Annotated in this window: 47 protein-coding genes and 1 tRNA gene (2 of these 48 running past the window's edge); 36 read left to right on the top strand and 12 right to left on the bottom strand. The window is 63.5% G+C overall.

Annotated features, from left to right (window positions below):
- Together FV139_RS03295 and FV139_RS03290 are read left to right on the top strand one after the other, a co-directional pair.
- On the top strand, window positions 1-1,255 hold the 3' portion of the coding sequence (locus FV139_RS03295) for a cation:proton antiporter (RefSeq protein ID WP_148066790.1). It extends 551 nt beyond the left edge of the window; 1,255 of the gene's 1,806 nt are visible here — the last part of the coding sequence; its start codon lies beyond the left edge, outside the window; the stop codon is at window positions 1,253-1,255.
- 361 nt (window positions 1,256-1,616) lie between these two features.
- On the top strand, window positions 1,617-3,860 hold the full coding sequence (locus tag FV139_RS03290) for a TonB-dependent receptor (RefSeq protein ID WP_148066789.1): 2,244 nt from the start codon (window positions 1,617-1,619) through the stop codon (window positions 3,858-3,860).
- 52 nt (window positions 3,861-3,912) lie between these two features.
- On the opposite strand, the gene FV139_RS03285 is transcribed toward FV139_RS03290, so the two are convergent.
- A complete protein-coding gene (locus FV139_RS03285) occupies window positions 3,913-4,995 on the bottom strand; it encodes a substrate-binding domain-containing protein (protein WP_148066788.1) in 1,083 nt (360 codons plus the stop codon).
- Window positions 4,996-5,118: 123 nt separating this feature from the next.
- Between FV139_RS03285 and FV139_RS03280 the strand changes: the two genes are divergently transcribed.
- The 9 genes from FV139_RS03280 to FV139_RS03240 all read left to right on the top strand — a co-directional run bounded on the left by FV139_RS03280 (window position 5,119) and on the right by FV139_RS03240 (window position 16,960).
- Window positions 5,119-5,610 carry a formate dehydrogenase subunit gamma gene (locus FV139_RS03280; RefSeq protein ID WP_148066787.1) on the top strand — a complete coding sequence of 164 codons (492 nt, stop codon included), beginning with the start codon at window positions 5,119-5,121 and terminating at the stop codon, window positions 5,608-5,610.
- A gap of 14 nt (window positions 5,611-5,624) precedes the next feature.
- Window positions 5,625-7,175, top strand: coding sequence for a formate dehydrogenase beta subunit (locus FV139_RS03275; RefSeq protein WP_148066786.1), 1,551 nt, complete (start codon window positions 5,625-5,627; stop codon window positions 7,173-7,175).
- A 1-nt stretch (window position 7,176) separates the two neighbouring features.
- Entirely contained in the window at window positions 7,177-10,095 is a 2,919-nt protein-coding gene (fdhF, locus tag FV139_RS03270) for a formate dehydrogenase subunit alpha (protein ID WP_148066785.1), read from the top strand.
- A complete protein-coding gene (fdhD, locus tag FV139_RS03265; protein WP_235898505.1) occupies window positions 10,092-10,979 on the top strand; it encodes a formate dehydrogenase accessory sulfurtransferase FdhD in 888 nt (295 codons plus the stop codon). The genes fdhF and fdhD overlap by 4 nt, the downstream gene beginning before the upstream one ends.
- Window positions 10,976-11,215 (top strand): formate dehydrogenase subunit delta, encoded by a 240-nt coding sequence (locus FV139_RS03260; protein WP_213004008.1) that lies wholly within the window; start codon window positions 10,976-10,978, stop codon window positions 11,213-11,215. The genes fdhD and FV139_RS03260 overlap by 4 nt, the downstream gene beginning before the upstream one ends.
- A gap of 390 nt (window positions 11,216-11,605) precedes the next feature.
- The gene (locus FV139_RS03255) at window positions 11,606-12,787 is read left to right on the top strand and encodes an acyl-CoA dehydrogenase family protein (protein WP_148066784.1); all 1,182 of its coding nucleotides are present in this window, start codon (window positions 11,606-11,608) and stop codon (window positions 12,785-12,787) included.
- Window positions 12,788-12,814: 27 nt separating this feature from the next.
- Window positions 12,815-13,942: an acyl-CoA dehydrogenase family protein gene (locus tag FV139_RS03250; protein ID WP_148066783.1), complete on the top strand. Its 1,128-nt coding sequence runs from the start codon at window positions 12,815-12,817 to the stop codon at window positions 13,940-13,942.
- Between the two features lie 27 nt (window positions 13,943-13,969).
- On the top strand, window positions 13,970-15,685 hold the full coding sequence (locus FV139_RS03245) for a class I adenylate-forming enzyme family protein (RefSeq protein ID WP_148066782.1): 1,716 nt from the start codon (window positions 13,970-13,972) through the stop codon (window positions 15,683-15,685).
- Between the two features lie 21 nt (window positions 15,686-15,706).
- The gene (locus FV139_RS03240; RefSeq protein WP_148066781.1) at window positions 15,707-16,960 is read left to right on the top strand and encodes an acyl-CoA dehydrogenase family protein; all 1,254 of its coding nucleotides are present in this window, start codon (window positions 15,707-15,709) and stop codon (window positions 16,958-16,960) included.
- 8 nt (window positions 16,961-16,968) lie between these two features.
- On the opposite strand, the gene FV139_RS03235 is transcribed toward FV139_RS03240, so the two are convergent.
- Window positions 16,969-18,159: an aromatic ring-hydroxylating oxygenase subunit alpha gene (locus tag FV139_RS03235; RefSeq protein WP_148066780.1), complete on the bottom strand. Its 1,191-nt coding sequence runs from the start codon at window positions 18,157-18,159 to the stop codon at window positions 16,969-16,971.
- A 209-nt stretch (window positions 18,160-18,368) separates the two neighbouring features.
- On the opposite strand from FV139_RS03235, the gene FV139_RS03230 reads away from it, so the two are divergent.
- From FV139_RS03230 to FV139_RS03205, 6 genes are all read left to right on the top strand, one after another.
- Window positions 18,369-18,830: a MaoC family dehydratase gene (locus FV139_RS03230; protein WP_148066779.1), complete on the top strand. Its 462-nt coding sequence runs from the start codon at window positions 18,369-18,371 to the stop codon at window positions 18,828-18,830.
- Between the two features lie 153 nt (window positions 18,831-18,983).
- Entirely contained in the window at window positions 18,984-19,904 is a 921-nt protein-coding gene (locus tag FV139_RS03225) for an SDR family NAD(P)-dependent oxidoreductase (RefSeq protein ID WP_148066778.1), read from the top strand.
- Window positions 19,905-19,916: 12 nt separating this feature from the next.
- On the top strand, window positions 19,917-21,095 hold the full coding sequence (locus tag FV139_RS03220; protein ID WP_148066777.1) for an acetyl-CoA C-acyltransferase: 1,179 nt from the start codon (window positions 19,917-19,919) through the stop codon (window positions 21,093-21,095).
- An 11-nt stretch (window positions 21,096-21,106) separates the two neighbouring features.
- Window positions 21,107-22,090 (top strand): NADPH:quinone oxidoreductase family protein, encoded by a 984-nt coding sequence (locus FV139_RS03215; RefSeq protein ID WP_148066776.1) that lies wholly within the window; start codon window positions 21,107-21,109, stop codon window positions 22,088-22,090.
- A gap of 15 nt (window positions 22,091-22,105) precedes the next feature.
- On the top strand, window positions 22,106-23,272 hold the full coding sequence (locus FV139_RS03210; RefSeq protein WP_148066775.1) for an iron-containing alcohol dehydrogenase: 1,167 nt from the start codon (window positions 22,106-22,108) through the stop codon (window positions 23,270-23,272).
- A complete protein-coding gene (locus tag FV139_RS03205; protein WP_148066774.1) occupies window positions 23,269-23,709 on the top strand; it encodes an acyl-CoA thioesterase in 441 nt (146 codons plus the stop codon). The genes FV139_RS03210 and FV139_RS03205 overlap by 4 nt, the downstream gene beginning before the upstream one ends.
- Here FV139_RS03205 and FV139_RS03200 read toward each other — a convergent pair.
- Together FV139_RS03200 and FV139_RS03195 are read right to left on the bottom strand one after the other, a co-directional pair.
- Window positions 23,706-24,908 carry an MFS transporter gene (locus FV139_RS03200; protein ID WP_235898504.1) on the bottom strand — a complete coding sequence of 401 codons (1,203 nt, stop codon included), beginning with the start codon at window positions 24,906-24,908 and terminating at the stop codon, window positions 23,706-23,708. The genes FV139_RS03205 and FV139_RS03200 overlap by 4 nt on opposite strands.
- 12 nt (window positions 24,909-24,920) lie before the next feature.
- On the bottom strand, window positions 24,921-25,745 hold the full coding sequence (locus tag FV139_RS03195; RefSeq protein WP_148066773.1) for an SDR family NAD(P)-dependent oxidoreductase: 825 nt from the start codon (window positions 25,743-25,745) through the stop codon (window positions 24,921-24,923).
- 355 nt (window positions 25,746-26,100) lie between these two features.
- Here FV139_RS03195 and carA point away from each other — a divergent pair, with 355 nt between their 5' ends.
- Genes carA through greA form a run of 3 tightly spaced genes read left to right on the top strand, consistent with a single transcriptional unit; the run spans window position 26,101 to window position 30,951 of the window.
- Window positions 26,101-27,243: a glutamine-hydrolyzing carbamoyl-phosphate synthase small subunit gene (gene carA, locus FV139_RS03190; protein WP_148066772.1), complete on the top strand. Its 1,143-nt coding sequence runs from the start codon at window positions 26,101-26,103 to the stop codon at window positions 27,241-27,243.
- 4 nt (window positions 27,244-27,247) lie between these two features.
- Window positions 27,248-30,478, top strand: a complete 3,231-nt coding sequence (gene carB, locus FV139_RS03185; RefSeq protein WP_148066771.1) for a carbamoyl-phosphate synthase large subunit — start codon at window positions 27,248-27,250, stop codon at window positions 30,476-30,478.
- Window positions 30,475-30,951 carry a transcription elongation factor GreA gene (gene greA, locus FV139_RS03180; protein ID WP_148066770.1) on the top strand — a complete coding sequence of 159 codons (477 nt, stop codon included), beginning with the start codon at window positions 30,475-30,477 and terminating at the stop codon, window positions 30,949-30,951. The genes carB and greA overlap by 4 nt, the downstream gene beginning before the upstream one ends.
- A gap of 66 nt (window positions 30,952-31,017) precedes the next feature.
- Here greA and FV139_RS03175 read toward each other — a convergent pair whose 3' ends face one another.
- The 5 genes from FV139_RS03175 to FV139_RS03155 form a co-directional block, all read right to left on the bottom strand.
- Window positions 31,018-31,575 (bottom strand): OmpA family protein, encoded by a 558-nt coding sequence (locus tag FV139_RS03175; protein WP_148066769.1) that lies wholly within the window; start codon window positions 31,573-31,575, stop codon window positions 31,018-31,020.
- 196 nt (window positions 31,576-31,771) lie between these two features.
- Window positions 31,772-32,605: a Coq4 family protein gene (locus tag FV139_RS03170; protein ID WP_148066768.1), complete on the bottom strand. Its 834-nt coding sequence runs from the start codon at window positions 32,603-32,605 to the stop codon at window positions 31,772-31,774.
- Between the two features lie 133 nt (window positions 32,606-32,738).
- Entirely contained in the window at window positions 32,739-33,896 is a 1,158-nt protein-coding gene (locus tag FV139_RS03165) for a helix-turn-helix domain-containing protein (RefSeq protein WP_148066767.1), read from the bottom strand.
- 72 nt (window positions 33,897-33,968) lie between these two features.
- The gene (locus FV139_RS03160) at window positions 33,969-34,478 is read right to left on the bottom strand and encodes an SRPBCC family protein (RefSeq protein ID WP_148066766.1); all 510 of its coding nucleotides are present in this window, start codon (window positions 34,476-34,478) and stop codon (window positions 33,969-33,971) included.
- Window positions 34,479-34,566: 88 nt separating this feature from the next.
- A complete protein-coding gene (locus FV139_RS03155) occupies window positions 34,567-35,649 on the bottom strand; it encodes a GGDEF domain-containing protein (protein WP_148066765.1) in 1,083 nt (360 codons plus the stop codon).
- Between the two features lie 344 nt (window positions 35,650-35,993).
- Here FV139_RS03155 and FV139_RS03150 point away from each other — a divergent pair, with 344 nt between their 5' ends.
- From FV139_RS03150 to FV139_RS03140, 3 genes are read left to right on the top strand one after another with little or no spacing between them, the layout of a single operon-like run.
- A complete protein-coding gene (locus FV139_RS03150) occupies window positions 35,994-37,706 on the top strand; it encodes an N-acyl-D-amino-acid deacylase family protein (RefSeq protein WP_148066764.1) in 1,713 nt (570 codons plus the stop codon).
- Window positions 37,707-37,720: 14 nt separating this feature from the next.
- Window positions 37,721-37,942 carry a hypothetical protein gene (locus FV139_RS03145; protein WP_213004007.1) on the top strand — a complete coding sequence of 74 codons (222 nt, stop codon included), beginning with the start codon at window positions 37,721-37,723 and terminating at the stop codon, window positions 37,940-37,942.
- Window positions 37,939-38,187, top strand: a complete 249-nt coding sequence (locus FV139_RS03140) for a hypothetical protein (protein WP_148066763.1) — start codon at window positions 37,939-37,941, stop codon at window positions 38,185-38,187. The genes FV139_RS03145 and FV139_RS03140 overlap by 4 nt, the downstream gene beginning before the upstream one ends.
- 17 nt (window positions 38,188-38,204) lie before the next feature.
- Here the strand turns inward: FV139_RS03140 and FV139_RS03135 are convergent, their stop codons facing one another.
- The 3 genes from FV139_RS03135 to FV139_RS03125 all read right to left on the bottom strand — a co-directional run bounded on the left by FV139_RS03135 (window position 38,205) and on the right by FV139_RS03125 (window position 39,859).
- Window positions 38,205-38,549, bottom strand: a complete 345-nt coding sequence (locus FV139_RS03135) for a hypothetical protein (protein WP_148066762.1) — start codon at window positions 38,547-38,549, stop codon at window positions 38,205-38,207.
- 127 nt (window positions 38,550-38,676) lie between these two features.
- A complete protein-coding gene (yhbY, locus tag FV139_RS03130) occupies window positions 38,677-38,988 on the bottom strand; it encodes a ribosome assembly RNA-binding protein YhbY (protein WP_148066761.1) in 312 nt (103 codons plus the stop codon).
- 88 nt (window positions 38,989-39,076) lie between these two features.
- Window positions 39,077-39,859, bottom strand: coding sequence for a crotonase/enoyl-CoA hydratase family protein (locus tag FV139_RS03125; RefSeq protein ID WP_148066760.1), 783 nt, complete (start codon window positions 39,857-39,859; stop codon window positions 39,077-39,079).
- Between the two features lie 185 nt (window positions 39,860-40,044).
- Between FV139_RS03125 and rlmE the strand changes: the two genes are divergently transcribed.
- The 13 genes from rlmE to FV139_RS03060 all read left to right on the top strand — a co-directional run.
- Complete coding sequence (gene rlmE / locus FV139_RS03120) at window positions 40,045-40,668, top strand: 23S rRNA (uridine(2552)-2'-O)-methyltransferase RlmE (protein WP_148066759.1); 624 nt, start codon at window positions 40,045-40,047, stop codon at window positions 40,666-40,668.
- A gap of 218 nt (window positions 40,669-40,886) precedes the next feature.
- Entirely contained in the window at window positions 40,887-42,806 is a 1,920-nt protein-coding gene (gene ftsH / locus FV139_RS03115) for an ATP-dependent zinc metalloprotease FtsH (protein ID WP_148066758.1), read from the top strand.
- Between the two features lie 14 nt (window positions 42,807-42,820).
- Complete coding sequence (gene folP / locus FV139_RS03110) at window positions 42,821-43,711, top strand: dihydropteroate synthase (protein WP_456238451.1); 891 nt, start codon at window positions 42,821-42,823, stop codon at window positions 43,709-43,711.
- Between the two features lie 10 nt (window positions 43,712-43,721).
- Entirely contained in the window at window positions 43,722-45,068 is a 1,347-nt protein-coding gene (gene glmM, locus FV139_RS03105; RefSeq protein WP_148066757.1) for a phosphoglucosamine mutase, read from the top strand.
- A gap of 65 nt (window positions 45,069-45,133) precedes the next feature.
- Window positions 45,134-45,874 (top strand): triose-phosphate isomerase, encoded by a 741-nt coding sequence (gene tpiA, locus FV139_RS03100; RefSeq protein WP_148066756.1) that lies wholly within the window; start codon window positions 45,134-45,136, stop codon window positions 45,872-45,874.
- Between the two features lie 45 nt (window positions 45,875-45,919).
- A complete protein-coding gene (gene secG / locus FV139_RS03095; protein WP_148066755.1) occupies window positions 45,920-46,318 on the top strand; it encodes a preprotein translocase subunit SecG in 399 nt (132 codons plus the stop codon).
- Between the two features lie 20 nt (window positions 46,319-46,338).
- Window positions 46,339-46,424, top strand: a tRNA-Leu gene (locus FV139_RS03090).
- Window positions 46,425-46,869: 445 nt separating this feature from the next.
- A complete protein-coding gene (locus FV139_RS03085; RefSeq protein WP_148066754.1) occupies window positions 46,870-47,664 on the top strand; it encodes a substrate-binding periplasmic protein in 795 nt (264 codons plus the stop codon).
- The gene (locus tag FV139_RS03080) at window positions 47,661-53,870 is read left to right on the top strand and encodes a response regulator (protein WP_148066753.1); all 6,210 of its coding nucleotides are present in this window, start codon (window positions 47,661-47,663) and stop codon (window positions 53,868-53,870) included. Before FV139_RS03085 ends, FV139_RS03080 begins: the two co-directional genes overlap by 4 nt.
- 127 nt (window positions 53,871-53,997) lie before the next feature.
- On the top strand, window positions 53,998-55,035 hold the full coding sequence (locus tag FV139_RS03075; protein ID WP_148066752.1) for a response regulator: 1,038 nt from the start codon (window positions 53,998-54,000) through the stop codon (window positions 55,033-55,035).
- Between the two features lie 132 nt (window positions 55,036-55,167).
- Entirely contained in the window at window positions 55,168-56,253 is a 1,086-nt protein-coding gene (hppD, locus tag FV139_RS03070; protein WP_148066751.1) for a 4-hydroxyphenylpyruvate dioxygenase, read from the top strand.
- A gap of 18 nt (window positions 56,254-56,271) precedes the next feature.
- Window positions 56,272-56,820, top strand: a complete 549-nt coding sequence (locus FV139_RS03065; RefSeq protein WP_148066750.1) for a VOC family protein — start codon at window positions 56,272-56,274, stop codon at window positions 56,818-56,820.
- Window positions 56,820-57,671, top strand: partial view of a fumarylacetoacetate hydrolase family protein gene (locus tag FV139_RS03060; protein ID WP_148066749.1) — the 5' portion only. Its footprint extends 144 nt past the window's final position; 852 of the gene's 996 nt are visible here — the first part of the coding sequence; it begins with the start codon at window positions 56,820-56,822; its stop codon lies beyond the right edge, outside the window. The genes FV139_RS03065 and FV139_RS03060 overlap by 1 nt, the downstream gene beginning before the upstream one ends.

Raw genomic sequence — 57,671 nt, 5'->3', positions numbered from 1 at the left:
ATTGCTGTTGTTCTTTCAGACGATTGCGGTGGGACTGGTAGCGGGGCTGGCCAGCGGGTTTGTGCTGGGGCGGCTGCTGTCGCGTGACTGGCTGCCGGAATACCTGCACAACATGACCACCCTGTGCCTCGTGCTGCTGTCATTCAGCGCCGCCAATGCGCTGGCGCACGAGTCCGGGTTGCTCGCGGTGACCGTGATGGGCATGTGGCTGGCCAACCAGCGGGATGTGGATATCCACCCCATCCTCAATTTCAAGGAGCATCTCAGCCTGTTGCTGATATCGGTGCTGTTCGTGGTGCTGGCGGCCCGCATCAACCTGGACCAGTTGGCCGAAATCGGCTGGCAGGCGCTGATTTTGCTGGCGGTGCTCCAGCTCCTGGCGCGCCCGGCCAAGATCCTGGTCAGCACCCTGGGGATGGATGTGAGCTGGCCCGAGCGCGGACTGCTGGCGTGGATAGCGCCCCGGGGTATTGTCGCTGCAGCAATCTCCGCGCTGTTTGCGGAAAACCTGATCGCGATTGGCTATGAAGAGGCCGCCTTGCTGGTGCCGCTGACCTTCACGGTGATTATCGGTACCGTGGTCCTGCAGAGTGCGACCGCCCGTTTCGTAGCCCGCGCCCTGGGGGTGACCGAGCCGTCCCCCCGGGGCTTCCTGATCGTGGGTGCCAACGCCTTTTCCAGGGCCGTGGCGCAGGCCCTGAAGGAGCACGACTTCCGCTGCGTGCTGGCGGATTCCAGCCGGGAGGATATCCGCACCGCGCGCATGGCGGGGCTGGAAACCTACTACGGTAATCCGGTGTCGGAGCACGCCGAAATACACCTCGACCTGTCTGGTGTGGGCGGGCTGCTGGCCATGTCGCGTCAGCGCTACGTGAATGTCATTGCCGCCATCCACTATCGCCAGGACTTCGGTGCCCGACGCATCTACCGCCTCGCTTCGGACCTCTCGCGCCGGGTGTCGGAAAAACACCAGGTCAGCCAGGGGTACCGGGGCAGCCAGTTGTTCGGCGAAGACGTGACCTATGGCGACGTCATCCGCCTGATCAATCGCGGCTGGGAAATCCGCAGCACCCGCCTGACCGAGGAATTCGGTTGGGAGCAGTACCGGGTTCGACACGGGGAAGATTGCCTGCCGCTGTTTGTGATCGACGGCAAGGGCTGGATCACACCCTTTACGGCGGGAGAGGTACTGGAGCCCACCGCCGGTTGTACAGTGCTGTCACTTCTTCCTGATACGGCTTCGGGGGACGACTGAGGGTTGCAGCTGCCGCTGCCGCCGTACTCCGACTTCCGAATCCACAGGTCAGTTAATCGCAGGCCCGGTTATGTCACATCCCTCAAATGGGGCAAATTGAGGGCAGGGGGGAAATTCATGCCTGGCTGGTATCGGCCTCCCATACCGGGCCGGGAAAAGTACTTGCCAGGGGCTGGTGGCTTGTTACCTCTCCAGTGTTTCATTGGGCGCCAAATGGAAGACGGTGGTGTGAAAGCGTGAAAATGTCACAGGCATCACCGCCGCGTCATCGCCTATAGTCGTGACGCCGCAAGACAAAAATGTTCGGCTCCGCGCCGGCGAATAATTGTGCTAACTAAAAATCATTACAGGAGCGCATACCATGCCGCAATCCATGTACAACATGGCCCAGAAACTTATTCCCCTGGCCGTTGCATCGGCCGTATTGAGTCAGCCTGTTGCTGCGCAGCTTGAGGAAGTGGTGGTGACCGCCCAGAAGCGGGTGGAGTCTCTGCAGGACACCCCGCTGTCTGTTGCCGCCTATAGCGAGGAGATGCTGGAAACCCAGGGGATTGCGACCCTCGGTGACCTCAGCATTCAGGCCCCGAGCCTGCAGAGTTACGATTTTCCGACATCCACCAGTAATATCTCACTGTTCGTTCGAGGCTTTGGCAACACCGACTCCCAGACACTCACTATCGACAATCCCGTAGGGGTCTATATCGACGGCGTGTACATCGCGCGTACCTCCGGCGCAACGATCGATGTACTGGACCTGGAGCGGGTGGAGATTTTGCGCGGGCCCCAGGGCACCCTGTTTGGCCGCAACTCCTCCGCCGGCGCCATCAGCTTTATCACCCGCAAACCTGCCGAGGAGTTCAAGGGGCAAATCGAAGGCGGTTTCGGTAACTATGGCCAGTGGGACGGTGGCATCACCATCGACGCGCCCATTGCACCGACCCTGCGTACCAAGCTGAGCTATTCCGCCTCCGGCATGGACGGATGGGTGGAGAACAAGGGCCCCAACCCGGTGCCCGGGCAGGACACCAATGACTTCTACGAGAAGGAGCAGGAGGGCTATCGCCTGGCGGTGGCCTGGGACGCCCTGGACAGCCTGACCGTGGAGTACAGTTACGACCACGCGGAAATCGACAGCACCGCGCCCTACTACCAGCAGGACCCCAGCAAGCGCCAGGAGAGCACCAGTCATCTTTTCCTTGGCGGTGGTGCCTACAAGTACGTGCTGCCGGAATCCGATACCACGCAGGAAGGCCACAACCTGACGGTCAGCTGGGATGTCAGTGACAAGCTGACGCTGAAATCCATCACCGGTTACCGGGAGATGGACGAGTATGCGATCCAGAACTGGTCCGATACCCTCTTCTTTGCCACCGCCCTGGACTGGTCGACCGAGGCCTTCAGCCAGGAGTTCCAGGCCCTGGGCAGTGCCTTTGACGACCGCCTGGACTATATCCTTGGCTACTACTACTTCCAGGAAGATGGCGACAAGGCGGAGGAGCAGTTCACCAATGCCATCCAGACGCCCACGTTCGATGCGCTGGCAGACCCACTGGCGTCGACTTCGATCCTGTTGGGAGGCACCAACCTGGGTATCCACACCATCGATACCGACCTCGAATCCCAGGCGGTATTCGGCCAGGTGACCTTTACCCCGGATATCCTGGATTCCCGCCTGTCCCTCACCGCGGGGCTGCGCTACACCGAGGATGAGCGTGAGGCCACCCGCGGTGTAGACCCGACCAACCCCAGCATCCAGTTCTTCCCCGGCTCCAACAAGCTGGATTACGACCGCACCGACTATACCCTGGTGGCGGACTTCGCTATCAACGATGACATGAGCGTGTATTTCCGCACGGCAACGGGTTACCGCGCTGGCGGCTCGGGAGAGCGAACCCTGGACTTCAGCCTGACCTTTGCTGAAGAGGATAACGTCAGTTACGAAGTGGGCTTCAAGTCCGAGTTGCTGGACCGTCGCCTGCGGATCAACGCCGCCGCCTTCGTCACCGACTACGACGACCTGGTGCTGACCATCAGTGGCCGGCCGCCACTCTTTGCCTCCTATGTAGAGAACGTGAACGCTGGCGAGGCGGAGTACCAGGGTTTCGAGATGGACGTTATCGCCCTGCTGGGTGATAACACCACCGTGAGCTTTAACTACGCCTATCTGGATAGCGAGCTCAACAAGGTGATCGTGCCCGACAACAGCTTCCTGCTCTCGGGGCCCCCCGCCAGCGCTGTGGACTTGCGAGGCACCGACATTACCGGCTCGACCTTCGTTCCCTTCGCGCCGGACAACGCCTACTCGATTGCACTGGATCACAGCCTGCCACTGGCCGGCGGCGCCAGTCTCGACTTCCACCTGGATTACGGCTGGCGTGACGAGCTGTTTTCCCAGGCCGGCATGGGCCTGCCCGTGGAATCGCTCGGCCTGATGGGTGCCCGCATTGCGCTCACCGACTGGCAACTTGGCGGTACCTGGTTGACCATTGCCGCCTGGGGCAAGAACCTGACCGATGAAGAGGAAGTGGTCTACAACCTGTCCAATTTCGGTTTCCAGTACAACACGCCGCGCACCTACGGCGTGGATTTGAAGCTGAAGTTCTAGGCCTCTGCGCCGCTAAATCGAACCCCGCCCCGGCGGGGTTTTTTTGTGGTCGCTACAGCGCTTGATCAGGTGTGTATATATGCTTCTGGAGTTCGTCTACTGTCATCACCTTGCCACAGTACCGGGCACTGTAACCGGGCAGGTCCTCTACTGCGGCATGGAAGTCGTCGCCGCGGAGCAGTGACAACAAACCGTGTATCCCCGGGTGCCCCAGGCTTTTTCGATGACAGGCCATGAGGTAATGCTCCTGGGCGAGAGGAATGAAGTCGAGACCAAACTGGCGCGCTGCAGCCTCCACGCCGAAGCCCGCATCGGCCATGCCGGCGGCGATGTAGGCCGCGATTGCCGAATGGGTGAACTCTTCCTGTTCGAAGCCCGCGATGTCCCGGCTGCGTACCTGCGCTTCCTGTAGCAGAACGTTCAGCAGAGCCCGGGTGCCGGAAGTGGGCTCGCGGTTGATGAAGCGCAACCCGCGCCCGGCCAGATCCGCCAACTGGCGGATTTCACTCGGGTTGCCGGCCTGAACCATCAGCCCCTGTCGCCGGGTGATGAACTGGATAACGCGATGACTTCTCGGCCTGAGTTTCCTGAGTATTTTGCGCGCCACATCGTCACCCACTCCCAGCGGCAAATGGAAGCCCGCCACATCGCAGGCGTTGCGCTCCAGGGCCGCGAGTGCGTCGTGGGGGCTGCAATACTGCAGGTCCAGTTGCAGGTCCCTGCAAAAGCGCGGCAGCAGGGCCACGGCGTAGCCGTGGCTGGCGTGCAGGCGCAGGGCGGGTTTGGCGCCTTCCAGCAACTGTTCGATCTCGCCATTGATTTCCAGGCTCAGGCTTTCCAGTTGCGGCTCGAGCCGGGCGGCAACGCGCTGTTCCGCCCACAGCAGCTTGTGCCCCAGGGGCGATAGCAGGGTGCCGCGCCCCCGTCGCTTTTCCACCAGCGGGGTCTGGAAGAAATCGCCCCACTGCTGCAGCAGGTTCCAGGCATGCCGATAGGACAGGCCACAGTCCCGGGCGGCGTCGGTCAGCTTGCCGTCGCGGTGCAGGGCCCGCAGCAGGGCGAACAGCTTCGGGTCCAGCTGGCTGCCGCTGCCATCGGTAAAGAACCACGCGGGTGAAAGTTGTAGATGTCTCATAGGCAATATACTGCATATTTTGTCTAGCAATGGATACTGGTAGTTTAACTGCCAATAAATCCTTTGCATTGATCTATATATGAATTTTATTGCATATATTGTTGCCCCAGTCCGAGGCCTGCCGTGACCTTTACTTCGCCAACGGATGCGCGTGTGCAGCAACATATTGCGGCGCACCGGGAGCGGCCGGGTGCATTGCTGCCCCTGCTCCACGCCCTGCAGGACGATTTCGGCTTTATCCCCGAGAGCGCCCTGGCCCCGATCGCCGGCGCGCTGTCGCAGACCGTCGCCGAAGTGGCGGGGGTGGTCAGTTTCTACCACCACTTCCGGCGCACGCCCCCGGGCGACGCGGTATTGCAGCTGTGCCGTGCCGAAGCCTGCCAGGCAGCCGGTGCGCGCGCGCTTGAAGCGCACGTCAAACAACGCCTGGGTGTGGACTATCACCAGACCAGCGCGGATGGCGCTGTGACTCTTGAGCCGGTGTACTGTCTTGGCAATTGCGCCTGCGGCCCGTCGGTACGCATCGGTGACAGGGTGTACGGACGGGTTTCGCCCGAGCGCGCAGACCAACTGCTGGACGACCTGCAGACCCAGGTCGTTGAGGTGCGGGGATGATGTCAGGCAAAGCAATGACCCGAATTTACGTGCCCAGCGAAACGACGGCACTGTCGCTGGGGGCTGACGAGATCGCCAGTGACATCAGCGCCGTACTGGCGTCACTGGAACAGCCGCCGGAACTGGTACGCAATGGTTCCCGGGGCCTGTTCTGGCTGGAACCCATGATCGAAGTAGAGACCGGCGCTGGTCGCATCGCCTACGGCCCGGTCACCCCGGAAGATCTGCCGGGCCTGCTCGAGGCGGGATTGCTCGAGGGCGCGCAGGACCACCCCCTCTGTCTTGGTCCCACCGAGGAAATACCCTACCTGGCGCAGCAGCAGCGGCTCACTTTCAGCCGGATCGGCGTCGCTGACCCCCTGTCGCTATCGGCCTATGAGGCGGGCGGTGGTTTCGCCGGCCTGCGCCGGGCCGTGGCGCTGTCGCCGCAAGCCATCGTCCAGCAGGTGACCGAGTCCGGCCTGCGCGGCCGTGGCGGCGCGGCCTTCCCCACCGGTATCAAATGGCAAACGGTGCTCGACGCCGGCGCCGGCCAGAAATACATCGTTTGCAACGCCGACGAAGGTGACTCCGGCACCTTTGCCGACCGCCTGGTGATGGAGTGCGATCCCTACCTGCTGATCGAAGGCATGGTCATCGCCGGGCTCGCGGTGGGTGCAACCGAGGGCTATATCTACCTGCGCTCGGAATACCCGCTGGCCCTGCACCGATTGAATGCGGCGATCGAGCGGGCCGTTGAGGCCGGTTACCTTGGGGCGGATGTCTGTGGCTCGGGCCGGGCCTTTGCGCTCGAGGTGCGGCTGGGCGCCGGCGCCTATATCTGCGGCGAGGAAACCGCCCTGCTGGACAGCCTCGAAGGCAAGCGCGGCATGGTCCGGGTCAAGCCGCCCCTGCCGGCCATCGAGGGCTTCCTTGGTCGCCCGACGGTGGTGAACAACGTGCTGTCGCTGGCGGCGGTGCCCTATATCCTCGAGCGCGGGCCAGAGGCTTATGCGGCCTGTGGCCAGGGCCGCTCACGCGGCACCCTGACTGCCCAGCTTGCCGGCAACGTCGAGCGTGGCGGCCTGGTCGAGCTGGCTTTCGGCGTGACCCTGCGACAACTGATCGAGGACTTCGGCGGCGGCACCCTCAGCGGCAGACCCCTGAAAGCGGTACAGGTCGGCGGGCCGCTGGGCGCCTACCTGCCGGAATCCCTGTGGGATACGCCGCTGGACTATGAGGCGTTCGCAGAAGTGGGGGCCATGCTCGGCCACGGCGGTGTCGTGCTGTTCGACGACAGCGTGGATATGGGAGAGCAGGCCCGTTTTGCCATGGAGTTCTGCGCGGTGGAGTCCTGCGGCAAGTGCACGCCCTGCCGAATTGGCTCGACCCGCGGTGTAGAGGTGATCGACCGCATCCGCGCTGGCGAGTCACCCGAGGCCAACCTCGAATTACTCGAAGACTTGTGTACTACCATGATAGATGGGTCCCTGTGCGCGATGGGCGGCATGACGCCGTTCCCCGTGCAGAGCGTTACCCGCCATTTTGCCGACGACCTGGCGCCCGGCGCAGCCCGGAGAGACTGACATGCTCGCCTATTACGATCCCCAACAAGCGCTCGACCCCGAGAAGGACTACGGCACGCCCCCCAGTGTGAGTGCGGAAACCGTCACCCTGACCATCGACGGGGTCGAGGTTCCGGTGCCTGCGGGCACCTCGGTACTGCGCGCCGCCAGCCTGGCGGGCATCACCATTCCCAAGCTGTGTGCCTCCGACAACCTCGAGGCCTTCGGCTCCTGCCGGCTGTGCGCGGTACAGATCGAGGGCAAAAAGGGCCTGCCCGCCGCCTGCACCACACCGGTGGAAGAGGGCATGGAAGTCCACACCCGCACCGAGCGGGTTGCCACCCTGCGCCGCAACATCATGGAGCTGTACATATCCGACCACCCCCTCGACTGCCTGACCTGTCCCGCCAATGGCGACTGCGAGCTGCAGGATATGGCGGGGGCGGTCGGGTTGCGGGAAGTGCGCTACGGTTTCGCCGGCGCCAATCACCTGTCTGCGGAAAAGGACGAGAGCAATCCCTACTTCACCTTCGACCCGAGCAAGTGCATTGTCTGCTCCCGCTGCGTGCGCGCCTGCGAGGAAGTCCAGGGCACCTTTGCCCTGACTATCGACGGGCGCGGCTTCGAATCCAAGGTGGCCGCCGCTGGCGGGGAGGCTTTCCTCGATTCCGAATGCGTATCCTGCGGCGCCTGCGTGCAGACCTGTCCCACGGCCACGCTGATGGAGAAGAGCGTGATCGAGGCGGGGCAGCCCACCCACAGTGCCATTACCACCTGCGCCTACTGTGGCGTTGGCTGTTCCTTCAAGGCGGAAATGCAGGGCGAAACCGTCGTGCGCATGACACCCTGGAAAGGTGGGGCGGCCAACCATGGCCACTCCTGTGTGAAGGGGCGCTTTGCCTTCGGTTATGCCACCCACCCGGACCGCCTGCGCCAGCCGATGATCCGCGACTCCATCGACCAGCCCTGGCGCCCGGTCGGCTGGGAGGAGGCGATCAGTTTTGCCGCCAGCCGGCTCAGGGCCATCCAGGACGAATATGGCCGCGACAGCATTGGCGGTATTACCTCCTCCCGCTGCACCAATGAAGAGACCTACCTGGTGCAGAAACTGGTGCGTGCGGGCTTCGGCAACAACAACACCGATACCTGCGCCAGAGTGTGCCATTCACCTACGGGTTATGGCCTGAAAACCACCCTGGGAGAGTCCGCGGGCACCCAGACCTTCGACTCGGTGATGGCGGCAGACGTCATTGTGGTGATTGGCGCCAATCCTACCGACGCCCACCCCGTGTTTGGCTCGCAATTGCGCCGACGATTGCGCGAGGGGGCCGAACTGATCGTGATCGACCCGCGTCGCATCGACCTGCTCGCCACCCCCCACCGGGGCGGCGCGCAGCACCTGGCCCTGCAGCCGGGTACCAACGTGGCCATGGTCAATGCCCTGGCACATGTGGTGGTGACCGAGGGGCTCGAAGACACCGACTTCATCGCCCGGCGCTGCGACGCGTCAGCCTATGGGGCCTGGCGCGATTTCATCAGCCAGCAGCGCAATTCACCGGAGGCCACCGAGGCCATCACCGGGGTGCCCGCTGACCTGGTCCGCCAGGCCGCGCGCACCTATGCCCGGGCGGGTAATGGAGCGATCTATTACGGCCTGGGCGTAACCGAGCACAGCCAGGGCTCCACCATGGTGATGGGCATTGCCAACCTGGCCATGGCTACCGGCAACATCGGCCGCGAAGGTGTCGGGGTAAATCCCCTGCGCGGCCAGAACAATGTCCAGGGCTCCTGTGACATGGGCTCCTTCCCCCACGAATTGCCCGGTTACCAGCACGTGTCCGATGCCCAGGTGCGGGCGCGCTTCGAGGCCGCCTGGGGCGTGCAACTGGATGACGAGCCGGGCCTGCGTATCCCCAACATGTTCGATGCGGCTCTGGCCGGGCAGTTCAAGGCGCTGTATGTACAGGGCGAGGATATCGCCCAGTCGGACCCGAACACCCAGCATGTGGAAGCGGCCCTGCGCTCACTGGACTGCCTGATCGTGCAGGACATCTTCCTCAACGAGACGGCGAAATACGCTCACGTGCTGTTGCCCGGCTCTTCTTTCCTGGAAAAAGACGGCACCTTCACCAACGCCGAGCGTCGCATCAACCGGGTGCGCAAGGTGATGACGCCGCTGGCGGGCAAGCAGGACTGGGAAGTCACCGTGGACCTGGCGAACGCCCTGGGCTATCCCATGCACTACCGCCACCCGTCCGAGATCATGGATGAGATCGCCAGCCTGACGCCCAGTTTTACGGGGGTCAGCTACGACAAGCTGGAGCGCCTGGGCAGTATCCAGTGGCCCTGCAATGATGCGCATCCGGATGGCACGCCCATCATGCATGAGCAGGATTTCCCCATTGGTCAGGGGCGCTTCGCAGTGACTGAATTTATTCCCACCGACGAGCGCGCCACCCGGCGTTTTCCGCTGCTGCTGACCACAGGCCGCATCCTGTCCCAATACAACGTGGGTGCCCAGACCCGCCGCACCCACAACCAGCAGTGGCACGACGAGGACATCCTGGAACTGCACCCCGAAGACGCGGAATTGCGCGGCGTGCGCGATGGCGACTGGCTGGGTATCACCAGCCGTGCCGGACAGACCGTACTGCGCGCGCGCATCAGCGACCGCATTCCGGTGGGCGTGGTCTACACAACGTTCCACCATCCCGGCAGCGGGGCAAACGTCATCACCACCGACAGTTCCGACTGGGCCACCAATTGCCCCGAGTACAAGGTCACGGCGGTGCAGGTGGAAAAGGTCAGCCAGCCTTCGGAGTGGCAGCAGCGTTTCCAGGCCTTTGATCGTCACCAGCGGGAGTTGCACCGCGGCAAGCGCTCGCGTGATTCCCGTGAGGCACAGTCACCCCAGGTACAGCCACAGAAGGCCGAACTATGAGCCGCTTTGGTGAAGCCGGAAAGATAAAGCCCCTGCCAGGTATGGGGCAGGGGGCGCACGCCGGTGGTTCGGCGTTGACGGCCACCGTGGATGTCCGCGAGCACCATGCCAGCGACCGCAGGCTCGGAGAGGACCAGATCGCCCAGGAAATGCCGGTCGCGCTGGTCTATAACGGCGTTTCCCACGCGGTGATGATGGCGACTCCGTCGGAGCTTGAAGCGTTCGCACTGGGTTTTAGCCTGACCGAGGGCATTATCAGCAAGCCCGAAGAGCTCTACAGCTGCGACGTACAAGCCAGGGATCGCGGCATCAGCCTCGAACTCGAGATTGCTGCGGAGCGTATGGCGGGCTTGCGGGAGCGCCGCCGCAACCTGGCCGGTCGTACGGGCTGCGGGCTTTGCGGTGCCGAATCCCTGGCGCAGGCGATGGGCCCTGTGGCGCAGGTAACGGCACCGGTACTGACCGACGCGGCCGTGCAGAAAGCCCTGGGCCAACTGCAGTCCTTCCAGCCGCTGCAGGCTGAAACCGGTGCGACCCACGCGGCCGCCTGGTGCCGTCTGGACGGCACGATCGAAAAAGTCAGCGAGGATGTAGGGCGACACAACGCCCTCGACAAACTGGTTGGCTTCCTGGCCCGCCACGGGCGGCTGGGCAGTGACGGCTTTGCCCTGATTTCCAGCCGCGCCAGTTATGAAATGGTGCATAAAAGCTGTGCCGTCGGCATCGGTGCCCTGGTGGCCGTATCTGCCCCCACGTCGCTGGCGATTGAGGAGGCGCGGCAATCGGGCCAGCTGTTGATTGGCTTTGCCCGACAGGGGCGTCATGTCATCTACAACGGTTTCCGGACCGCAGAGGGACGGCAGCGCCGGGAGGATGAGGAGTGAGCCGCACGCAGATGCAAAGCCTGGTCCATATGGCCAACCAGATTGCAGTAAACCTGGAGCACGGGCCGGGCGGTGAACACGAAGCAGCCGAGCGGGTGGCAAGCCACCTGCGGCGTTTCTGGAGTCGCGGCATGCGCGAGCAGCTGATCGAGTATGCCGCTGGCGATAGTGCCGGCCTCAATCCGGTCAGCGCCTTGGCTGCGGAGATACTCGCTGCTGACGCGGTGATACCGTAAGCCTCCACGACCTTGCCTGCCTCGGCTTCAGGGGGTGGGCGAATACAGAGTCTCTTTAATTCCCACACTGCGCGCCCGTAAGTGGTTGGCGCACCGTACTCCTATAACCCTGTCCGCAACACAGCGGCTTGCTGCGGCGTTTCGGTTCTACAAAGTGGGCCAGCGCAAACCCCGTCTCATTGGTAATGTAAATCGCCGTTCTTCCTGGTGGGTCAGGTAGCTAACGCCAAGGGGATACTTGCGCGCCAGCAAAACATACTGTAAGTTCAAATCCGAAATTTTCAGCAGATCGCTGCTGCCCGGTAGTTTCCCGCGGCGAGACTGACGGGATTGACTATGCTGGCTGAGGCTCTGCCTTCCTTAACCACCGACATCACAAGAGGTGCCACCGTGAGTGACCTGGAACAATTTCGCGCCGAGACCCGGGCCTGGCTGGAGGAGAACTGCCCCCAGTCCATGCGTACCCCGGCCCGGGGCTTCGAGGATATCTACACTGGCGGGCGTACGCCCGAGATAAAGCATCCGGACCAGAAACTGTGGTGCGACCGCATGGCCGAGCGCGGCTGGACGGTGCCGACCTGGCCGGCGGCGTATGGCGGTGGCGGCCTCGACAAGGAGGAAGCGAAGATCCTGGCGCAGGAGATGCAACGCATCAGTGCCAGGCGTCCACTGGACAGCTTTGGCATCTCCATGCTCGGCCCGGCCCTGCTCCAGTTCGGTACCGAGGAGCAGAAAAAGGAACACCTGCCGCCCATCGTGCGCGGCGAGATTCGCTGGTGCCAGGGCTATTCCGAGCCCAATGCCGGTTCCGACCTTGCCAGCCTGCAAACCCGCGCCGACGACCAGGGTGATCACTACATCATCAATGGCCAGAAAATCTGGACCTCCTACGCCGACAAGGCCGACTGGATCTTCTGCCTGGTGCGCACCGACAATTCCGGTAGCAAGCACGAGGGCATCAGCTTTGTGCTGTTCGATATGGACCAGCCAGGTGTGACGGTGAAACCGATCAAACTGATCAGCGGCTCATCGCCTTTCTGTGAGACCTTCTTCGACGACGCGAAAGCGCTGAAGAAGAACCTTATCGGTGAAGAGGGCAAGGGCTGGACCATCGCCAAATATCTGCTGACTCACGAGCGGGAAATGATCTCCAGCTTTGGCACCATGTCTCGGGAATCCCTCGGCCAGCGGGCCGTGCAGACTGTCGGCGCCGATGCCAGTGGGCGTCTGGCCAATGGCGTCCTGCGTCAGAATATTGCCCAGTATCAGCTGGATGCGCTGGTGTTTGCTTACACCATGGCCCGGGTTGGCGATGAGGCCAAGGCCGGGCAGGGCCTGGGCGCCGCGTCATCGATCTTCAAGTACTACGGTACCGAGCTGAACAAGCGCCGCAACGAGCTGAATCTGGCGGTACAGGGTGAAGCCGCCCTGGGTTGGGAGGGTGAAGTGTATGACGGCGGCCAGCTGAGTCGTGACTGGCTGCGCTCCAAGGGTAACTCCATTGAAGGGGGGACCACCGAAGTCCAGTTGAACATTATTTCCAAGCGCGTGCTTGGCCTGCCGGACGCTTGAGCCGCATAGAGGAAGAGAGGATTAGTCATGGCACTGGTATTGAACGAAGAACAGATCATGCTGAAGGACTCCGCGGCCGGGTTCCTGGCGGAGAAGGCCGGCGTGCCGCAACTGCGAGCGCTGCGCGACAGCGGCAGTGAGGCGGGTTACGACGCAGCCGTATGGCAGGAAATGGCCGGGATGGGCTGGGCCGGTATTGCGATTCCCGAGGAGTTTGGCGGGCTGGGTTACGGCTACACCGGCCTCGGCCTGGTGCTGGAGCAGGTGGGACGGCACCTCAGCAATTCGCCGTTGGAATCGTCCGTGTTGGTGGCGGCGACGCTGATCAATGAACTGGGCACCGAGGCCCAGAAACAGCAGTGGCTGCCGGCGATTGCCGGCGGCGAGGCCCTGCTCAGCCTGGCCCTGCAGGAAGGGCCGCATCACGCTCCGGAACAGGTAACCACCAGCGCCCGGCGTGAGGGCGACAGTTATGTGCTGTCCGGCAGCAAGGTGCTGGTCCTCGACGCACCGAGTGCCCGACATTTCCTGGTGGTGGCGCGGGTGGAAGCCGACGGTGGCCTTTCCGTTTTCGTGGTGCCGGCCGACGCGGCAGGTCTCACCGTGGAGCGGCGCTCCATGGTCGACAGCCGGGCTGCTGGTGCACTGCAGCTGGATAATGTGACGGTGCCCGCCGATGCCCTGCTGGGGGCGGCCGGAGAGGCCGGGCCCGCCCTCGAACGCACCCTGGATATCGCCAATATCGGCCTTGCCGCCGAACTGCTGGGACTGTCGGCGGAGGCCTTCGAACGCACCGTCGTCTACCTGCAGGAACGCAAACAGTTCGGACGTATCATCGGTAGCTTCCAGGGCTTGCAGCACCGCGCCGCGGAACTCTTTGCCGAGCTGGAACTGGCGCGTTCGATTGTGCTCAAGGCACTGCAGGCGATCGATGAAGGGGCCGACAACCTGCCTCAGCTGGCCAGCGCAGCCAAGGCCAAACTCTGCGAAGTAGCCCAGCGCGCCAGTAACGAAGCGGTGCAGATGCACGGTGGCATCGGTATGACCGACGAGCACGAAATCGGCTTCTTCCTCAAGCGCGCCCGGGTGGCCCAGCACACCTTTGGCGACTATAACTACCACCTTGACCGCTTCGCCCGCCTCGGCGGATTCTGAGACCAGCTCCGGGGGAATACCAATAAGATGCACCCTGAAGTGGAGAAGATTGATGCGCTGGTAGCGGAGATGACCGCTCCCGGCGCACCCTTTGCGCTGAATGAGGTGGAGATCGCGGGGGTGCATTACCGCAACTTTGCCGACCTGCCCGCCAATCTCGGTGAATACTTCCGGGTGATGCACAATCACGCCGACAAGGAGTTTGCGGTTTACCGGGGCCAGCGTTACACCTTTGCCGAAACCTGGGCTCACAGTGCGGCCCTGGCCACCGCCCTGCGACATCGCCTGGGGGTGGCCAAAGGCGATCGTGTGGCCATCCTCAGCCGCAACAACCCCGAATGGATGATGACCTTCATCGCCACGCTGGCAACCGGTGTGGTGGCGGTACCCCTGAATGCCTGGTGGACGACGGAAGAGCTCGATTACGGTCTGCGGGACTGTGGCGCCCGGGTGGTGGTGGCTGACCGCCAGCGTATCGAGCGTCTTGCTCCGCTGGTAGATAGCCTGGATTTAATCCTGGTGGCCATCGAGGACTGCGGGGATCTCGATGTTCCCGCGGTCCGTTTCAGCCAGCTGCTGGAGGACTTTGCCGGCTGCGACATGCCGCAGGTGGCAGTGGCCTGCGACGACTACGCCACCATCATGTACACCTCCGGCTCGACCGGGCACCCCAAGGGGGCGCTGTCCAGCCATCGGGGAATCCTGTCAGCCCTTTACAGCTGGCTGCTGATGGGTGTGGTGAACAAGCAGTTGGCGGCCGCTGAGCCGGAGGCCGAGGTCTTCCAGGCCTGCGGCCTGCTGACCATACCGCTGTTTCACTGCACCGGTTCCCACTCCGCCTTCCTGCTGTCGCTGATTGCCGGACGCAAGCTGGTGATCATGCACAAGTGGGACGTCGAGGAGGCGCTGCGGATCATCGAGGAGGAGCGCGTCACCTGGTTCAACGGTGTGCCAACCATGTCCGCCGAGTTGCAGGAGGCTGCGCGCTACAGTGATCGGGACCTGTCTTCCCTCAAGGAGATCTTCTCGGGTGGCGCGGCCCGGCCGCCGGACCAGGTAGGCAAGCTGGCGGGCACCTTTCACAAATCCTCTCCCGGCAGCGGCTACGGTCTCACCGAGACCAATGCGCTGGGTGCGGTGAACAGTGGTGCCCTATACATTGCCAACCCGACCAGTACCGGGCGGGTGGTTCCCGCAGTGACCGACTTCTGCATCATGGCGCCCGATGGCAGCGCGCTGCCGGCGGGTGAGCGCGGTGAGGTCTGCATGCAATCCCCGGCCAATGTCCTGGGCTACTGGAACAAGCCCGAGGCGACCGCGGAGGCTTTCCGGGACGGCTGGTTCCACACCGGGGACATCGGCTACATGGATGAAGACGGTTTTCTGTACATCGTGGACCGGCTCAAGGAAATCATTATCCGGGGTGGTGAAAACATCAGTTGCCTGGAAGTGGAGGCCGCGATTTACTCTCACCCGGCCGTGGCCGAGGCGGCCGTCTTCGGACTGCCCGATGAGCGCCTCGGCGAATCGGTGGGCGCCGCAATTTTGCTGCATGAAGGTCAGGCCCTTTCGGAGGCGGGGCTGCGCGAGTTCCTGCAAGAACACCTGGCGGGTTTCAAGATTCCCGCCCACATCTGGTTTCGCGATGAGCAGTTGCCGCGCATCGCCAGCGGAAAAATTTTTAAACGCCAACTCAAGGCCGACTACGCCGAACAGGTTACCGGCAAGGTGGTCGGCGCCTGAACAACACAGAGGAGACCCATCATGGATCTGGGAATCAGCCCGAAGCTCGCCCCGCTATTGCAGCAGGTCAAGCACTTCATCGACAACGAGATTGCGCCGGTAGAGCACGAATACATCGAACAGATCGGCGTGGGTGACCGCTGGCAATTCACTGCGCGCCAGACAGAGATCATGGAATCCCTCAAGGACAAGGCCAAGGAGGCTGGTTTGTGGAATTTCTTTCTCACCGACGGCGAACACGGCTCCGGGCTGAACACCGTGGAGTATGCCTACCTCGCAGAAGAGATGGGCAAGTCCCACATTGCCGCCGAGGTATTCAATTGCGCGGCGCCGGATACCGGCAACATGGAAGTGCTGCACAAATACGGCAGTGAGGCGCAGAAAGAGCAGTGGCTGAAGCCGCTGATGAACGGCGAGATCCGCTCTGCCTACGCCATGACCGAGCCGGAAGTGGCCTCGTCGGACGCTACCAATATCTGCACCAGTGCTGTACTCGATGGCGACGAGTGGGTCATCAATGGCGAGAAGCACTATATTTCCGGCGCCGGTGACCCGCGCTGCAAGATCATGATCGTGATGGTGAAAACAGACCCGGATGCGCCCAAGCATTTGCAGCAGAGCCAGATCCTGGTGCCCATGGATACCCCCGGGGTCGAAAACCTGCGGCCGATGAACGTGTTCTCCATGGACGATGCGCCCCACGGCCACATGCACCAGCGCTACACCAATGTGCGGGTGCCGAAGGACAACATCATTCTCGGCGCCGGGCGCGGTTTTGAAATTTCCCAGGGCCGCCTTGGGCCGGGCCGTATTCACCACTGCATGCGCGCCATCGGCGCCGCCGAGAAGGCCCTGAGGCTCCTGTGCGAACGGGCGGTGTCCCGCACCGCCTTTGGCAAGCCCCTGGCCCGCCTCGGCGGCAACGTGGACATTGTCGCCAATGCGCGTATGGATATCGAAATGGCCCGCCTGCTCACCCTGAAGACGGCCTGGATGATGGACAACGTGGACCCGAAAGAGGCCCGGGTGTGGATCTCCATGATCAAGACCGCCGTGCCCAATATCTCCATCCGCATCGTCGATCAGGCGATCCAGATGTACGGTGCGCTGGGTGTGTCCCAGGACACGCCGCTGGCGGCCATGTACATGGCCCAGCGCACCCTGCGCCTGGCCGACGGCCCGGATGAGGTGCACCGTATGGTGGTGGGGCGCAACGAGCTGAAGCAGTACATGGCTGACGCCGCGCCGGTCAATGCGACCTTCCGCGATGGTTGATCCCGCTTCTAGTCCGCCAGTGCCGCCTCGATCTCGTGGTGGAATTGCACAGCGGGTTCCTCCAGCGAGCCGAACAACAGGCTTTCGTTGGCACCCGAGCGCAGCCCCTTCTGGGTGCCCACCGACACGAAAATATCTTCCGCTTCGAACACGCCGCGATCGATGAGCTCGAAAGAGCGCTCGAAATGGTCCCGCTCCTTGTCGCTGGTCGCCTCCCGCGGCGTGAGCATGCTGTGCACGAACAGGGTGCGATCCGCCGCCTGGGGGAACAGGCTGATGATACTGGTGTACTCCGGGTGGAAGATCACCACTACGTTGGGGAAAAGCGTGTAGGAAAAAGTGGCGTGGTTGCGCAGGTCGAGCGCTTCGGGGGGCAGCTCCAGGGCTTCGAATATCTCGTTGCGCGCCACGCAGGAGCGAACGTGGCGACCGTGGGTGCTGGACTCGGCCAGGGCGTCGGGGAAAAAGGGGCCCACCGTATTCTTGTGCAGGCGCACCACGTGGTAGCCGTCCAGGAAGGCGTCCTGGACCAGTTTCCAGTTGCAGGCAATGTCCTTCACGCTCTGGCGGCAGAAACGGTACTCGCCGAGTTTGAGCTGATCGAAGTCGGCGCCGAGGCCCGCCAGGTGGCCATCCAGGTCCATGGTCTCGCCGGGTGTCGCCTGCATCCAGATAAGGCCGTGGCGGACCTCGGTAGGCAGGCGAACCAGGCCAAAGTCTGCGGGGTCGATGTCGGCAAAACTCTCCTGTCGCGGAATATTGCGCAGCTTGCCGTCGAGTCCGTAGGTCCACTGGTGGTAGGGGCAAACCAGGGAGCGCACCCGGGTCTGGCCGGGTTCCTGCAGCAGGCGCATACCCCGGTGGCGACACACATTCATGAAGGTGCCGAGTTCACCCTCGCGGTCCCGCAGGGTTACCAGGGGCAGGCCCAGCCAGTCCTGCACCAGGGCATCGCCGGTTTCGGGGAATTGTGAGGTGTGGCCCAGCACCTGCGGGTACCGCAGGAACAGTTTGTCGTGTTCCTGTTCGAACCGGGCCGGGTCGGTGTACACCGCAGCGGCAATGCGGTGGCTACAGGCGGTAGGTGCGGCGGCTTTGCCTGCTGCGCGCAGTTGCAGTTTCTGCAACAGCCCCTCGGGTGCCTGGTGATCGGGAAAGTCCATGATTTTTATGCTCTGGCCATGGTTGTCGTCCAGCATAGCAAGGCTGTTCCGAATCAAAAATACTTGAATGACATATTTTCATACTGTATGTTCAAATCCGCTTTTGTGCGGGTAGGGCTGGCGACAATGGCCGGGGAGGCAGGCTGCCGGTGACACCGCTTCGTGTCCGCTTGCCTTGACTACACTATATGGACCCCGAAACGGACCCCGAACCAATCCATTTTTAATTCTTAGAGGAGCGCGGTATGGCGACTATCATCCCCAAGGCGGAGATGCTGGATCAGAAAGGCAGGAAATTTGAGCCAGGTCCCTGGGTCAGTATGGGCCAGGAGCGTATCAACCAGTTCGCTGACTGCACCGAGGACCACCAGTTTATCCATGTCGATGAAGAGAAAGCCGCACAGACGCCTTTCGGCGGCACCATCGCGCACGGCTTTCTCACCCTGTCCATGCTGGTAAAAATGTGCGAGGACGATGGAATCCTGCCGGAAGGCCTGATCATGGGGATCAACTACGGTTTCAACAAGGTGCGCTTCCTGGCGCCAGTGCGTGCGGGCAAGCAGGTGCGCGCCCATGTGGAAATCAGCGACGTCGAAGAGAAAGACGGCGGCCGCTTCCTGATTACCCAGAACATCAGCGTCGAAATCGAGGGGGAAGAGACCCCCGCCCTGGTCGCCGAATGGCTGTCCATGGTGGTTGCTGCCTGAGGCTGATAGCCCCTGCGGAAGCAGGGGCGGCCCGCGGTAATCTGCTACAAACCATCCCCGAGCCCCGGGGTTTATTGCCAACCGGTGATTGAGCCCGAAGCCGCGTGAATCCGGCGGGGCTCACCACCCGATTTTTCGAGAGGAACCGACATCATGACCATCCGCTATGACGGCAAAGTCGCCATCGTTACCGGCGCCGGCCAGGGCCTCGGCCGCTGCCATGCCATTGAACTCGCCAAGCGCGGCGCCAAAGTTGTGGTCAACGACCTTGGCGGTGCCAAGGACGGAACCGGCGCGTCCAGCGAGGCGGCGCTGTCCGTGGTCGCGGAAATCGAAGCAGCCGGTGGCGAGGCCATCGCCAATGGCGCCAATGTGGCGAAGTACGCCGATGTCGAAGCCATGGTCAAGCAGGCCGTCGACAAGTGGGGCCGGGTCGACATTCTGGTGAACAATGCCGGCATCCTGCGGGACAAGAGCTTTGCCAAGGGCTCCCTGGAGGACTTCCAGCTGGTACTGGATGTGCACCTGATGGGCACCATCAACTGCACCAAGGCCTGCTGGGACATCATGCGTGAGCAGGAATACGGTCGTATCGTGGTGACCACGTCTTCCAGCGGTCTCTACGGCAACTTCGGCCAGACCAACTACGGTGCCGCCAAGATGGGCGTGATCGGTGCCATGAACACCCTGGTGCAGGAAGGGGCAAAGTACAACATCCGCGTCAACGCGCTGGCGCCCACCGCCGGTACCCGGATGACCGAGGGGCTGCTGCCGGAGAAAGCCTTCGATCTTCTGACGCCGGAAACGGTGACCCCTGCCGTCCTCTACCTGGCGGGCGAAGACGCCCCCACTCGCACCATCCTGTGCGCCGGTGCCGGTGGCTTCTCAGTATCCAAGATCGTGGAAACCGAGAGCGTCTGGCTGAGCCCGGAGGAGCAGACTCCCGAGGGTATCGCCGCCCACTGGGACGAGATCAACAATGCCGCCGGCGCCCGTGAGCTCCAGGGCGGCTTCGAGCAGTCCGTGAAAATGCTGACCGTGGCCGCCGCCGGTCTCGGTATCAAACTGGATTAAGGGAGTATCGTCATGAAAGAAGCTGTCATCGTATCGACTGCACGCACCCCGATCGGCAAGGCCTATCGCGGTGGCTTCAACAACCTGGGTGGCGCCAGCCTGGGTGCCGCGTCAGTGGCCGAGGCGGTGCGCCGGGCGGGCATCGACCCCGCTGAAGTCGACGACGTGATCATGGGCTGTGCCCTGCAGCAGGGAGCGACCGGCACCAACGTGGCCCGGCAGATTGCCCTGCGTGCCGGCCTGGGTGCCGGCGTATCCGGCATGACCATTGACCGTCAGTGCTCTTCTGGCCTGATGGCGGTGGCTACGGCTGCCAAGCAGGTCATCGACGACGGGATGAGCATCGTTGTGGGCGGTGGCCTCGAATCCATCTCGCTGGTACAGAACGAGCACATGAACCTGCACCGGATGGTCGACGAAGAGCTGATGGCCATGCACCCGGACATCCACATGCCGATGCTGCAAACGGCTGAGGTAGTGGCCAAGCGCTACAACATCTCCCGCGACGCCATGGACGAGTACGGCCTGCAGTCCCAGACCCGCACGGCCGATGCTTACGAGGCAGGCCGCTACGCGGACGAACTGGTGCCCGTCACCTGCAAGCGCATTGTCTGGGACAAGGAAACCGGTGAGCAGTCCGAGGCGGAAGTGACCGTATCCGCCGACGAGGGCCTGCGCGCCACTACCGCCGAGGGCCTGGCCGGCCTGAAGACGGTGATCGAGGGTGGCACCATCACTGCCGGTAATGCCTCCCAGCTGTCCGACGGCTCCTCCGCCCAGGTGGTGATGGACGCCAAACTGGCGCAGCAGCGCGGCCTGGAGCCGCTGGGCATTTACCGCGGTATCGCGGTGGCCGGTTGCGAGCCGGACGAGATGGGCATTGGCCCTGTGTTCGCCGTGCCCAAACTGCTCAAGCAGCACGGCCTGTCGGTGGACGACATCGGCCTGTGGGAACTCAACGAAGCCTTTGCGGTGCAGGTGCTGTACTGCCGCGACCGGCTCGGGATCGACAACGACAAGCTCAATGTCAACGGCGGTGCCATTTCCGTGGGTCACCCCTACGGCATGAGCGGATCGCGCATGATTGGTCACGCCCTGATCGAGGGCAAGCGCCGCGGCGTCAAGTACGTGGTGATTACCATGTGTGTCGGCGGTGGCATGGGTGCTGCCGGCCTGTTCGAAGTGGCCTGAGGGAATACGACATGAGAGCAGTGGTTTGCAGCGAGTACGGCATGGCCGACAAGCTGACCCTCGAGAAGGAGTGGCCGGCACCGGAGGTTGGTAAAGGCCAGGTACTGATCGACGTCAAGGCGGGGGGGCTCAACTTCCCCGACGTGCTGATGATGCAGGGTAAGTACCAGACTCAGCCGGAGTTACCCCACGTGGTGGGTGGCGAGTGCGCCGGGGTGGTGGCCGCAGTGGGCGAGGGCGTAACCCGGGTCAAACCCGGTGACAAGGTCATCGCCATGCTGGGCTGGGGTGCCTTTGCCGAGCAGGTGGCCGTCAGTGAGTCGGTGGTCTTTCCCATGCCGGATGGCCTGAGCTTTGAGCAGGCGGCCGGCGTCGGCGTCACCTACTTCACGTCCTATCATGCCCTGGTGCAGCGCGCCAATATCCAGCCGGGTGAAACCCTGCTGGTGCTGGGTGCAGCTGGCGGGGTCGGTGTGACCGCCATCGAGCTCGGCAAGCTGCTCGGGGCGAAGGTGATTGCGGCGGCCAGCTCCGACGAGAAACTGGCACTGTGCAAGCAAATGGGCGCCGACGAGGTGATCAACTACTCGGAAGGCTCTCTCAAGGACAAGCTCAAGGAACTCACCGGCGGCAAGGGCGTGGATGTAGTCTACGACCCGGTGGGGGGCGACTACTGCGAGCCCGCCTTGCGCAGCATGGCCTGGAACGGGCGCTACCTGGTCATCGGCTTCGCCAGTGGCCCTATCCCGACGCCACCCCTGAACCTGGCGCTGCTCAAGGGGTGCGCCATTGTGGGGGTATTCTGGGGTCGCTTCACCATGGAAGAGCCGGAACTGAACCTGGCCAATATCCAGGCCCTGTGGAAGTACTTTGCCGAGGGCAAACTCAATCCCGTTGTGACAGATCTTTTCCCGCTGGAGCAGTATGAAGACGCCTACAACTGCCTGATTGAGCGTCGCGCCCGGGGCAAGGTCATCCTGACGGTCGCAGACTAGCGAGGGGAGTGGGGTATGCAGCCTTTCACCTTCAATACGACACCACAGATCCAGTGCGCGCCCGGTAGCGCGCTGGCGTTGGCTGAGAGCTGCCAGCGGCTGGGTATCCGCAAGCCGCTGCTGGTGACCGACCCCGGGCTGGTCGCTATTGGCCTGGTGGCGCCGGTGCTGGCAGCACTGGAGCGGGGCGGGGTCCCCGCCGTGGTTTTCGACAAGGTAAAGGAAGATCCTCCCGAAGCCACCGTGTTTGCCGCCGAGGCCCTCGGCCGGGAGCAGGGCGTCGACGGGGTGATGGCCGTCGGCGGTGGCAGCTCCATGGATGTGGCCAAGATCGTGGCGGTCCTGCTGGGCGGAGAGCAACCCCTGTCCGAACTCTACGGCGTGGACCAGGTGCGGGGGCGGCGGTTGCCGCTACTGCTGGTGCCCACCACCGCGGGGACCGGATCGGAAGTGACGCCGGTGGCGATCGTGACCACCGGTGAAACCACCAAGGCGGGGGTGTCCTCACCGGTACTGTTGCCCGATGTGGCCGTGCTGGACGCCGATCTCACCCTGGGCCTGCCGGCCCCGGTGACCGCTATGACCGGCGTGGATGCCATGGTGCACGCCATCGAGGCCTATACCACCAAACTCAGGAAGAACCCCATCTCCGACAACCTCGCCCGCCAGGCTCTTGGCCTGCTGGCATCCAATATCCGCCGTGCAGTCCGCAATGGCGGCGACCGGGAGGCGCGGGGCGGAATGCTGCTAGGCGCCTGTCTCGCGGGCCAGGCCTTTGCCAATGCGCCGGTGGCCGCCGTGCACGCGCTGGCCTACCCGCTGGGTGGCCACTTCCACATTCCGCACGGTTTGAGTAATTCGCTGGTGCTGCCGAGCGTGCTGGAGTTCAACGCGCCGGTGGCCGCCCCGCTGTACGCGGAACTCGCCGACATTGTCACCGGCCAGCCGGTGACCGGCAGCGACGAGGCCAAAACCGCCGCGCTCATCACCAGCCTGCGGGCCCTGATCGACGAGCTGGCACTGCCGGCGACCCTGGCGGCGGCGAAGGTGCCGGAGTCGGCGCTGGAGATGCTGGCTGCCGACGCCATGCTGCAGCAGCGCCTGCTGGTGAACAATCCCCGTGACGTCAGTGAAGCGGATGCCCTCGGTATTTACCGCGCTGCCTATGGAAAAGCCGCATGAGCGCGCTGCCCACCCGCGACGACTACCGTTACTTTTGCCCCATCACCACCCGTTGGTCCGATAATGACCTCTATGGTCACGTCAACAATGTGGTGTATTACTCCTACTTCGATTCCGCGGCCAACCGCTACCTGATCGAGGAGGGCGGGCTGGATATCCAGGCCGGCGATATCGTCGGCTTTGTGGTGAATTCCGGCTGCGAATACCATGCGCCAATCGCCTACCCGGAGCGTATTGAAGCGGGCGTACGGGTGGAAAAACTGGGTAACAGCTCGGTGCGTTATGGCATCGCCATTTTCAGGGAAGGGCGCGAGGAAGCCGTGGCTCACGGCCACTTTGTCCACGTGTTTGTCGAGCGCGCAGCCAATCGCTCGGTACCCATTCCTCCCCGCCTGCGCGAAGCGCTGGCGGCTATTGTGGTGCCCTCGCCCGCCTAGCGCCGCTCGTGCAGCGTCAGCAGCACCAGCACCACGAAGAACACGAAGGCGCTGAACAGGGCGGCCAGAGGTCCGTGGATCTGGTACAGGAATCCGGCGATGATCGGGCCGGCCACAAAGCCCATGGCCGGGCAGGCACTGACCAGTCCGGCTACCGCACCCTGCTCTTCGGTACTCACCGCCAGTGACGCCCCCGCGGCGACGGCGGGTATCGAAACCCCCATCCCCACGCCAATGAATGCCATGCCCACCGCGAGCACGGCAAAGCGATCGAAGGCCGCGATGATCGCGGCGCCAAACAGCATGGCGACCAGCCCCAGGCGCAGGAACTGGGTGGCGCTGAGGTTCAGGCGTTGCATCAGGGTCATCTGCGAGGTGAAGGTGAATACCGCGGAGATCATCAGTGCGGCGCCGGTCAGCTGGGCGGTTGCGATGCCGCTCAGCCCGAGCTTGTCCTGTAGCTGGAAGCCCAGGGTCTGCTGAATCCCGGAATAGCCGACGAACAGCCCGGTCGCGCTCAGCAGGTAGTGACGCACCCGTGGGTCGGTAAAGCGCAGGCGGTAACGCCGATTGCGGGCGGTCAGGTCCTCTTTGGGGGTGGGCGGCAAGAAGCGCCACACGGCGACGCCGGCGAGGGCCGCGAGGCCGGCGGCAAAATACAGCGGCGCCAACAGGCCAAAGGCAGCCAGGGCGCCGCTCACCGCCGGGCCCAGAATGGTGCCAAGGCTGTTGGCCGTACCGAGCCGGGCCATGGTGCGGGTGCGGGTGGTCGGCGCGCTGTGGTCCGCGGCATAGGCGGTGCTGGCGGGGCTGGTGGCCGACATCACGATGGACTGGCTGCAGCGGGCCAGCAGCAGTACGGCGTACAGGGTCAGCCCGGACAGGGCACCCGCCAGCCCGGCGTAGAACACGCTGGTGAACACCAGGGTGCCCACGGTATAGCCGGCCAGTCCGGTGATGATCACCGGCTTGCGCCCCACCCGGTCCGAGAAACGCCCCCACCAGGGCGAGGCCAGCGCGAAGATGAGTGCGGAGATAGCGATGATGGACGTGATCTGCAATTCGCCCAGGTTTACCTCGCGCCCCAGTGGCGCGAGGATGGCGAATATCAGGGACTGGCCGATGGCGGTGGCCACCAGCCCGAGAATCAGGACAGACGACTGCCGGAGATCCAGCTGCTTCGGCGGGGCTGCGCTCACGGGATGAAGGGTTCAGGTGCTTTCAAGGACATCTCCGGCCCGGCCCAGCCCGGGCAGGAGGCGGGTGTAGCGAACCGGGAACAGCCGCGCGATAGCTGAAATGTACTTGGCATCCCGGCCGATCAGCAGTCGTTTTTTGCGTTTCTCTATTGCGCGGATGATCTGCTGCGCCGCCCGCTCGGGGCTGGTGGGGGCAAACTGCTCGAACATCGCTGCGCGTTCGTCGGGGGTAGTGTTAGAGGAGGCGCTGCGCGAGCGGCGGGCGATATTGGTGCGAATCCCGCCGGGGTGCACGCAGCACACGTGCAGCGGGCTGCCCTCGACCTCCTGGCGCAGGGCCTCGGTATAGCCGCGAACGGCGAACTTGGCGGCGTTATAGGCTGACTGTGTGGGTACGCCGATGACGCCGAAAATCGATGAGAGGTTGACCAGGTGGCTCTGGTGGCCTCGCTGCAGCAGCGGCAGGAAGGCCATGGTGCCGTGCACCACGCCCCAGAAGTTGATCCCCATCAACCACTGGATGTCTTCGTAACGGCTCTGGGTAACCGGGTCGGACAGGGCCACCCCTGCATTATTGACCACGATATCGATGCGCCCCTCCCGGGCGTCGATGTCGGCCGCCCAGTCCTGGACCGCCTGGCGGTCAGCCACATCCACAATCCGGGTGTCCACCGGTGCCTCCCCCTGCAGCAGGGAGCGGGTCTCGGCGAGGCCGCTTGCATCGACGTCTGACAGATAGAGGGCACAGTCCTCCCGGTGCAGTTGCTGGGCCAGGGCGCGGCCGATGCCGGAGCCCGCTCCGGTGATGGCGGCGAGCTTGCCGGTGCAGTAAGCCATGGAGGTCCTCTCTCATTGTTATTGGCATTGTTATTGGCATTGTTCCCGGCACGGTAATTGGCACGGTAATTGGCAGGTGCCGGCGGAGGTGGGCAGGTGAGTGGTAATATCACCAAAGCGCCGTTTCGGGCGGCATTGAATCGGGCCTTCGGGTGGACAGTTCGGGTACCTTCACCTAAAATTGCCTGCCAGATTTCACACGCCCGGTCGGCCCCGGGTTCCGTGTTGTCCCGTGAATAACCAGAGCTGATTGTATGACAAAAAGCGAGATGCGGTTGCCCCCATCTCGCTTTTTTTGAGCGCCCGCCTGCCGGGCGCGATCGTACGCTCACTCAGAGATCTGTTGGAGGTTTCCTTGTTCAGTCCGGCCCTGTTAGCCCTTGAGGATGGCAGTATTTTCAAAGGCATGGCCATCGGCGCAGAAGGTAGCGCCGTTGGTGAGGTAGTGTTCAACACGGCCATGAGTGGTTACCAGGAGATCCTCACGGATCCTTCCTACGCCCGCCAGATCATTACCCTGACCTACCCCCACATCGGCAATACCGGCACCAATGCCGAGGACGAGGAGTCCACCGAGATCTGGGCCTCGGGCCTGGTGATCCGGGACCTGCCGCTGGTGGCCAGTAACTGGCGCAGCGAGGAGGACCTGTCCACCTATCTCAAGCGCCGCAACGTGGTGGCCATCGCCGACATCGACACCCGCCGCCTGACCCGCATCCTGCGCGAGAAGGGTGCCCAGAACGGCTGTGTGGTCACCGGGGACAACATTGACGAGGCCGCAGCCCTGGCCGCGGCCCGTGGCTTTGCCGGCCTCAAGGGCATGGACCTGGCCAAGGAAGTCAGCGTCAGCGAAAGCTACAGCTGGACCGAGGGCAGCTGGGCGCTGGAAAGCGGCCACAGCCTGCCGGCCGAAAGCGAATTGCCCCACCACGTGGTGGCCTACGACTACGGCGTCAAACGCAATATCCTGCGCATGCTGGTCGATCGCGGTTGCCGCCTGACGGTGGTGCCGGCCCAGACCCCCGCCAGCGAGGTGCTGGCCCTCCGTCCAGATGGCGTATTCCTGTCCAACGGCCCCGGCGACCCGGAGCCCTGCGACTACGCCATCAAGGCCATCCAGGAGATCCTGGAAACCGACGTGCCGGTTTTTGGCATCTGCCTGGGCCACCAGTTGCTGGGCCTGGCCAGTGGCGCCAAAACCATGAAGATGGGCCACGGCCACCACGGTGCCAACCACCCGGTACAGAACCTCGACGACGGCACGGTGCTCATCACCAGCCAGAACCATGGATTTGCGGTGGACGAAGACGGCCTGCCGGACAACCTGCGGGTCACCCACAAGTCACTGTTCGATGGCACCCTGCAGGGTGTTCACCGCACCGACAAGGCGGCCTTCAGCTTCCAGGGTCACCCCGAGGCGAGCCCCGGGCCCCACGATGCCGCGCCCTTGTTTGACCACTTTATTGAATTGATCGAAGCCAGAGCAGGAAAGCAGTAAGCCCATGCCAAAGAGAACCGACATCCAAAGCATCCTGATCCTGGGCGCCGGTCCCATCGTGATCGGCCAGGCCTGCGAATTTGACTACTCGGGTGCCCAGGCCTGTAAGGCCCTGCGCGAAGAGGGTTTCCGGGTCATCCTGGTGAACTCCAACCCCGCGACCATCATGACCGACCCGGCCATGGCGGACGCCACCTACATCGAGCCGATCGAGTGGCAGACGGTGGCGAATATCATCGAGGCCGAGCGCCCCGATGCGCTGCTGCCCACCATGGGCGGCCAGACCGCGCTCAACTGCGCCCTGGACCTGGCCAAGCACGGCGTGCTGGAGAAGTTCGGCGTGGAGATGATTGGCGCCACCAAGGAGGCCATCGACAAGGCCGAGGACCGCCAGCTGTTCGACCAGGCCATGAAGCGCATCGGCCTGGAGACGCCTCGCGCCTCCACCGCCCACAGCCTGGAGGAGGCCTTCCAGGTTCTCGATTCCATCGGCTTCCCCTGCATTATCCGCCCCTCCTTCACCATGGGTGGCTCCGGTGGCGGTATCGCCTACAACCGGGACGAGTTCGAGGAAATCTGTACCCGCGGCCTGGACCTCTCGCCCACCAAGGAACTGCTGATCGACGAGTCCCTGATCGGCTGGAAGGAATACGAGATGGAGGTTGTCCGCGACAAGAACGACAACTGCATCATCGTCTGCTCGATCGAGAACTTCGACGCCATGGGCGTGCACACCGGTGACTCCATCACCGTGGCTCCGGCCCAGACCCTGACCGACAAGGAATACCAGATCATGCGTAACGCCTCACTGGCGGTGCTGCGCGAGATCGGGGTGGAAACCGGCGGCTCCAACGTGCAGTTCGGCCAGTGCCCGAAAACCGGGCGCCTGGTGATCATCGAGATGAACCCGCGGGTGTCCCGCTCCTCGGCCCTGGCGTCCAAGGCCACCGGCTTCCCCATTGCCAAGGTCGCGGCCAAGCTGGCCATCGGCTACACCCTGGACGAACTGCAGAACGACATTACCGGCGGTACCACCCCGGCGTCCTTCGAGCCGTCCATCGACTACGTGGTCACCAAGATCCCGCGGTTTGCCTTCGAGAAGTTCAACGCCGCCGACCCGCGCCTGACCACCCAGATGAAATCGGTGGGTGAGGTAATGGCGATCGGCCGCACCTTCCAGGAGTCGGTGCAAAAGGCCCTGCGCGGGCTGGAGGTCGGCTCCGCCGGCTTCGAGCACAAGATGGACGTGGACAACCCCGACAATCGCGACGAACTGATTGCCGAGCTGGTCAACCCGGGCGCCGACCGTATCTGGTTCCTGGCCGATGCCTTCCGCGCGGGGATGAGCGTGGAGGAAGTCTACGGCCACTCCGGCGTCGATCCCTGGTTCCTGGTGCAGATCAAGGACATCGTCGACACCGAAAACAGCCTCAAGACCGTGAATCTCACGGAAATCGACGCCGACGCGATGTTCCGCCTCAAGCGCAAGGGCTTCTCCGACAGCCGCCTGGCCGTGCTGCTGGCGGCCACCGAGGGCGAGGTGCGCAAGCACCGCCACAGCCTCGGCATTCGCCCGGTCTACAAGCGGGTGGATACCTGTGCCGCCGAGTTCGCCTCGTCCACCGCCTACATGTACTCCACCTACGAGGAGGAGTGCGAAGCGGCACCGACCGATCGCAACAAGATCCTGGTGCTGGGCGGCGGTCCCAACCGGATCGGCCAGGGTATCGAATTCGATTACTGCTGCGTGCACGCCGCCCTGGCGATGCGCGAAGACGGTTACGAGGCCATCATGGTCAACTGTAACCCGGAAACGGTGTCCACCGACTACGACACCTCGGATCGCCTGTACTTCGAACCGGTAACCCTCGAGGACGTGCTGGAAATCGTCGACCTGGAAAAACCCAAGGGCGTCATCGTCCAGTTCGGCGGCCAGACCCCGCTGAAGCTGGCTCGCGCCCTGGAAGCCCAGGGTGTGCCCATTATCGGCACCACCCCGGATGCGATTGACCGCGCCGAAGACCGCGAGCGCTTCCAGCGCATGATCCAGAAACTGGAACTGCGCCAGCCCGCCAACACCACCGTGCGCAGCGTCGACGAGGCGGTGGCCGCGGCGGAGTCCATCGGCTACCCGCTGGTGGTGCGCCCCTCCTACGTGCTGGGCGGCCGGGCCATGGAGATCGTCTACCGCGAGGAAGACCTGCTGCGTTACATGGGCAGCGCGGTGCAGGTGTCCGACGACTCACCGGTGCTGCTGGACAGCTTCCTGTCGGCCGCGGTGGAAGTGGACATCGACGCCGTCTCCGACGGCGAGCAGGTGGTGATCGGCGCCATCATGCAGCACATCGAGCAGGCCGGCGTACACTCCGGTGACTCCGCCTGTTCCCTGCCGCCCTACAGCCTGCCGGCTGAGGTACAGGACGCCATGCGCGAGCAGGTGCGGCAGATGGCCCTGGAGCTGGGCGTGCGCGGCCTGATGAACGTGCAGCTGGCCTGGCAGGACGACGAGATCTACGTGATCGAGGTCAACCCGCGGGCGTCGCGTACCGTGCCCTTTGTGTCCAAGTGCATCGGCAACTCCCTGGCCAAGGTGGCGGCGCGGTGCATGGCGGGCCAGAGCCTGGCGTCACAGGGCTTTACCGAGGAAGTGGTACCGCCCTTCTACTCGGTGAAAGAGGCAGTCATGCCCTTCAACAAATTCCCGGGAGTGGACCCGATTCTCGGCCCGGAAATGCGCTCCACCGGTGAGGTGATGGGCACGGGTGATACCTTCGCCGGTGCCTTTGCCAAGGCCCAGCTGGCCGCTGGCGACCCGCCGCCGCGCTCCGGAACCGCCCTGATGAGCGTGCGTGACGCCGACAAGCCCGGCGCGGTCCGTGTGGCCAAGGTGCTGGTGGAGCTCGGCTTCGACCTGGCCGCCACTGGCGGTACCGCTGCCGCGCTGGAAGCTGCAGGGTTGACCGTGCGCCGGGTGAACAAGGTACTTGAAGGCCGCCCGCACATTGTCGATATGATCAAGAACGACGAGGCGGACTTTATCGTCAACACCACCGAGGGCCGCCGGGCGATTGCCGACTCGGCGCCCATCCGGGCCAGCGCCGAGGCGCACCGGGTGTTCTATACCACCACCCTGGCGGCGGCCGAGGCGGTGTGTATGGCCCTCAAGCAGGAAAGCGACAAGACCGTGCGCAGGCTGCAGGACCTGCACGCGAGCATTGGGAGTAATGCAGCATGAACAATGTGCCCATGACAGTATCGGGCGAAGCCGCACTGCGGGAAGAACTGGAAAGGTTGAAGAAGGTCGACCGGCCGCGTATCACCCAGGCGATTGCTGAGGCGCGCGAGCACGGTGACCTGAAAGAGAATGCCGAGTACCACGCCGCCCGCGAGCAGCAGAGCTTTGCCGAGGGGCGCATCATGGAAATCGAGGGCAAACTCTCCAACGCCCAGGTGATCGATGTCAAGTCGATTCCCAAGACCGGCAAGGTGATCTTCGGTACCACCATCGACCTGATCAACCTGGAGACCGACGCCACGGTGACCTACCGTATCGTCGGTGAAGACGAGGCCAACGTGAAGAACAACCTGATCTCCGTTGGCTCACCCATTGCCCGGGCCCTGATTGGCAAGGAAGAGGGTGACGTGGTGATCGTGAGGGCTCCCGGCGGTGACGTGGAGTACGAGATCGACCAGGTTCACCATATCTGAGGCGCCCGCATCGCGGGGCTAAAGCAAGCAGGAGGGCGCCCATCGGCGCCCTTTTTTTTCGGGCGTCTATTTCAGGACGACGATTTCCACCCGGCGATTCTGCGCCCGACCACTGGCCGTGCTGTTGTCGGCGACCGGGGCCTCCTCGCCGTAGGAGATGGTCGCCATGCGGTCCAGGGCGACGCCCTGGCCGTGCAGGTAGCGCAGCACCGCGTCGGCGCGCTGCTGTCCGAGCTGGTGATTGTATGCCTCGGAGCCGGTGGCGTCGGTGTGCCCCTGGATCTCCAGGTAGACGTTTTCGTTATCGGCCTGCAGCTGGCTGGCCAGCTGGCCGAGACGGCTCTGGGAACCGCCCGAGAGCGCGGCCTTGCCGCTGTCGAAGGTGACGTCCTCCTCGGTCAGCACGACGTTGTAGACGAACTTGCCTTCGGCGAGTTTGCCCGCTTTCTCGGCCCGCTCCAGGGCCTCGCGGCTGGTGGCGCTCCAGTTTGCTATCTGGGTTTCCAGGGTGGCGAATCGTTCCTCTACTTTCTGGTCCACGTAGCTTTTGCTGGCGCAGCCGGAGATGGCGAAGGACGCGGCGACAAGGGTAGTAGTGAGCAGAAAGGGTTTGCGTGGGTACATGGTTCTCTCCCGTGTGGTACTGCGGTGCAGGCCGAGTATTTTGCCTGTGGTGTGGGTAGGAGAGCCTAGAGACTGACGCTTGGGTGTGTCAAATATCCCGACAGGTCGACACGCGAATTCTGCGCGCCATTGACCCTGTCGGGTGAACGACTGACAGCCGGCTGTCACAGATCCGGTTTCAACCAGGTGGGGCCGGTCAGGCGGCGTCGAAGTACTCGCCCAGTGACCACATGGTGTCTTCGTAGTCGGGGCCGTGCACCACCCCCAGGTGGGCGCGCACGTCCTCCACCGACCACTCGAACATCTCCTCGTAGCGGGGCATGAACAGGCCAGTGTTGAGGTGCTGGCCTATCCGCTGCCCTTCGCCGAGCGCCTTGTACAGTGGCGGCAGCAGGTGCGGGTAGTGACAGCCGAAACGGGCAATCGCGCTGGACAGCAGCAGGTTGGGCACCACCGACATGTGCTCCATGAGCTCTGCGCCCAGGAAGCGCGCCATGTTGGTCTGGCGCGCGGCAATAAGGCCGAACTCGCCCAGCGGGTCGTAGCGGTAGCCGATAACCACGTGCTCGATATCGTGGGTCTGGCTGTGCCGGCGCAGCATGTAGTCGTAGTCGGTGGCGGTGCTGTCAAAGGGCAGGAAATCCGCCTGCAGGCCCTGTTCGGCCAGCATTTTCTGGTACTCGCGCCCCAGCGTACCTTCGGGCAGTTGCGCCAGGGCCTCAAGGTCGTGGGGAATGAGGTAGCGGGCTTCGAACCAGGCGTCCAGCTCGACATCGCGGGCGCGGGCCTCGGCTAACAGGCGGTTGATCTCGTCGATGTCATCCAGGCCGCGAAAAATGTCGATGATCTCCAGCGGCCCGCCGTAGTGATCCATGTCCGGGCCGTTGCGGCGCAGGGACTGTACCGCCACCCAGTGCCGCAGGCGGGGATCGTTAAGGTACCTGGAGGTACTGCTGAGCATGGTGCTGCTGCCCAGTTTGCGCGGGTCCAGCATGCGCTGGTTGGATGAATAGCCCGGTACATCGGTCATGGCGAATCCTCGCGGTAACGCGTTTTGTAATGCTTATGTGGTTATTAGAGGCCAGTGAGCGCTGCCGGGGGAATGGAGGATTCAGCGGAGGGGTTGCACTATCGGCCGTGTGCCCTGCGGGGCAGGTTCTGGTTTACAAGGTTTTACCATGGCGGATCTGGGTAGGCGACCAGCCGGTGATCTGCTTGAACCGGCGGGAGAAAAACATCGGGTCGTCGTAGCCCACTTCCGCCGCGATAACCTTGATGGGCTGGTCGCCGCCCTGCAGCAATTCGCGGGCCCGCTGCATGCGTAACTGGTCGCGCCAGCGCATCAGGTTTTCACCCATTTGGCTCTTGAACAGTGCGTTGAGCGTGGAGGGTGCCGCGTTGGCCGCGGCGGCAACCTGCTCCACGGTAGTTTTTTCCCGGTAGTGGGCCAGCAGGAAATCGCGCGCGGCGATGACCCGGCGGTCCAGGAGTTCGCGCTGTTGCCGCGGTTGCTGCTCGTCACACAGCAGCAGGATGTGTTCCAGCAGGTTCAGGTGCAGGGCCCGGCTGTAGTGGGCCGAGGAGTGGGCGATGTCGATGATGCGGCCGAAAGACTCGGCAAGATAGGCTGCAATAGTGGGGTCGGTGATAGCGATGCTGCTCAGCCGGCCTGTCCCCCCGCCGCCTTGCAGCAGTTCCTGCCAGTGCTGGGGTGGGAAAAAGGCGCTGCTGAACAGGCTGCACACCGCTTCTCCGGGGCCGCTGTTCACGACGATACTGCTCTCCGGGGGCTGCAGGAGCACGGCGGGTCCGTCACTGCCCAGCGCCAGATGCTCCGCACTGCGGTCTGTGTCGCGCTGTATCGCGCACTGCCCGGACTCGGCGAAGAGTAGCAACCAGGAGCCGGGCGGTGTATGCATCGGCCTGCTGTAGCCGCCCCCGGAACCGGGTGGCAACTCGATATGACTGGTGATCACCTGATGGGCATGAAGAAAGCGCTGGTGCAGGTGGATCCAGATGCGGTTCTGGAACTCCACGGCCTGTTCCGGGTTGGCCGACCAGTCCAGGCCTTCACGTTGCAGGCCGAGCTGTCGCAGGTTTTCCTCCAGCAGCTGGCGGCGTTCTTGCTGCTCCAGCTGGTCCAGGTTCAGTACGGCGCTCACCGGCAGGGTCAGGGTGTCACCCAGCTGGTCGACGAACTGCCGGGTCTGTTCCATGAATTCGGTATCGGCGTCATCCGATTCCAGGGCGGCGACCAGCGCGTTGGTCAGTGAGATCAATTCGGCTTGCCGGGCGTCGTCTGGTGGGGCGTGTTGGTTCACAAGGTGCTCTGGGAGTGGGTTCGGGGCGTTGTGGCGACGAGCGCGTTCACGGGGCTGATAGCGGGTGTAGCGTCACGGGGCTACCAGGCGCCCGATGGCCTCTGTCTTGACCTGGTCCACGGCCGCCGCGATGGCTTCCATGCCGCTGCCCGGCGGGGCCACCGCCGTTTCGTGGAAGGTGACGGTGGTTCCCCCTTCCGCGGCCGCCAGGCTGATGGTCCAGACGGTATGGGCGCCGAGCGACTGCAAGGGGCCGAAGGGAGCGTCCAGGCGCAACAGCTTGCCCGGCATGATGGTGATCACCTGGCCGTGGGCCACGGACCCGCCGGGCCACTCTTCGAGCCACAGTCCACCGGCCCTGGGTTCCAGGCTGAGCGCCGTGGCCTCGCCGGAATAACTGTGGGCCGGGTTCCACCAGCGTGCCGGATGCACCAGGCGCTCCCACAGCGCATCGGCCGGCAGGCTGGAGTGAGCCTGCTGCCGCACCACGAAGTGGCTGTCTGAGGCGCTGACAACCTCCGCCCTGGGGAGTGCGGCGATGCACAGGCTGAACAATGCAAGGGCGAGACGCGTGGCGTACATGGGGTGGTTCCTGCGGGTTCCGGAGGCTCGACAGTTGCATACTAGCCCGCCGCTCCCGAATGAGACAGTCCGGGTTTGACCAGCAGCCTTACTGCGCCAGCATGCAGCGGTCCCTGCCGGCGTCCTTGGCCGCGTACAGCGCCTCATCGGCGCGGGTCACCAGGGCTTCAAAGGTGGCCTCGCGATGGTACTCGGCGAGCCCCGCGCTGATGGTGACAGAGGTGGTTTCCCGGACCCGGTTCAGCATCCTCTCGGCGATAGCCCTGGCGTCGTGCAGCGTAGTGCGGGGCAGCACCGCGAGGAATTCCTCGCCACCGTAGCGTACCACCAGGTCCTGCTCGCGGGAGCTGTGGCGCAGGGCTTCGGCCACCTTGACCAGCAGTTCGTCCCCGGCGCTGTGGCCCTGGGTGTCGTTGAATTGCTTGAAGTAGTCGATATCGAGCAGCATCACGCAGAAGGGGTCACCACTGCGCTGGGCCGCGGGCAGCATGACCTCCATGTGCACCGCCAGCCGCCGGCGGTTCCCCAGCCGGGTCAGGGGGTCGATCAGGGCCGACTCCCGGTTCTCGATCTTCAGCGCGATGTTCTCTACCAGCACCCGGTTGTGCATGCGGGTGTGGATCAGCAGGCGCACATAACCAAAACAGAGAATCGCGGCGAGAATGTAAAACAGCGTCTGCTGGAACATGACAAAGCGGATAATCACCGAGAACATCACCAGGCTGAGAAAGGCCACCATCTGCATGTAGGAGGTGCCCAGGACCAGCACTCCCCCGGTTGCCAGCACCATGAACGAATAGGCGCAAAGGGTGACGCCCAGCTCGGCCTGTTCACCGAAGGGCAGGAAGATCACCGCCACAAAGCCCGCGTAGGCAATGACACTGGCAATGGCCATGTAACGGTCCCAGGCCCCGGCGTCCGCCGCCGCAATGCGTCCGGCCCGCGAGTGTCGGGCAAAACTCAGGGAGAGCCAGAGCCGGGGAATATTGGCGATAGCCACGCACAGCAACCACAGGTTGGCGAGGGCCGGAGTCGCGTAGCTGTAGGTAATGAAGTAAAGCAGTGCAATGGCCGACGACACGCCGATATAGGCGGCCCGGACGTTGTCGTAAAGAATCTGCACCCGCTCGAGGTCGAGCTCGGAGCCCGGGTGTTGCTTGCTGCCTTCCATGTGGTTGTCCTGCCGGCGCACCGCGTGGGGCGCCGTATTCCCCTGTGTTGCTCTGCTTCTGGTAGTGCGCTGTGTAGTGCGCTGCTAGTGCGATAGCGTTGCACAAGTGCTGCCCTGGCACGGCCGCGGTTCAGGCTCCCCTCATCCCCCGGCTGAGTCGATCATCGCAGCGACGGGTGCCGGCTACAAGCGTCGGATGTCTGATTATCCGGATTCTGTGAGCGGGTTCCCCGGAGCCCGGCCGCAGGCGAAAAGGCGATAATTCTCCATGCCTTTCGCTCGATTCGACATGGTCTGCCCAGCCGGGCGCCCCTACAGTCTCTCCCTGGCAAGGAGAAATGACCATGTATGACCTGATTATAAAAAATGCCCGGGTGTGCGACGGCACTGGCGCCCCCGCCTACCGGGGCGCTGTGGCCGTCAGTGATGGACTGATTACCGCTGTGGGTACCCGGATCGACGGCGATGCACGCCGCGTTGTGGATGCCGGCGGCAATGTGCTGGCGCCGGGCTTTATCGACCCTCACACCCACTTCGACGCCCAGATAACCTGGGACGGCCTGGCTACGCCCTCACTGGAGCACGGGGTCACTACCGTGATCAACGGCAACTGTTCGCTGACCATGGCGCCGGTGCGGGCCGAGCACCGGGATTTTGTCGGTGCCGTGTTTCGCCAGATCGAGGAGATGCCCGCCGCGGCCTTCGATGCCGGGATGCGCTGGAACTGGGAGACGTTCGAGGAGTATCTCGGGGCGTTTCGGGACAATCTGGGTATCAATGTCGCTACCCTGGCAGGTCACAGCATGCTGCGCCTGTGGGTCATGGGAGAAGCCGCCAGGGAGCGGGCTGCCACTGAAGACGAGGTGGTGCGGATGCAGGGGCTGTTGCGGGAGTGCCTGCAGGCCGGCGCCCTGGGTATGTCCACCAGTTGGGTGGACATCGATCACGAACATCGCCCGGTACCCTGCCGGCTGGCGGCGCCGGAGGAACTGGACGCCCTGTGCGCGGTGCTGGGGGAGGCCGGAGCGGTGATGCAGGTGGTGCCGGAATTCTGGGACCCGGACCTGCTGTGCACGCGGATCGATATCCTCGGCGAGCTGTCGCGGCGGCACCACATCACGGTGAGCTTTTCGCCCCTGTTCGACTCCAACGCCACGCCGGAGCTGGTGCCCCGGGCCCTGGAGCGGGTCCGCCTGCAAACGGCCTACGGGGCGCGTATTGTCCCGCAAATGCAGAGCCGGCCGATCGATGTCACCTTCGAGTTCGACGTGCCCACCTCGGTATTCAGCACCCGGCCCACCTGGTGGGCGACCATCCTCAAACCGGCCGCGGAAACCCTGGCGGACTTCCAGAACCCCGACATCCGCGAGCAGCTGGTGGCAGAGGCCTACAACGCCATGCACCCCATCGCCATGGAAGTGCATTTCCCGGACTTTATCGTCAGCCGCTGCGAGCTGGAGAAAAACCGGCCGCTGGAAGGACGGACATTGCGGGATATCGCCGCCGAGCGGGGCTGTGATCCGGTGGAGCTGATGCTCGACCTGGCGGTGGAGGAGAATCTCAGGACCTGCTTCAGTGCGGTGGCGGTGGGCCACGACAACCTGGAGCGGATCAGTGGGCCCATCAGTGATCCCCTGGTTCAGGTGGGCTCCGGAGACGGCGGCGCTCATGTGACCCGCTTTGCAACCTACGGCGACACCGGCTACCTCATCAGCCGCTTCGTGCGGCAGGCCGGGGCCATGAGCCTGGAGCGGGCGGTCTACAAACTCACCGGGCAGATCGCCGATAACTGGGGCCTCGCCGACCGCGGTCGCTTGCGCCCGGGGCTGGCGGCGGACCTGGTGCTGTTCGACCCGGACACCCTCGACCGCGGCCCGGAAATTGCCGTGCAGGACCTGCCCGGCGAGGGCTACCGCTACATTCGCCGCGCCACGGGTATCGAGCAGGTCTACGTCAATGGGCTGCTGGCCTACAGCGGCGCGCAGGGTTATTCGAATGAACGGGGTGGCTGCATTGTTGCCGGGCAGGGCAGTGTGCCCGGACGGCGTGCAGCGTGAGGAAGGCAGCCAACATGATGACATCCGCAAATACGTCCATTAAGCCCGTACGACCCTGGATCTACCCCCTTGAGGGCGACACCTGGGAGCGCATTGCCCGGCGTGAATTTCCCTCCCGCCCGCTGGAGGAGGCCGTGGCCGACCTGCAGAGCTGGAATCTCTACCTGGTGTTCCGGCCGGCGCCGGCGGGCATGACCCGCTCGGATATTGTCTTCACCGGGCCCCCCGCTGCGTGAAGTCACGCCGACGGCCACAGGCGACCATCAGCGCTGTGCGCCTGACCCCGACCCACGACGCTGAGGCGGCGATGGTGGTCGAACTGACCTACCCCAACGGGGGGCGGGCCACGGTGCAGGTGGAGGGCAGCGACGCCGCGAGGGTCATGGCCCGGGCGGGCGTGGCCACTGCCGGGGAGCTGGTGGGGCAACCGTGGACAGTGTTGCAGGTGCGCGAGGTGGCGGGTCCCGAGGGGAGCCGCTGAGTGAATTGGATGCGCGGTCAGTTGGATCGCTCGTGCTGGAATAGCCTGACCTCGGCCAGTACCAGCTGCGCCACCAGGCGGACCATCAGGGCATGGTTTTCCCGGCGCAGGCCCTCGAGGCCGTTGTCGATCTGTTGTCGCAGGGTTTCGGCCTCACTGGAGCCCAGGCCCGCGGGGAGGGCAACACTGAAGCTGTACTGTTCCGAGGCGCTCAGTTCGGCGTAGATACGGGTCAGCTGGGCGGCGGCGAAGTCGATGAGTTCGTCATCTGCCCCCTTGGCGGTGAGCAGGTCCCGCAGCTGGCGGTCGAGGTAGGCCAGGCCCTGGGCCTGCCGTGACGGAAACTCGAGTACATCCCCCATACCGCGATCGTCCTCCCGATGTGGCGAGATTCCATCATAGCGAGGTGGGAGTGGCGGGGAAAGCTTGGCGTAACAGTCTGGCGCAACAGCCTGGCGCATCAGCGCGCCGGGCAGAACTTACAGTGACTTAGAGCGGGCGCAGCAGGTTGGACAGGCGGGGGTCTGGCTTGGCGCAGCGACGCAATACCAGGATCACGTTGCCAATGGCTTGCACCACCTCGGCACCGGAGCGCTCGCAGATCTCTTCGGTCACGGCGGTACGCGCCTCGCGACTGCCAACGGCGAGCTTGATCTTGATCAGCTCGTGGTCGTTGAGGGCGCGGTCTATCTCACCGACCACATTGTCGGTCAGGCCGTTGCCGGCCACGGTTACCACCGGTTTCAGTTTGTGGCCGAGGGCGCGCAGTTGTCTGGCGTCCGGCCCGGTTTTCTTGGTCATGCTGGGTCCATTGGCAGGGGTGCGTTGCAGGGGGCGTATTCTACACAAGCGGCCCGGCGCGGGATATCGCCGCCAGCGGTAGTAGTGCTCAATCCTCGAAGCTGCCGTGGCGTCCGGCGCCGCCGGCAAAGCGGCCGGCGCCCTCCAGTGCCTCGGCGAATACCACCGGGTAGCCCCCGGCGCCCTCGTTTACCAGGGCCTGCGCCAGTTCCTCATCCCACTGCAGGTAGGCGGAGCGGCGGTCGGCGCGCAGGCACTGCTGGGGAAAGGCGGCAATTTCGGCCGCCAGCGCCTGGGCCGCCGCCAGGCCCTCACCGTCGGCCACCACCCGGTTTGCCAGCCCCATCTGCAGGGCCTCCCGGGCCGCGACCGGGCGTCCGGTCAGGATCATGTCCATGGCGTGGCCCTGACCGACGATGCGGGGCAGGCGTACCGTGCCGCCATCGATCAGCGGCACCCCCCAGCGCCGGCAGAATACGCCGAACACCGCGGACTCCTCAGCCACCCGCATGTCGCACATCAGGGCCAGTTCCAGGCCCCCTGCCACCGCGTAACCGGTGATGGCCGCGATCACTGGCTTGGACAGCAGCATGCGGCTCGGGCCCATCGGGCCGGGGCCGGAACCGTCGGGCTCGACGTGATTGCGCAGCGCCGGGTCAGACAGCGCCTGCAGATCGGCCCCGGCGCAGAAATGGCCACCGTTGCCTGTGAGTACGGCGACTTTGAGGGTGTCGTCGGCTTCGAACCGCTCAAAGGCGGTGCGCAGGGCGTCGGCGGTGGGACCATCCACCGCATTGCGGCGCTCGGGGCGGTTCAGGGTTACTGTGAACACCGCATCCTGTGCGGCTGTGATAACCGGGGCTGGGGGCATGGTGGTCTCCGCGCTGGGTGTGATTGTTCATTATGGTCCGGGATGGTAACGCGTGCGTCCGCCGGGAGTGAACTTCGCCAAATCACGCTGCCATTTCGCGCTGCTATTTCGAGGTACAATGCGCCCTTGCCGGTCGGCTGCCAGCAAGGCAGCCCGCCGATACGACCACTTTTTCCGGAATGATCATGCCCAAGAAACGCTCCTCCAGCCGCGCCTGGCTCAAGGAACACCGCGACGACCCCTACGTGCAGCAGGCCCAGCGCGAGGGCTACCGCTCCCGCGCCTGCTACAAATTGCTGGAATTGCAAGAAAAGGACCGACTGATCCGCCCCGGCATGACGGTCGTAGATCTGGGTAGTGCCCCGGGCGGATGGTCGCAGGTAGCAGCAGACCTGGTGGGCCACAAGGGCCGGGTGGTGGCCTCGGACATTCTCCCCATGGACAACCTGGCCGGGGTCGAGTTTATCCAGGGCGATTTCACCGAAGATGCGGTATTTGAGCAGATTCTGGCCGCGATTGGCGACGCGCCGGTCGATTTTGTCCTCTCTGACATGGCACCCAACATGAGTGGAGTGAACGCCGTGGACCAACCGCGGTCAATGTACCTGGTGGAGCTGGCGCTGGACATGGCCACCCGGGTGCTCGCGCCCGGCGGTGGATTTGCCGCCAAGGTATTCCAGGGGGAGGGCTTCGACGAGCTGTTCCGCAGTACCCGGGATCGCTTTGGCAGGGTGCTGACCCGCAAGCCGGCGGCGTCGCGCCCGCGCTCGCGTGAGGTGTACATCGTCGCCAGGGACTTCAAGGGTTGATGTCCTCCTTGAAAAATGGAGCACCGGCCCCATCTGTAGTACATTGAAAGGCCTTTTTTCCACAGAAGAGCGCCGCGGAAACGGTTTCCCGCGGCACTCTCCCGCACCGACACCGGCCCCGTGGCCGGCCCGGATTCCGGCTATACTGACAGTGAGTGCGCCGCTGGCGTGCTTCCTGGTGACTGGCCGGAGTTGGTGAGGTAACCGCGTTGAGTGATATGGCAAAAAATTTACTGCTTTGGTTGGTGATCGCCGCCGTCCTGTTGTCGGTGTTCAACAACTTCAACATGCAGAGTGCCACCGAGCAGGTGGGTTACTCGGAGTTCATCCAGGAGATCCAGCAGGAACGGGTGAAGAAGGTCGTGGTCGACGGCCTCAATATCAGCGGTGAACGCTACGATGGCAGCCGCTTCGAGACCATCCGCCCGATGCTGGAAGATCCCAAGCTGATCGACGACCTGCTGGAACACAAGGTCGAGGTCGAGGGCCGCAAACCCGAACAGCAGAGCGTGTGGACCCAGCTGCTGGTCGCCTCCTTCCCGATCCTGATCATCATCGCGGTCTTCATGTTCTTCATGCGCCAGATGCAGGGCGGTGGCGGTGGCCGCGGCGGCCCCATGAGCTTTGGCAAGAGCAAGGCGCGCCTGCTGGGTGAAGACCAGATCACCACCACCTTCGCCGATGTGGCGGGTGTGGACGAGGCCAAGGAAGACGTACAGGAGCTGGTGGAGTTCCTGCGCGACCCGAGCCGCTTCCAGAAGCTGGGCGGCCGCATTCCCCGCGGCGTGCTGATGGTGGGCCAGCCCGGTACCGGTAAGACCCTGCTGGCCAAGGCCATTGCCGGTGAGGCCAAGGTGCCCTTCTTCTCCATCTCCGGCTCCGATTTCGTGGAAATGTTCGTCGGTGTCGGCGCCTCCCGGGTGCGCGACATGTTCGAGCAGGCCAAGAAGCAGTCCCCCTGTATCATCTTCATCGACGAGATCGACGCTGTGGGCCGCCATCGTGGCGCCGGCCTCGGCGGTGGCCACGACGAGCGCGAACAGACCCTGAACCAGCTGCTGGTGGAAATGGACGGCTTCGAGGTCAACGATGGCGTCATCGTCATCGCCGCCACCAACCGCCCCGACGTGCTGGATCCGGCCCTGCTGCGCCCGGGCCGTTTCGACCGCCAGGTGGTGGTGGGCCTGCCCGATATTCGCGGCCGTGAACAGATTCTCAAGGTGCACATGCGCAAGGTGCCCCTGGCGGAGGATGTCGAACCGGCGAAGATTGCCCGCGGAACCCCCGGTTTCTCCGGCGCCGACCTGGCCAACCTGGTCAACGAGGCGGCCCTGTTTGCCGCGAGGGCCAACGTACGCACCGTCGGTATGACCCAGTTCGAACTGGCCAAGGACAAGATCATGATGGGCGCCGAGCGCAAATCCATGGTCATGTCCGAAGACGAGAAGCGCAACACCGCCTATCACGAGGCCGGTCACGCCATTGTCGGCCGCCTGGTGCCCGAGCACGACCCGGTCTACAAGGTCAGCATCATTCCCCGGGGCCGGGCCCTGGGGGTGACCATGTTCCTGCCGGAAGAGGACCGCTACAGCCACAGCCGCCGGCACATCATCAGCCAGATCTGCAGCCTGTTTGGTGGCCGTATCGCCGAGGAGATGACCCTGGGCAAGGACGGCGTGACTACCGGGGCGTCCAACGACATCCAGCGCGCCACCGATATCGCCCGCAAGATGGTGACCCAGTGGGGCCTGTCGGAACGTATGGGGCCCCTGATGTACGACGAGGGCGGCGAAGAGGTCTTCCTGGGCCGCAGCGCTGCCCAGCCCCACAAAGGCATTTCTGACGAGACGGCCAAGCAGATCGACGACGAGGTCCGCAACATCATCGACGAGTGCTACTCGACCTCTGAGCGCCTGCTGCAGGAAAACGTCGACAAACTGCACGTGATGGCCGACGCCCTGATGCTGTACGAAACCATCGACTCCGACCAGATCGATGACATCATGGCGGGCAAGACACCGCGCGAGCCGAAGGACTGGGGCGGCAACGGCGGCACCAACGGTGGCGCTGGCGCCACCTCCGATACCGCCTCCGATGAAGGCTCCAGCCCCATCGGTGGCCCCGCCGGCGAGCACTGACCCGGCCCTTCACCTTGGCAAGTCTCAATCCCTCTGGCCTGCCGCCGCTTGACTGCGGCGGCAGCACGCTGGACCGTTCCCGCCCCCAGGTCATGGGGATTATCAACGCCACGCCGGATTCCTTCTCCGACGGCGGCAGCCTGTACCGCGGCCAGCGCCTGGATCTCGACGCAGCCATGGAGCGCGCCCGCAGCATGTGTGTGGCCGGTGCCACCATCCTCGATGTCGGCGGCGAATCCACCCGCCCCGGCGCTGACCCTGTGTCGGAGGGTGAGGAGCTGGAGCGTGTCGTGCCCCTGGTGGAGCGCATCGCCGCGGAACTGGATGTGGTGATCTCCATTGATACCAGCTCTGCCGCTGTGATGCGCGAGACTGCGGCGGTCGGTGCGGGCCTGATCAACGACGTGCGCGCCCTGGAGCGGCCTGGAGCCCTGGAAGCGGCCGCCGCGACGGGGTTGCCGGTGTGCCTGATGCACATGCAGGGCCAGCCCGGCACGATGCAGCAGCGTCCGGACTACACCTCCGTGGTGGAGGAGGTCGCCGCCTACCTGGAGGCGCGTATGGCAGCCTGCGAGGCGGCGGGCATTGGCCGTGAGCAGCTGGTGCTGGACCCGGGGTTCGGCTTTGGCAAGACCCTCAGTCACAACCTGCAACTGTTGCAGGCGCTGCCCCGTATCGAGGCCCTGGGAGCGCCATTACTGGTGGGGCTGTCGCGGAAGTCGCTGATAGGCAAAATCCTCGAGCGCGATGTACATGAGCGCCTGGCCGCCAGCCTGGCCCTGGCGGTGCTGGCGGTGGAGCGGGGCGCCTGGATTGTCCGCACCCACGATGTTCGCGAGACCGCGGACGCGATTGCCATGTGCACCGCCCTTGCTGGCGTGGCAGATGCAGAAGAAACAACATAAGAGATATCCCATGAGCAGGCAGTATTTTGGAACCGACGGCATTCGCGGTGAGGTGGGCAAGGCGCCCATCACCCCGGACTTCATGCTGAAACTGGGCTGGGCCTGTGGCCGCGTGTTCGCCCGCAACGGCAACGGCGGTCACAAAACCGTGATTATTGGCAAGGACACGCGGGTGTCCGGCTACATGTTCGAATCCGCCCTCGAGGCCGGCCTGGTGGCGGCGGGGGTCGATGTGAAGCTGCTGGGCCCGATGCCGACCCCGGCGGTGGCCCTGATGACCCGGACCCAGAATGCGGTGGCGGGTATCGTGATCAGCGCCTCCCACAATCCGTTTTACGATAACGGCATCAAGTTTTTCTCCGCCGCGGGGGCCAAGCTGCCCGATGAGGTGGAGCTGGCCATCGAGGCAGAGCTGGCCGAAGACCTGGTGGTGGTGCCGTCCCGCGAAATTGGCAAGGTGGTGCGGGTGGCGGATGCCGCCGGCCGCTACATCGAGTACTGCAAAGCCACTGTGCCGGACGACTTCAGTCTCCGGGGCCTGAAAATTGCCGTGGATTGCGCCCACGGGGCCACCTACCACATCGCCCCGAGCGTACTCTCGGAACTCGGCGCGGAAGTGCTATCCCTCGGTACCCAACCGGACGGCTTCAATATCAACGAGGGTGTCGGTTCTACCGATACCGCCGCTCTCTCGGCGCTGGTCAGGGAGCAGGGGGCGGACCTCGGTATCGCCTACGACGGCGACGGTGACCGGGTGCTGTTTGTCGATGGTAACGGCGACCTGGTGGACGGTGACGAACTGCTCTATATCATGGCCAGTCATCGCCTTGCCCGCGGGGTGGCGGATGCCGGCGTGGTGGGTACCCTCATGTCCAACCTCGGCCTGGAGCTGGCCCTGCGGGAGCTGGGCCTGGAGCTGGTGAGGGCCAAGGTGGGTGACCGCTACGTCAAGGAATTGATGGAACAGCATGGCTGGAAGCTCGGCGGCGAGTCCTCTGGCCACATTATCTGTGCCGACCACACCACTACGGGCGACGGTATTGTCGCTTCCCTGCAGGTGTTGGCGGCCCTCAGGGATTCCGGCCGCGATCTGGCCACCCTGCGCAGGGGTATGAGTAAATGTCCCCAGACCATGATCAACGTGCCGGTACGGGGCAAGGTCAACCTGGCGGAATTCCCCGTGGTCGATGAGGCGGTGGCCGACGTGGAAAATCGCCTGGCGGGCCGTGGCCGGGTGCTGCTCCGACCCTCGGGCACCGAACCGCTGGTGAGGGTCATGGTTGAGGGCCAGGATGGCGCGGAGGTGGCCGCCTTGTGCGGTGAGCTGGCCCAGCGCGTAGAAGCGGCACTGAATTAATGCACTGCTTGTGTCTGGAAGGCATCTCCGGTAGGATTGCCGCCGTTTTCGCACCGGGGTAAATGATGCGTCGTCCTCTTGTCATGGCCAACTGGAAGATGCACGGTTCGCGTGCCAGCGCTGCTGAATTGATCGGCGGCTTGCTGGACAAGGTCTCTGAGCCGCGCGCCGATATCGCCCTCTGCCCGAGCTACGTACACCTGGCGCAGGCCATCGACGCCTGTGCCGGTAGTGCTTTCGTCGTCGGCGCCCAGGACTGCAGTCACATGCACCAGGGGGCCTATACCGGCGAGGTGGCACCGGACATGCTGGTTGACCTGGGGTGCGAATGGGTATTGCTGGGCCATTCCGAGCGTCGCCAGTATCACGGCGAATCGGATGACCTGATTGCGGCCAAGCTTGCCGCAGCGGTCGAGGCCGGGCTCAAGCCCGTGCTGTGTATCGGCGAGACCCGTGAGCAGCGCGAGGATGGCGAGGCCTTTCCGGTGGTAGCCAGGCAATTGCTCGGTGCGCTGGCGGAGCAGTCCTCCCTGGCGAATCTGGTCATTGCCTACGAGCCGGTCTGGGCGATCGGTACGGGGCTCACGGCGAGCCCGGACGAGGCCCAGGAGATGCACGCGTACATTCGCGCGCAACTCGACGAGCTGGACGGGGTAGACGCTGACGATGTGCGTCTGCTGTACGGCGGCAGTGTGAAGGCGGCCAATGCGGCCGACCTGTTTGCCCAGCCGGATATCGATGGCGCCCTGGTAGGCGGCGCGTCACTGGACAGCGCGGAATTTGCCGCTATTATTGCCGCGGCCTGAAGCCGCGGCACCTGAAGATATGCTGCCCGCGAGGGCAAGGAAATTATGGAACAGATTATACTGATCGTTCACCTGCTGGTAGCGCTGGCCATTATTGGCCTGATCATGCTGCAGCAGGGCAAGGGAGCCGACATGGGCGCGTCTTTTGGCGCCGGCGCCTCCCAGACCCTGTTCGGCAGTGCCGGCAGCGGTAATGCGTTGACCAAGGCAACGGCCTGGCTGGTCGTGTTATTCTTCGCCTCCAGTTTTGGCCTGGCCCTGCTGGCGACGCAGAACACCACCGCCGTCGACGACCTGGGCCTGGAGCTTCCGCCCGCCGCTGAACTGCAGCAGGGTGTACAGCAGGCAGCGCCGGTTGACACCGCAGATTCCGATCTGCCGCAGGTGAATGACAGCATTCCGGAAGTTGAGTCCGCCCCGGAGGGCGACGTACCGGAGCTGTAAGCAGTACCCACCCGTTTTATGCCGAAGTGGTGGAATTGGTAGACACGCTATCTTGAGGGGGTAGTGAGCTATGCTCGTGCGGGTTCAAGTCCCGCCTTCGGCACCAACCTTGGTAGAGAGGCCTTTCAGAAATGGAAGGCCTTTCTTTTTTGGGCAGTTTTTTCGTCTTCGCGGGACTAAACCAGTCCTCGCTGTATCCGGCAATCCCGCTGGCTGCGCCAGCTCACCGATTGCCGGGCTCGGCCGCAAATTGCAGTGCAATTTGCCCCGCCTTCGGTACCCGCGCTTCGCGCGAGCTACCTTCTAGTGGGGTGGGTTCGCGTACGGTAGCCGTGCTTCGCACGAGCTACCTATTCATGGAGTGGCCGCAGTGATCTCTGTGCCTGGCATTCCGTCATCCCCGAACGCTTTATTCGGCGATCCGTTTTCCGGGACCACTCCTGTCTGTTAGCGACCACCTCAGGCGGGGTTTCTCTGGGGAGGGGAATCAGAGTAGGATTGATCCGGTTCATCGCTGGAACGTTGGTGTGCAGTGACTGGGGGAGGTTGATTTGCACGCGCGATTACTGGTTGTTGCCTTGCTGTTCCTGACATCTCTGTTTCCTATGGCAGGCCGGGCGGCCGGTGAAGCGCCCTTGCTCCGGATTGCCGTTCCCGATGATTTTCCTCCTTTCTACTACACGGATGCCGATGGCGAATTCCGCGGTGTTTCCTATGACGTGGTGCTCGCTCTCTGTGAGCGGCTGGGCTATCGCGTGGAGAGCAGTCAGTTTCCTACCATGCAGGTGATGCTCGATGAGCTGGGGGCCGGGCGTCAGGATCTTACGGTCAACCTGACAGAAACACCTGAGCGGGCAAAGCTTGCTCTGTTTACCGCGACACCGCATGTGCATGAGACACAGGACCTGATTGTTCGCGCGGACAGTGACATGCAGTTCGACGGCAATCTCGATTCCCTGCGCAACTATCGTATCGGCCAGATTTACGGCTGGACCTACGGGGCGGAATTTGACGGGGCGGGCTATCTGGACAGGGAGTTCGCCAACAGTTCCGAGGAGCAGTTACGGGGTCTGTTGGGCGGCCGCTTCGATGCGGCTATCAACAACGGGGCTTTCTTTCTTCACCTGGCCGCTGAACTGGGCATTGATAAAGCCCTTCGTGTGCTCAGCCCCCCGGTCTTCAGCCTGCCCGTGACAATCGCTGTATCGCGGAAATACCCGCGTGCCTCGGCGCTGAGGGCGGAACTGGAGGAAGCTGTCGAAGATTTCCTGCTCAGCCCCGAGTACCAGGAGATTCTGCGCAGGTACGGGTTCCTGCCGCAGCGGGAACTGGAGGTGCACCCGTGAGAGCCGGAATGTTCACCCTCGCCGGGTGGTGGCTGCTGTGTTTCGCCATAACATTTTCGGTCGTGGCCAGGGCGCAAGCGCCGGTGCAGGATCCTCATGCCGGGGAGGAGCGTCTGCTCGCCCTGGCCGGTATGGCCGGTGACCTGGAGTACCAGGGTGAGGTTCTGACCAGCTCGATGACCATATTCGCCTATTCGGGCGAGCAGGCCTGGCAGGCCCGGCATGACGCAGCACTGCGGGAGATGCACGGGCTGCTTGCTGAATTGGAACGCGCCGGAGAGGGCTCTGACGACCGCCTGCGGTCTCTGGTCGACGAGGCCACCAGCCACCTGCAGGCGTTCGAAAACCGCTTCGCTGCTCAGTTCAGTGAATTGGATGGCCAGCACCAGCGGGCGCTACTGGAAAGCGATGACTACATCCAGGACGTCGATGCGCTGGATGACGCACTGGACGCGCTCACCCGCCATGTCGAGGGCAGGCTGCGCCAGGTGTCTCCGGACTCTCTGCAATCTGTGGCGGAAATCAGCCTCAGTCCGCAGGAGCGCGACTGGATTCGCCAGCACCCTGTGGTCCGTGTAGGTAACGAAACAGGACGGATGCCGTTCTTCGATATCGCCGCTGACGGTTCGGCCGAGGGCATCTCGGTGGATTTCCTGGCGCTCCTGTCGGAACGTACCGGCCTGGATTTCGAGTTTGTACCCACAGCCACCTACGCCGACGTCCTGGAGGGGCTGGGGTCGGGCGCGCTCGACCTGATGGCTGCCACCTTCTATTCCGAGCAACAGGGCCAGTTTGGCTTCTACACGCCCGGTTACATGGTGCTGAAGGAGTTTGTCTACGTCAGGGAGGACAGCGTGATCGACAGCATGGATGCGCTGGACGGCCACACCATGGCCATACCCCGTGGCTATAAATCGATCGCCAGGATGAGGCAGGCGAGGCCGGGCGTGAAGATCGTGGAAGTCGGCGCGATGAGCGAGGCGGTCGACCTCGTGCTGTCCGGGACCGTTGATGCTGCCATGGACACCCAGAGCGTGATCGAGCACTACATTCGCGAGAACGCACTCGCGGGCTTGCGCTCATTTGCCAGCGATATGGGCAACCAGCACCTGCACATGCTGGTGAGTAACAAGGAACCCGTCCTGCACGGTATCCTCACCAGGGCCTTTGCCGCGATTACCCGGGAAGAGCGGTCGCAGGTTTTCGCCGGGTGGTTCGGATCCCGGCGCGCGCAGGAATCTGTCGAGCCTTCCCGGTCGGGCATTCTGCTGGACTCCGAGCTGGCCTGGCTCGCGGAACACCCTGTGATCAGCCTCGGGGTGGACCCCGACTGGCGCCCCTTCGAATACGTGGACAGGGATGGCGAACACCAGGGTCTGGTCGCTGATTACCTGCGAATCTTCCAGGAGCAGCTCGGTGTCAGGTTCAAGGTGGTGCAGGGTCTTACCTGGCGCGAGGTCCTGCTGCGGGCGGAGGCGGGAACGCTGGATGTCATATCGGCGATCACCGAAACCCCTGACCGCCGGGACAAGCACCTTTTCACCGACCCTTACCTGACGATCTCCACCGTCGTAGTGACCGCAAAGGAGACGGAAGATATTGGCGGGCTCGGTGAAATGGCGGGGCGGCAGCTGGGTGTTATCTGGGACTATGCCGCAGCCGAATGGGTACAGGACCGATTCCCCGACATCGAGCTCGTCTATGTCGACTCCCTGGCGGACGGCTTGAAAGGTGTTGCCGAGGGCAGTATCGACGGGATGATCGCCAATGAGTTAGGGGCGCTCCACCAGATCAATTCGCGCACCCTGTCCGGTCTTCGGGTCAATTTCCAGACCGACTTCGAGTACAAGTTGTCGCTGGGGGTGCGCAGGGACTGGCCGGAACTCGTGGCCATTCTCAACAAGGTCATTGCCGGCATCACCCCGGCGCAACGCGCCTCTATACGCAATCGCTGGGTTGGCGCCGAGTTTGAACGGCTGGTCGACAGGGCGCCTGCGGAGACGCTGTCACGTCTGCCGCTGTTCCAGTTGGCATCCGGCATGGTATTCCTGGGACTGGCCTTTCTGCTGGGTGCGGTGCTACTCGCCCGCCGGCGCGGTGACTTCCTGGGGATGTACGAGTCGGGCAAGCTGAGGCTGTTCCTGCTGGCCGGGGTTTGTTCAGTACTCACCCTGATCCTGCTGGCAACCTGGTATTCCCTGGCCCGGGAGGAAAAAGTTGCCAGGGAAAAGAGTGGCGAATCACTGGCCGCGATCCTGGAGTCCACCCGCAATGCGCTCCACATGTGGGTCCGCGGGCGCATGCAGCTGGTCTCCCTGGTGGCGGCAGAGTCCGATCTCGCCACCCTGTTCGGCACCCGCACCGTACCCGAGGAAGGGGAGGCGGGGCGCTCTTCAAGCTTGATTCAGGGTGTGCTTAGTGACCAGATAGCGGGCCTGAAGCGCTGGAAGTTTGCCATGCTGCTCAGGGACGGCACGCCGGTGTTTTCCGATGATCCGCCTTTGCAGCATATTTTGCCGACCCTGGAGGGCACGGTATTCTTCGGTCAATCCGTGTTCATACCACCGGTCAAGGTTCCCGGTACCGGTGAGGCCAGAATGTATTTTGCCTCGCCGGTGAGGGATTTCCGCGGGCAGCCAATCGCCGCCGTGGTGGTGAGTATGGATCCCGCCAGGGAGTTTTCCGACATTTTTGCCCGTGGCTACTTCGGCGAGACCGGCGAGACCTATGCCGTGAACAATCAGGGGATGATGCTCTCCGAGAGTCGCTTCACGGACCAGCTGGTGGCCCAGGGGCTGCTGGATGACGGTCAGAGCAGCATCCTGAACGTGCCGCTGCTGGACCGCTCGGTTAGCCGCGAAGGTGTGGGAAATGAAGCGCATCCGCTCACCGCCATGGTGACCAGGCTGCTGCGGGGCGGTGGCGGGCAGCTGACAGACGGCTCACACGACTACCGCGGTGTCCCGGTTCACAGTGCCTGGATATGGGACGATGTGCTGGGACTCGGCCTGGCGACCGAAATTGACCAGTCAGAGGCCCTGGCCTCCTATCGGATCTCGCGCAACACGCTCTACCTTGTCCTCGGTGTCACCCTGTTCCTTTCCCTCGGCCTGATGGGCTTCAGCGTGTGGATAGGCAGCCGGGCCAACCGTTCGCTGGTGCGTGCCCGGGACGAACTGGAAGACAAGGTCGAGGAGCGTACTGCGGAGCTCAGTAAAAGTCGCGCCATGCTGGAGACCGTGCTTGAGAACTCGCCTGCGCTGATCTACATGAAGGACCTGGAGAGCCGTTACATGCTCTACAACAAGGTCTGGGAGCGGGTCATGCGGCGCCTGGGTGAAGACTCCCATGGCCTCAAGGATGAGGATTTCCTCGCCCAGGACGTCGCCAATCAGCTGGTGGAGAACGATCGGGAGGTCATGCGGTCGGGAGAAACATTGCAGACTGAGGAAACACTCACCCACCCGGACGGGACAGAGGAAGTCTACATGTCCTACAAGTTTCCGGTGAGGGACGCCGACGGTGACGTCATTGGCGTGGGCGGGGTGTCCACCGATATCACCGAACTGGTGCAGGCGAGGGAGACCGCAGAGCGTCTCAGCCGGGACTTCAGTAACTTCCTCGAGAGCACTTCCGACCTGGTCTACATGAAGGACCGCAAACTGCGCTTTGTGGCCGTGAGCAAGCCTCTTGCGAGATTGCTGGGTTACGATGACTGGCACAAACTGGTCGGCCGGACCCACGCTGAAATATTGCAGGAGAACTCGCGGATCAACCTCAACCCGGCGCTGGACGAGGACGTCATGGCCAGTGGCGAGGTGATGGAGCTGACCGAGGACATCATTCACTACGGCGACCGCCGCGGCTGGGTGAGCACCATCAAGAAACCACTGCTGACCGCGGCCGGCAAAACCATGGGCATTCTCAGCCTTTCCCGCGATATTACGGACCTCGAGGAGGCCCGGGAAGCGGCCAATGAGGCGAACCGTGCGAAGAGCAATTTCCTGGCCAACATGTCTCATGAAATCCGCACCCCGATGAACGCGATCATCGGCATGTCCTACCTGGCGCTGGAGGCGGAGCTCGACCCCAAACAGCGGGGCTATATCCAGAAGGTGCACCGCTCGGCGGAGTCACTGCTGGGCATCATCAATGACATCCTGGACTTCTCCAAAATCGAGGCCGGCAAGATGGAGATGGAGACCATCGATTTCCAACTGGAGGATGTGCTCGATAACTTCGCCAACCTGGTGGGGCTGAAGGCCGAGGAAAAGGGCCTGGAGCTGCTGTTCGATTTACCCCCCGAATTGCCCACCGCCCTGGTGGGTGATCCGCTGCGCCTGGGGCAGATCCTGATCAATCTTGGCAACAATGCGGTGAAGTTTACTGATGCCGGGGAAGTGTTGATTCGCGTCTGGATTCGTGAGCTGACCGAGGCGTCGGTGCGCCTCGAATTCAGCGTGCAGGATTCCGGTATCGGCATGAGCCCGGAACAACAGCAAAACCTGTTCAGCTCCTTCTCCCAGGCGGACACCTCCACCACCCGCAAGTACGGCGGCTCGGGCCTCGGGCTGGCGATCAGCAAGAGCCTGGTCGAGCAGATGGAGGGCGACATATGGGTCGACAGCGCGCTGGGGGAAGGCAGCGACTTCCGCTTTACCGCCCGCTTTGCGCGCCAGAAAATGCAGCGCCCGAGTATACGGGATCAGGCGTCGGTCCTCGGCACGCTGCGGGTATTGGTGGTGGACGACAACACCTCATCGCGGGAGATCCTCTGTGCCATCCTGGAGTCCTTCGGCATGCGGGTGGACCAGGCCGCCAGCGGGGAGGCGGCGCTGGAGAAAATCGCCGGCCAGGCTGCGGGAGAGCACTATCAGGTGGTGCTCCTCGACTGGAGAATGGGCGGTATTGACGGGGTGGAAACAGCGCGGGTGATACAGGGCCGCGCACCCTATCACACGGTGCCCACCATTATCATGGTGACCGCCCACGGTCGGGAAGAAGCCCGCCAGGCTTCAGAAAGTGTTGCGGTGAAAGGTTTCCTCAGCAAGCCGGTGACGCCCTCCAGTCTGCTGGATGCCATCATGGTCGGCCTGGGACGGGAGACGGTCCACGACACCGCCGCCAGCTTCCGTCAGGACGCTTTCGACGAATCGATCGCCAAACTCCGGGGCGCGCACGTGCTGCTGGTGGAAGACAACGAGATCAACCAGGAGCTGGCTTGCGAATTGCTCGTGTCCAATGGCGTGAGCGTTGAGGTGGCATGCAATGGCCAGGAGGCGCTTGAGCTGCTGGACACCCGTCAATACGACGGGGTGTTGATGGACTGCCAGATGCCCGTGATGGATGGCTACGAGGCCACCCGTGAAATCCGTCGCCGGGAGGGCCTGTCGGGCCTGCCGGTGCTGGCGATGACGGCCAATGCCATGGTCGGGGACCGGGAAAAGGTCATCGCGGCGGGTATGAACGATCATATCGCCAAGCCTGTTAACGTGGCGGAACTGTTCCGTACCATGGCCAGGTGGATTACCCCGCGTCGGGCTTCGCGGCATGACGAGGTGCCGCTCCCTTCGGGCGACGCCAGGACGGAAGCAATCGCTCTCCCCGCACTGCCGGGCATTGATACCGGACGCGGGCTGGCCACCGCGCAGGGCAATAGTGAGCTTTATCGTCGCCTGCTCGGCAGGTTCCTGAGCGCCCAGCAGGATTTTGCGGCGGCCTTTGCGGATTCCCGCAAGGAGCAGGACAAGCACGCAGCGGAGCGTCTGGCCCATACCCTGAAGGGCGTGGCGGGCAATATCGGTGCTTTCGGGGTGCAGGCTGCCGCCGCCGCACTCGAAGCCGGCTGCCGTGACGCGGTAGCGCCGGAAGATCTGGAAGTCCTGTTGTCCGAAGTGCTTGCGCAACTAAGTCCCGTACTGGAGAGCATCTCTCGCTTGACCGCGGAAGCGCAGGAGGCGCCTTCCGCTGTCGCGGGAGAACTTGACCGGGAGGCCGTGCAGCAGACCCTGGTAGAACTGGCTGGGCTGCTGGAGGACTATGACACTGCGGCTACCGGGGTACTGGAGTTCCTTCGGGAGATGCCGGGGATGGGGGGGCATACGGCGCTGTTGTCTGAAATGGGGAGCTGCCTCGAAGGGTTTGATTTCGATGGCGCCGAAGCGGTGTTGGGGCAGTTGCGTGCGGCTCTGGGTGTCGCTGGGTAATGCCGCCAGACAGGATGCCCGGGCCGTCCCTGGATTTGTGCATTGACGCGGCTTTTACGTGGCTTGTGTTCAGGCATATGCTACGTTTTCGACGATTGCAATTTACAGTGGAGCGACGAGATCGGTAATGAGCGAAGCGAAATCGACGGTACTGGTGGTGGACGACACCCCGGAGAATATTGACCTTCTGGTGAACATCCTGTCGGATGACTACAAGGTCAAGGCGGCCATCAATGGTCACAAGGCCCTGGAAATTGCCCGCAAGGCGCCGCCGGACATTATCCTGCTGGATGTCATGATGCCGGGTATCGATGGCTACGAAGTCTGCGAGTTCCTCAAGGCGGACGCTACCACCCGTCACATTCCCATTCTGTTTATCACCGCCAAAATTGGTCTGCAGGACGAGTTGCACGGCTTCGAACTGGGGGCGGCGGATTACATTACCAAGCCGATCAGTCCCCCGGTGGTGAAAGCCCGGGTAAAGACCCAACTGGCGCTGTACAACCAGAACCGGGAGCTGGATCGCAAGGTGCGGGAGCGCACCCGGGAACTGCATGAAACACGCCTGCAGATCATTCAGCGCCTGGGCCGCGCCGCGGAGTACAAGGACGACCAGACCGGCTTGCACGTGATCCGGATGAGCCATTACGCCCGGGTCATCGGCCTCGCGGCGGGAATGAGCGAAGAGGATGCGGAAACCCTGTTCAACGCCTCGCCCATGCACGATATTGGCAAGATCGGCGTGCCGGACGAGATTCTGAAGAAGCCTGCGAAACTCGACGAAGTGGAATTTGAGGTGATGAAAGGCCACTGCGAGATCGGTGCGGCCATCATCGGGGAAGACAGCTCCGACCTTCTGCAGATGGCGCGCACCATCGCCCTGACTCACCACGAAAAGTGGGACGGTAGCGGGTACCCCGGGGGCCTGGCAGGAGATGCAATTCCCCGGGTTGGGCGTATCGTGGCCATTGCCGATGTTTTTGACGCGCTGACGTCCAGGCGGCCCTACAAGGAGGAATGGAGTGTCGACGACGCCCTCGACATGATCGAGGCCTCCGCCGGGACCCACTTCGACCCTCACCTGGTTGGCCTGCTGCGCGAGACGTTGCCGGAGATCCTGGAAATCAAGCGGACCTACGCCGAATCCTCGCCCTCGTCGAGCTGACGCCGTCCAGGGTCAGCAAGTCGCAAAATTGCGCCAATATAGTTTCTCTTGAAACTATATTGCGTTTCCGCTACTGTGCTCTTCCTTGATAAGTAACGCCTCGCGGGGCGCAGTAAAGAGACAGGAGGAATCATGGCCGACTTGTTTGAAAACCCCATGGGGCTGGACGGCTTCGAATTTGTGGAGTTCACCGCCCCCGAGAAGGGCATCCTCGAACCTGTATTCGAAATGATGGGCTTTTCCCGGGTGGCGGAGCACCGCACCAAGGACGTCAGCCTGTGGCGTCAGGGCGACATCAACTTCATCACCAACTATGAGCCCAAGAGTCACGCCTGGTACTACGGGCGTGAGCACGGGCCCTCTGCCTGCGGCATGGCTTTCCGGGTCAAGGACGCCACCGCGGCCTACAACCGGGCGCTGGAAAACGGCGCCCAGCCGGTGCACGTGGAAACCGGCCCGATGGAGCTGCGGCTCCCGGCTATCAAGGGCATCGGTGGTGCCATCCTCTACCTGATCGACCGCTATGAGGAAGGCCACAGCATCTACGATATCGACTTCCACTGGCTGGAAGGGGTCAACCACAAGCCCGCCGGGCACGGTTTCCACACCCTGGATCACCTGACCCACAACGTGTACCGGGGGCGGATGGACTACTGGGCGTCCTATTACGAAGACCTGTTCAACTTCCGCGAAATCCGCTATTTCGACATCAAGGGCGAGTACACTGGCCTGCTGTCCAAGGCGATGACGGCCCCGGACGGCAAAATCCGCATTCCCCTCAACGAGGAAGCCAAGGGCGGTGGCCAGATCGAGGAGTTCCTGATGGCCTACAACGGTGAGGGCATCCAGCACATCGCCTTTGCCTGCGACGACCTGCTGGCCTGTTACGACCGCCTGAAAGCCGCCGGCCTGAGCTTCATGCCGGCACCGCCCGATACCTATTACGAGATGCTGGAAGAGCGTCTGCCGGGTCACGGCGAGCCGGCCGCTGAACTGCAGCAGCGCGGTATCCTGCTGGACGGCACCACCGAGGGTGGCCAGCCCCGACTCCTGCTGCAAATATTCTCCGCCAACCTGCTGGGTCCGGTGTTCTTCGAGTTTATCCAGCGCAAGGAGGACGAGGGCTTTGGCGAGGGCAATTTCAAGGCCCTGTTCGAAAGCATCGAGCGCGACCAGCTCGCCCGCGGCGTGATCGGTGGGGAAGAGCAGGTCAACTGAGCCAGTGAGGATGCCCTTATGAATATCCGCAAGATTCACCATGTGGCCTATCGCTGTCGCGATGCGAAGGAGACCGTGGACTTCTACAAGCGGGTCATGGACATGGACCTCGTACTCGCCATCGCCGAGAACGAGGTACCCTCCACCGGTGAGCCGGACCCCTACATGCATATCTTCCTCGATGCCGGTATGGGTAATGTACTGGCCTTTTTCGAGTTGCCGAACTCGCCGCCTATGGGGCACGACGAGTCCACCCCTGACTGGGTCCAGCACATTGCATTTGAGCTGGGCTCCGTGGAGGAGTTGCTTGAGGCCAAGGCGAAGGTGGAGGCCGAGGGCCTGGAAGTGGTGGGTCCGACCTATCACGGGATTTTCAAATCGATCTATTTCTTCGACCCCAATGGCCATCGCCTGGAGCTGGCGGCCAACATCGACAAGCCGGGCGATCTAGAGCGCCTGCGCGAGGTGGCCCCGGCCATGATCGAGGAGTGGTCGAAAACCAAACAGGCGCCGCGTCACGCTGCGTGGCTGCACGAGCGCCCAGACAACGAACCGGGAGGTAACTGATGAAGCTCGCATCTTTGCAGGCGGGGCGTGACGGTGTGCTGGTAGTGGTTTCCAGTGATCTGCAGCGCAAACTGGCCGCAGGTATTACCCTGCAGACGGCCCTGGACCACTGGGATGAGCACCAGCCGCAATTGCAGGCCCTGTCAGATCGCGTGGAAGCGGGTGAGGGCGATCCCTTTGACGAGGCGGCCTGTGCCTCGCCACTGCCCCGTGCCTACCAGTGGGCGGACGGCTCCGCCTATGTGAATCATGTGGAGTTGGTGCGCAAGGCGCGTGGCGCCGAGATGCCGGAAAGTTTCTGGACCGATCCGCTGATGTACCAGGGGGGTTCCGACACCTTCCTCGGCCCCCGCGACCCCATCGTCATGCCGACGACGGACTGGGGTATCGACTTTGAGGGCGAGATTGCCGTCGTTACCGGTGATGTGCCCATGGGGGCTTCTGTCGAGGAGGCCGCGGCGTCCATTCGCCTGGTGATGCTGGTCAACGACGTGTCCCTGCGCAACCTGATCCCGGGTGAGCTGGGCAAGGGCTTCGGCTTTTTCCAGTCCAAGCCTTCCAGCGCCTTCAGCCCGGTCTGCGTGACGCCCGACGAGTTGGGAGACGCCTGGGACGGCGGGCGCCTCCATCTGCCGCTGCTGGTGTCCTACAACGGCGAGGCCTTTGGCAAGGCCAACGCTGGCGTCGACATGACCTTCGACTTTCCGACCCTGGTAGCCCACGCGGCGAAAACCCGGCCCCTGGGGGCGGGTACCATCATCGGTTCCGGTACGGTCTCCAACAAGGATGCAGACGGCGCTCCTGGCCGTCCGGTGAGTGAGGGCGGCCTCGGCTACAGCTGTATCGCAGAG

This window comes from Parahaliea maris (assembly GCF_008064665.1).
Lineage (GTDB): Bacteria > Pseudomonadota > Gammaproteobacteria > Pseudomonadales > Halieaceae > Parahaliea > Parahaliea maris.
The sequence above is the reverse complement of the archived record's forward strand: the minus strand, read 5'-3'. Positions and strand labels throughout refer to the sequence as shown.

Bases quoted from the DNA above. Each gene is read 5' to 3' on its own strand.
- rlmE (WP_148066759.1), top strand. From the start codon at position 40,045: ATGCCCAAGAAACGCTCCTCCAGCCGCGCCTGGCTCAAGGAACACCGC.
- FV139_RS03125 (WP_148066760.1), bottom strand. From the start codon at position 39,859: ATGCCCCCAGCCCCGGTTATCACAGCCGCACAGGATGCGGTGTTCACA.
- fdhF (WP_148066785.1), top strand. From the start codon at position 7,177: ATGCTCGCCTATTACGATCCCCAACAAGCGCTCGACCCCGAGAAGGAC.
- FV139_RS03285 (WP_148066788.1), bottom strand. From the start codon at position 4,995: ATGAGACATCTACAACTTTCACCCGCGTGGTTCTTTACCGATGGCAGC.
- carB (WP_148066771.1), top strand. From the start codon at position 27,248: ATGCCAAAGAGAACCGACATCCAAAGCATCCTGATCCTGGGCGCCGGT.
- FV139_RS03170 (WP_148066768.1), bottom strand. From the start codon at position 32,605: ATGACCGATGTACCGGGCTATTCATCCAACCAGCGCATGCTGGACCCG.
- FV139_RS03275 (WP_148066786.1), top strand. From the start codon at position 5,625: ATGACCCGAATTTACGTGCCCAGCGAAACGACGGCACTGTCGCTGGGG.
- FV139_RS03075 (WP_148066752.1), top strand. From the start codon at position 53,998: ATGAGCGAAGCGAAATCGACGGTACTGGTGGTGGACGACACCCCGGAG.
- FV139_RS03215 (WP_148066776.1), top strand. From the start codon at position 21,107: ATGAGAGCAGTGGTTTGCAGCGAGTACGGCATGGCCGACAAGCTGACC.
- ftsH (WP_148066758.1), top strand. From the start codon at position 40,887: ATGGCAAAAAATTTACTGCTTTGGTTGGTGATCGCCGCCGTCCTGTTG.
- FV139_RS03210 (WP_148066775.1), top strand. From the start codon at position 22,106: ATGCAGCCTTTCACCTTCAATACGACACCACAGATCCAGTGCGCGCCC.
- FV139_RS03230 (WP_148066779.1), top strand. From the start codon at position 18,369: ATGGCGACTATCATCCCCAAGGCGGAGATGCTGGATCAGAAAGGCAGG.
- FV139_RS03220 (WP_148066777.1), top strand. From the start codon at position 19,917: ATGAAAGAAGCTGTCATCGTATCGACTGCACGCACCCCGATCGGCAAG.
- FV139_RS03245 (WP_148066782.1), top strand. From the start codon at position 13,970: ATGCACCCTGAAGTGGAGAAGATTGATGCGCTGGTAGCGGAGATGACC.
- FV139_RS03240 (WP_148066781.1), top strand. From the start codon at position 15,707: ATGGATCTGGGAATCAGCCCGAAGCTCGCCCCGCTATTGCAGCAGGTC.
- secG (WP_148066755.1), top strand. From the start codon at position 45,920: ATGGAACAGATTATACTGATCGTTCACCTGCTGGTAGCGCTGGCCATT.
- FV139_RS03155 (WP_148066765.1), bottom strand. From the start codon at position 35,649: ATGGAAGGCAGCAAGCAACACCCGGGCTCCGAGCTCGACCTCGAGCGG.
- FV139_RS03195 (WP_148066773.1), bottom strand. From the start codon at position 25,745: ATGGCTTACTGCACCGGCAAGCTCGCCGCCATCACCGGAGCGGGCTCC.
- FV139_RS03290 (WP_148066789.1), top strand. From the start codon at position 1,617: ATGCCGCAATCCATGTACAACATGGCCCAGAAACTTATTCCCCTGGCC.
- FV139_RS03065 (WP_148066750.1), top strand. From the start codon at position 56,272: ATGAATATCCGCAAGATTCACCATGTGGCCTATCGCTGTCGCGATGCG.
- FV139_RS03225 (WP_148066778.1), top strand. From the start codon at position 18,984: ATGACCATCCGCTATGACGGCAAAGTCGCCATCGTTACCGGCGCCGGC.
- FV139_RS03205 (WP_148066774.1), top strand. From the start codon at position 23,269: ATGAGCGCGCTGCCCACCCGCGACGACTACCGTTACTTTTGCCCCATC.
- fdhD (WP_235898505.1), top strand. From the start codon at position 10,092: ATGAGCCGCTTTGGTGAAGCCGGAAAGATAAAGCCCCTGCCAGGTATG.
- FV139_RS03150 (WP_148066764.1), top strand. From the start codon at position 35,994: ATGTATGACCTGATTATAAAAAATGCCCGGGTGTGCGACGGCACTGGC.
- FV139_RS03235 (WP_148066780.1), bottom strand. From the start codon at position 18,159: ATGCTGGACGACAACCATGGCCAGAGCATAAAAATCATGGACTTTCCC.
- FV139_RS03175 (WP_148066769.1), bottom strand. From the start codon at position 31,575: ATGTACCCACGCAAACCCTTTCTGCTCACTACTACCCTTGTCGCCGCG.
- FV139_RS03135 (WP_148066762.1), bottom strand. From the start codon at position 38,549: ATGGGGGATGTACTCGAGTTTCCGTCACGGCAGGCCCAGGGCCTGGCC.
- yhbY (WP_148066761.1), bottom strand. From the start codon at position 38,988: ATGACCAAGAAAACCGGGCCGGACGCCAGACAACTGCGCGCCCTCGGC.
- FV139_RS03145 (WP_213004007.1), top strand. From the start codon at position 37,721: ATGATGACATCCGCAAATACGTCCATTAAGCCCGTACGACCCTGGATC.
- FV139_RS03250 (WP_148066783.1), top strand. From the start codon at position 12,815: ATGGCACTGGTATTGAACGAAGAACAGATCATGCTGAAGGACTCCGCG.
- glmM (WP_148066757.1), top strand. From the start codon at position 43,722: ATGAGCAGGCAGTATTTTGGAACCGACGGCATTCGCGGTGAGGTGGGC.
- greA (WP_148066770.1), top strand. From the start codon at position 30,475: ATGAACAATGTGCCCATGACAGTATCGGGCGAAGCCGCACTGCGGGAA.
- FV139_RS03160 (WP_148066766.1), bottom strand. From the start codon at position 34,478: ATGTACGCCACGCGTCTCGCCCTTGCATTGTTCAGCCTGTGCATCGCC.
- tpiA (WP_148066756.1), top strand. From the start codon at position 45,134: ATGCGTCGTCCTCTTGTCATGGCCAACTGGAAGATGCACGGTTCGCGT.
- hppD (WP_148066751.1), top strand. From the start codon at position 55,168: ATGGCCGACTTGTTTGAAAACCCCATGGGGCTGGACGGCTTCGAATTT.